This window comes from Methylobacillus draconifructus (genome assembly GCF_045984355.1).
GTDB classification, from domain to species: domain Bacteria; phylum Pseudomonadota; class Gammaproteobacteria; order Burkholderiales; family Methylophilaceae; genus Methylobacillus; species Methylobacillus flagellatus_A.
Genome location: NZ_JBJQII010000004.1, coordinates 395,570 through 453,240, shown reverse-complemented (window position 1 = coordinate 453,240; position 57,671 = coordinate 395,570). Strand labels below are relative to the sequence as shown.

The 57,671-nt window shown below is 58.4% G+C and carries 50 protein-coding genes and 1 tRNA gene (2 of these 51 running past the window's edge); 18 read left to right on the top strand and 33 right to left on the bottom strand.

Annotated features, from left to right (window positions below; translation table 11 throughout):
• From ACJSDX_RS11125 to ACJSDX_RS11095, 7 genes are all read left to right on the top strand, one after another.
• Positions 1 to 522, top strand: partial view of a TonB-dependent receptor plug domain-containing protein gene (locus tag ACJSDX_RS11125; RefSeq protein WP_407994757.1) — the 3' portion only. The gene continues 417 nt to the left of window position 1, outside the view; only the last 522 of its 939 coding nucleotides appear in the window; its start codon lies beyond the left edge, outside the window; the stop codon is at positions 520 to 522.
• Between the two features lie 157 nt (positions 523 to 679).
• The gene (locus ACJSDX_RS11120) at positions 680 to 1,225 is read left to right on the top strand and encodes a DUF262 domain-containing protein (RefSeq protein WP_407994731.1); all 546 of its coding nucleotides are present in this window, start codon (positions 680 to 682) and stop codon (positions 1,223 to 1,225) included.
• 121 nt (positions 1,226 to 1,346) lie between these two features.
• Positions 1,347 to 1,742, top strand: a complete 396-nt coding sequence (locus ACJSDX_RS11115; protein ID WP_309564376.1) for a hypothetical protein — start codon at positions 1,347 to 1,349, stop codon at positions 1,740 to 1,742.
• 236 nt (positions 1,743 to 1,978) lie between these two features.
• A complete protein-coding gene (locus ACJSDX_RS11110) occupies positions 1,979 to 2,998 on the top strand; it encodes an aliphatic amidase (RefSeq protein WP_407994730.1) in 1,020 nt (339 codons plus the stop codon).
• Between the two features lie 54 nt (positions 2,999 to 3,052).
• A complete protein-coding gene (locus tag ACJSDX_RS11105) occupies positions 3,053 to 4,219 on the top strand; it encodes a transporter substrate-binding domain-containing protein (protein WP_407994729.1) in 1,167 nt (388 codons plus the stop codon).
• Positions 4,212 to 4,838 (top strand): ANTAR domain-containing response regulator, encoded by a 627-nt coding sequence (locus tag ACJSDX_RS11100; RefSeq protein ID WP_407994728.1) that lies wholly within the window; start codon positions 4,212 to 4,214, stop codon positions 4,836 to 4,838. The genes ACJSDX_RS11105 and ACJSDX_RS11100 overlap by 8 nt, the downstream gene beginning before the upstream one ends.
• A gap of 47 nt (positions 4,839 to 4,885) precedes the next feature.
• Positions 4,886 to 5,059, top strand: coding sequence for a hypothetical protein (locus ACJSDX_RS11095; RefSeq protein ID WP_407994727.1), 174 nt, complete (start codon positions 4,886 to 4,888; stop codon positions 5,057 to 5,059).
• Positions 5,060 to 5,122: 63 nt separating this feature from the next.
• On the opposite strand, the gene ACJSDX_RS11090 is transcribed toward ACJSDX_RS11095, so the two are convergent.
• The 8 genes from ACJSDX_RS11090 to ACJSDX_RS11055 are packed head-to-tail and all read right to left on the bottom strand — an operon-like array spanning position 5,123 to position 14,575.
• Positions 5,123 to 6,457, bottom strand: coding sequence for an FMN-binding glutamate synthase family protein (locus ACJSDX_RS11090; RefSeq protein ID WP_407994726.1), 1,335 nt, complete (start codon positions 6,455 to 6,457; stop codon positions 5,123 to 5,125).
• Between the two features lie 2 nt (positions 6,458 to 6,459).
• Complete coding sequence (locus tag ACJSDX_RS11085; protein WP_407994725.1) at positions 6,460 to 7,152, bottom strand: GltB/FmdC/FwdC-like GXGXG domain-containing protein; 693 nt, start codon at positions 7,150 to 7,152, stop codon at positions 6,460 to 6,462.
• Positions 7,140 to 8,036: a class II glutamine amidotransferase gene (locus ACJSDX_RS11080; protein WP_407994724.1), complete on the bottom strand. Its 897-nt coding sequence runs from the start codon at positions 8,034 to 8,036 to the stop codon at positions 7,140 to 7,142. Before ACJSDX_RS11080 ends, ACJSDX_RS11085 begins: the two co-directional genes overlap by 13 nt.
• Before the next feature lie 31 nt (positions 8,037 to 8,067).
• Positions 8,068 to 9,447, bottom strand: a complete 1,380-nt coding sequence (gene glnT / locus ACJSDX_RS11075) for a type III glutamate--ammonia ligase (RefSeq protein WP_407994723.1) — start codon at positions 9,445 to 9,447, stop codon at positions 8,068 to 8,070.
• Between the two features lie 28 nt (positions 9,448 to 9,475).
• Complete coding sequence (locus ACJSDX_RS11070) at positions 9,476 to 10,159, bottom strand: sarcosine oxidase subunit gamma (RefSeq protein ID WP_407994722.1); 684 nt, start codon at positions 10,157 to 10,159, stop codon at positions 9,476 to 9,478.
• 8 nt (positions 10,160 to 10,167) lie between these two features.
• Positions 10,168 to 13,050: a 2Fe-2S iron-sulfur cluster-binding protein gene (locus ACJSDX_RS11065; protein ID WP_407994721.1), complete on the bottom strand. Its 2,883-nt coding sequence runs from the start codon at positions 13,048 to 13,050 to the stop codon at positions 10,168 to 10,170.
• A complete protein-coding gene (locus ACJSDX_RS11060; RefSeq protein ID WP_407994720.1) occupies positions 13,047 to 13,307 on the bottom strand; it encodes a sarcosine oxidase subunit delta in 261 nt (86 codons plus the stop codon). The genes ACJSDX_RS11065 and ACJSDX_RS11060 overlap by 4 nt, the downstream gene beginning before the upstream one ends.
• 26 nt (positions 13,308 to 13,333) lie before the next feature.
• Positions 13,334 to 14,575 (bottom strand): FAD-dependent oxidoreductase, encoded by a 1,242-nt coding sequence (locus ACJSDX_RS11055; RefSeq protein WP_407994719.1) that lies wholly within the window; start codon positions 14,573 to 14,575, stop codon positions 13,334 to 13,336.
• A 423-nt stretch (positions 14,576 to 14,998) separates the two neighbouring features.
• On the opposite strand from ACJSDX_RS11055, the gene ACJSDX_RS11050 reads away from it, so the two are divergent.
• Positions 14,999 to 15,658 carry a MarC family NAAT transporter gene (locus tag ACJSDX_RS11050; RefSeq protein ID WP_407994718.1) on the top strand — a complete coding sequence of 220 codons (660 nt, stop codon included), beginning with the start codon at positions 14,999 to 15,001 and terminating at the stop codon, positions 15,656 to 15,658.
• Between the two features lie 58 nt (positions 15,659 to 15,716).
• Here ACJSDX_RS11050 and ACJSDX_RS11045 read toward each other — a convergent pair whose 3' ends face one another.
• The 3 genes from ACJSDX_RS11045 to ACJSDX_RS11035 form a co-directional block, all read right to left on the bottom strand.
• Positions 15,717 to 17,429, bottom strand: coding sequence for an APC family permease (locus tag ACJSDX_RS11045; protein WP_407994756.1), 1,713 nt, complete (start codon positions 17,427 to 17,429; stop codon positions 15,717 to 15,719).
• A 213-nt stretch (positions 17,430 to 17,642) separates the two neighbouring features.
• On the bottom strand, positions 17,643 to 18,281 hold the full coding sequence (narL, locus tag ACJSDX_RS11040) for a two-component system response regulator NarL (protein ID WP_407994717.1): 639 nt from the start codon (positions 18,279 to 18,281) through the stop codon (positions 17,643 to 17,645).
• Positions 18,282 to 18,328: 47 nt separating this feature from the next.
• Complete coding sequence (locus ACJSDX_RS11035; protein WP_407994716.1) at positions 18,329 to 20,140, bottom strand: histidine kinase; 1,812 nt, start codon at positions 20,138 to 20,140, stop codon at positions 18,329 to 18,331.
• Positions 20,141 to 20,165: 25 nt separating this feature from the next.
• Between ACJSDX_RS11035 and ACJSDX_RS11030 the strand changes: the two genes are divergently transcribed.
• Positions 20,166 to 21,542, top strand: a complete 1,377-nt coding sequence (locus ACJSDX_RS11030) for a PAS domain-containing protein (protein ID WP_407994715.1) — start codon at positions 20,166 to 20,168, stop codon at positions 21,540 to 21,542.
• Positions 21,543 to 21,833: 291 nt separating this feature from the next.
• Here ACJSDX_RS11030 and ACJSDX_RS11025 read toward each other — a convergent pair whose 3' ends face one another.
• The 6 genes from ACJSDX_RS11025 to ACJSDX_RS11000 form a co-directional block, all read right to left on the bottom strand.
• Positions 21,834 to 22,892, bottom strand: coding sequence for a heme-dependent oxidative N-demethylase family protein (locus tag ACJSDX_RS11025; protein WP_407994714.1), 1,059 nt, complete (start codon positions 22,890 to 22,892; stop codon positions 21,834 to 21,836).
• 8 nt (positions 22,893 to 22,900) lie between these two features.
• Positions 22,901 to 23,854: a PDR/VanB family oxidoreductase gene (locus ACJSDX_RS11020; protein ID WP_407994713.1), complete on the bottom strand. Its 954-nt coding sequence runs from the start codon at positions 23,852 to 23,854 to the stop codon at positions 22,901 to 22,903.
• Positions 23,851 to 24,447: a dimethylamine monooxygenase subunit DmmA family protein gene (locus ACJSDX_RS11015; RefSeq protein ID WP_407994712.1), complete on the bottom strand. Its 597-nt coding sequence runs from the start codon at positions 24,445 to 24,447 to the stop codon at positions 23,851 to 23,853. The genes ACJSDX_RS11020 and ACJSDX_RS11015 overlap by 4 nt, the downstream gene beginning before the upstream one ends.
• A gap of 3 nt (positions 24,448 to 24,450) precedes the next feature.
• Positions 24,451 to 25,569: an aminomethyl transferase family protein gene (locus tag ACJSDX_RS11010; protein WP_407994711.1), complete on the bottom strand. Its 1,119-nt coding sequence runs from the start codon at positions 25,567 to 25,569 to the stop codon at positions 24,451 to 24,453.
• Positions 25,570 to 25,830: 261 nt separating this feature from the next.
• Positions 25,831 to 26,568: a type 1 glutamine amidotransferase gene (locus tag ACJSDX_RS11005; RefSeq protein ID WP_407994710.1), complete on the bottom strand. Its 738-nt coding sequence runs from the start codon at positions 26,566 to 26,568 to the stop codon at positions 25,831 to 25,833.
• A 1-nt stretch (position 26,569) separates the two neighbouring features.
• Positions 26,570 to 26,707: a hypothetical protein gene (locus ACJSDX_RS11000; RefSeq protein WP_407994709.1), complete on the bottom strand. Its 138-nt coding sequence runs from the start codon at positions 26,705 to 26,707 to the stop codon at positions 26,570 to 26,572.
• A gap of 44 nt (positions 26,708 to 26,751) precedes the next feature.
• On the opposite strand from ACJSDX_RS11000, the gene ACJSDX_RS10995 reads away from it, so the two are divergent.
• The 3 genes from ACJSDX_RS10995 to ACJSDX_RS10985 all read left to right on the top strand — a co-directional run bounded on the left by ACJSDX_RS10995 (position 26,752) and on the right by ACJSDX_RS10985 (position 29,905).
• On the top strand, positions 26,752 to 27,390 hold the full coding sequence (locus tag ACJSDX_RS10995; RefSeq protein ID WP_309564354.1) for a helix-turn-helix domain-containing protein: 639 nt from the start codon (positions 26,752 to 26,754) through the stop codon (positions 27,388 to 27,390).
• Positions 27,383 to 27,844 (top strand): GNAT family N-acetyltransferase, encoded by a 462-nt coding sequence (locus ACJSDX_RS10990; protein ID WP_407994708.1) that lies wholly within the window; start codon positions 27,383 to 27,385, stop codon positions 27,842 to 27,844. The genes ACJSDX_RS10995 and ACJSDX_RS10990 overlap by 8 nt, the downstream gene beginning before the upstream one ends.
• A gap of 96 nt (positions 27,845 to 27,940) precedes the next feature.
• Positions 27,941 to 29,905 (top strand): acyltransferase family protein, encoded by a 1,965-nt coding sequence (locus tag ACJSDX_RS10985; protein ID WP_407994707.1) that lies wholly within the window; start codon positions 27,941 to 27,943, stop codon positions 29,903 to 29,905.
• Between the two features lie 46 nt (positions 29,906 to 29,951).
• Here ACJSDX_RS10985 and ACJSDX_RS10980 read toward each other — a convergent pair whose 3' ends face one another.
• The 6 genes from ACJSDX_RS10980 to glnK all read right to left on the bottom strand — a co-directional run bounded on the left by ACJSDX_RS10980 (position 29,952) and on the right by glnK (position 39,476).
• Entirely contained in the window at positions 29,952 to 33,263 is a 3,312-nt protein-coding gene (locus ACJSDX_RS10980; RefSeq protein WP_407994706.1) for a DEAD/DEAH box helicase, read from the bottom strand.
• 2 nt (positions 33,264 to 33,265) lie between these two features.
• Entirely contained in the window at positions 33,266 to 34,927 is a 1,662-nt protein-coding gene (locus tag ACJSDX_RS10975; RefSeq protein ID WP_407994705.1) for an EH signature domain-containing protein, read from the bottom strand.
• On the bottom strand, positions 34,912 to 35,622 hold the full coding sequence (locus tag ACJSDX_RS10970; RefSeq protein WP_407994704.1) for a flagellar motor protein MotB: 711 nt from the start codon (positions 35,620 to 35,622) through the stop codon (positions 34,912 to 34,914). Before ACJSDX_RS10970 ends, ACJSDX_RS10975 begins: the two co-directional genes overlap by 16 nt.
• 5 nt (positions 35,623 to 35,627) lie before the next feature.
• Positions 35,628 to 37,622: an anti-phage ZorAB system protein ZorA gene (gene zorA, locus ACJSDX_RS10965; protein ID WP_407994703.1), complete on the bottom strand. Its 1,995-nt coding sequence runs from the start codon at positions 37,620 to 37,622 to the stop codon at positions 35,628 to 35,630.
• Positions 37,623 to 37,821: 199 nt separating this feature from the next.
• Positions 37,822 to 39,126: an ammonium transporter gene (locus tag ACJSDX_RS10960; protein WP_407994702.1), complete on the bottom strand. Its 1,305-nt coding sequence runs from the start codon at positions 39,124 to 39,126 to the stop codon at positions 37,822 to 37,824.
• Between the two features lie 11 nt (positions 39,127 to 39,137).
• Entirely contained in the window at positions 39,138 to 39,476 is a 339-nt protein-coding gene (gene glnK, locus ACJSDX_RS10955) for a P-II family nitrogen regulator (RefSeq protein ID WP_011478800.1), read from the bottom strand.
• A 355-nt stretch (positions 39,477 to 39,831) separates the two neighbouring features.
• On the opposite strand from glnK, the gene ACJSDX_RS10950 reads away from it, so the two are divergent.
• From ACJSDX_RS10950 to ACJSDX_RS10935, 4 genes are all read left to right on the top strand, one after another.
• The gene (locus ACJSDX_RS10950) at positions 39,832 to 40,545 is read left to right on the top strand and encodes a response regulator transcription factor (protein WP_309564350.1); all 714 of its coding nucleotides are present in this window, start codon (positions 39,832 to 39,834) and stop codon (positions 40,543 to 40,545) included.
• A 19-nt stretch (positions 40,546 to 40,564) separates the two neighbouring features.
• On the top strand, positions 40,565 to 42,196 hold the full coding sequence (locus ACJSDX_RS10945; RefSeq protein WP_407994701.1) for a FecR family protein: 1,632 nt from the start codon (positions 40,565 to 40,567) through the stop codon (positions 42,194 to 42,196).
• 303 nt (positions 42,197 to 42,499) lie between these two features.
• Positions 42,500 to 44,755, top strand: coding sequence for a CHASE2 domain-containing protein (locus tag ACJSDX_RS10940; protein WP_407994700.1), 2,256 nt, complete (start codon positions 42,500 to 42,502; stop codon positions 44,753 to 44,755).
• Positions 44,756 to 44,932: 177 nt separating this feature from the next.
• The gene (locus ACJSDX_RS10935; RefSeq protein WP_407994699.1) at positions 44,933 to 46,291 is read left to right on the top strand and encodes a GGDEF domain-containing protein; all 1,359 of its coding nucleotides are present in this window, start codon (positions 44,933 to 44,935) and stop codon (positions 46,289 to 46,291) included.
• A gap of 88 nt (positions 46,292 to 46,379) precedes the next feature.
• Here ACJSDX_RS10935 and ACJSDX_RS10930 read toward each other — a convergent pair whose 3' ends face one another.
• The 6 genes from ACJSDX_RS10930 to ACJSDX_RS10905 form a co-directional block, all read right to left on the bottom strand.
• The gene (locus ACJSDX_RS10930) at positions 46,380 to 47,957 is read right to left on the bottom strand and encodes a flavodoxin domain-containing protein (protein ID WP_407994698.1); all 1,578 of its coding nucleotides are present in this window, start codon (positions 47,955 to 47,957) and stop codon (positions 46,380 to 46,382) included.
• Positions 47,954 to 48,961, bottom strand: a complete 1,008-nt coding sequence (locus ACJSDX_RS10925) for an FAD:protein FMN transferase (protein WP_407994697.1) — start codon at positions 48,959 to 48,961, stop codon at positions 47,954 to 47,956. The genes ACJSDX_RS10930 and ACJSDX_RS10925 overlap by 4 nt, the downstream gene beginning before the upstream one ends.
• A 2-nt stretch (positions 48,962 to 48,963) precedes the next feature.
• A complete protein-coding gene (locus ACJSDX_RS10920; protein ID WP_309564344.1) occupies positions 48,964 to 49,761 on the bottom strand; it encodes a DUF4198 domain-containing protein in 798 nt (265 codons plus the stop codon).
• A 32-nt stretch (positions 49,762 to 49,793) separates the two neighbouring features.
• Entirely contained in the window at positions 49,794 to 50,309 is a 516-nt protein-coding gene (locus ACJSDX_RS10915) for a DUF2271 domain-containing protein (RefSeq protein WP_407994696.1), read from the bottom strand.
• Between the two features lie 10 nt (positions 50,310 to 50,319).
• The gene (locus ACJSDX_RS10910; RefSeq protein ID WP_407994755.1) at positions 50,320 to 50,976 is read right to left on the bottom strand and encodes a PepSY-associated TM helix domain-containing protein; all 657 of its coding nucleotides are present in this window, start codon (positions 50,974 to 50,976) and stop codon (positions 50,320 to 50,322) included.
• Positions 50,977 to 51,203: 227 nt separating this feature from the next.
• Positions 51,204 to 51,288, bottom strand: a tRNA-Leu gene (locus ACJSDX_RS10905).
• A gap of 33 nt (positions 51,289 to 51,321) precedes the next feature.
• Between ACJSDX_RS10905 and queA the strand changes: the two genes are divergently transcribed.
• Positions 51,322 to 52,350, top strand: a complete 1,029-nt coding sequence (gene queA / locus ACJSDX_RS10900; protein WP_407994754.1) for a tRNA preQ1(34) S-adenosylmethionine ribosyltransferase-isomerase QueA — start codon at positions 51,322 to 51,324, stop codon at positions 52,348 to 52,350.
• Positions 52,351 to 52,449: 99 nt separating this feature from the next.
• A complete protein-coding gene (locus tag ACJSDX_RS10895; protein WP_407994753.1) occupies positions 52,450 to 54,060 on the top strand; it encodes an inorganic phosphate transporter in 1,611 nt (536 codons plus the stop codon).
• 12 nt (positions 54,061 to 54,072) lie between these two features.
• Here the strand turns inward: ACJSDX_RS10895 and ACJSDX_RS10890 are convergent, their stop codons facing one another.
• The 4 genes from ACJSDX_RS10890 to ACJSDX_RS10875 all read right to left on the bottom strand — a co-directional run.
• Complete coding sequence (locus ACJSDX_RS10890; protein WP_407994695.1) at positions 54,073 to 55,185, bottom strand: hypothetical protein; 1,113 nt, start codon at positions 55,183 to 55,185, stop codon at positions 54,073 to 54,075.
• Between the two features lie 9 nt (positions 55,186 to 55,194).
• On the bottom strand, positions 55,195 to 55,821 hold the full coding sequence (locus ACJSDX_RS10885; RefSeq protein ID WP_407994694.1) for a lytic transglycosylase domain-containing protein: 627 nt from the start codon (positions 55,819 to 55,821) through the stop codon (positions 55,195 to 55,197).
• The gene (locus ACJSDX_RS10880; RefSeq protein WP_407994693.1) at positions 55,821 to 57,542 is read right to left on the bottom strand and encodes a proline--tRNA ligase; all 1,722 of its coding nucleotides are present in this window, start codon (positions 57,540 to 57,542) and stop codon (positions 55,821 to 55,823) included. The genes ACJSDX_RS10885 and ACJSDX_RS10880 overlap by 1 nt, the downstream gene beginning before the upstream one ends.
• A gap of 63 nt (positions 57,543 to 57,605) precedes the next feature.
• Positions 57,606 to 57,671, bottom strand: the end of a protein-coding gene (locus ACJSDX_RS10875) for a hypothetical protein (RefSeq protein ID WP_309564337.1). 342 nt of this gene lie beyond the right edge of the window; the window shows 66 of its 408 coding nt (coding positions 343–408); its start codon lies off the right edge, out of view; the stop codon is at positions 57,606 to 57,608.

Genomic DNA, 57,671 nt, shown 5'->3' with positions numbered 1-57,671 from the left:
TTGCTTCCGCGTCAATATATTTCTGCCGAACTGTTCGAGCGTGTCGAGGTTTTACGCGGCGCTTCCGCGTTCCTGACTGGAACAAACCCTAATGGCGACGGCATCGGCGGTGCCATTTCCCTTTTACCCAAGCGTGCGCCAAACGAGCCTATCAACCGCGTCACCCTGGGTTGGAGCCGTGGCGACCAAGGCTTGGTATCGGCAGACTTTGCCCGCCGCTTCGGTCCGGATGAACGCATGGGCATCCGCCTTAATGTCACGCAACGACGCGGCGGTACCGGCATAGATGACGAACATGTTGAGCTCGGCCTTGCTTCGATTGGGCTGGACTGGCGTGGCGACCAGACGCGAATTTCCGCCGACCTCGGCTATCAAGACAACAAGCTGCGCGAAACGCGCACTAATGTGACATTGGCAGACAATATCACCACGGTGCCTCGCGCGCCCAAGAGCAGCAAAAACTGGGCACAGCCATGGTCATACTCAAACGAACGCGACTGGATGCGGCCATCGAGCGCTTAAAAGCGCTCTAGCCCGGCAACGCTCCTCGCTCAGCTTCTCCGCCTCAATCGGGATTTCACGATCAATGCCTATGCTGGGCGCTGGAACTATTGCTCGGCAGGATTATCTTATTTTGCAATACCCCTTAATTCCATTTCACAATAAAAGGAGATTGATCATGGCAGACGTGCCTCATCAAAAATCCCCGCTGCTTCCAGATCGGCTCTTGCACGGCACGCCGCACAATCATCCAATCGAGCATATCTTCGGCATGTCTCCACAGCTTCCCTGCCTGGAAAGCGAAAAGACCCTGGTCAACTTCGTGCTGCCGCCTTGGAGCCAGTTCACCGACTGGGACAAGAACCGGCAGGCCCGCTTTATCGAGAATATTTTTCTCGGCGTGCCGATCGGATATTACGTGATCCATGCGCCGCAATGGCGCACGAGCGGCGTCAAGCCGATGTCGGGCTGGCTGCTGGACGGCGTCAACAGGATTACCGCCATCCGGGATTTTGTGGACAACAAGATCAGCATCTTCAATGGCGTTTTCCATGACGACCTGGACGAACTGACGCGCGAGAGAAGGTTCCATCACCAGCCTTTCCCCTGCTTTGAGTTGCAATACTCGAATGACCTGCAGCATTTGCGGGCCATATATGAACATCTCAATTATGGAAAGCTGGAGCATGCTTCAAGGACATATAGCCATTCGCGGTTACAATGACTTGATCACCTCGGCATGAGAAGGCTGCCAAGCAGCGGCGCTGGGGAACGCCTTGCATGTCCAAATTGAAGCCCGACTGAAAGCTGTGGCAGAATCTACTATAATCAACAAGAAAAAATTCATGCTATCCGACGAAACCATAGCGCTTGCCAAGGCCAGGGCCAATTATGCGGGCTTTGTGCCCGTCCACCAGAGCAACGACTGCATCAGGATTGCCTACGCCTGGCTGGACGCACAGATCAAGACCTCCGCACCATCCGAGGTGCCTGTAAGCCAGCGCGGGCTGATCCGCTCCTGGGGAGGCGCCTTGGTGATGTACGGCGACATCATCGTGGCGGCTGAATTACATCCCGACATTCATGGCATTTATCCCAGACTCAACCTTTCCAGGGAGCTGACATTGCCTGATCCCGCCCGGCTAGCCAACGTTGCGGGCGCCAACGAACACCCCGCCCTCAAACAATTCGACGTGGCACGTTTTTATACGCATATAGAAAAACAGCACGTGCAGATTTAAGTCCTGACCGCTTTCACTGTTGACGGACGCGAAAAAGAGGACTACATTTTCATCCAAGGACTATCCACGCCAACATCGGCGTACTGAACATTTTTCCATACCAGCAACAGCGCTGGTAATGGTCAGAGCAAAAAAGCTCGCCAACCGTTTCGAAACGGTTGGCGAGCTTTTTTTTCGCCTGTCGCAGGCGTGGGTATCCTGGATTTTTGCAGACAACTTAACCTAGGAGCAAGAAAATGATACATGGTGATATTTCCAGCAGTCACGATACCGTCGGCGTCGCAGTGGTCAATTACAAGATGCCGCGCCTGCATACGAAGGCCGAGATTATCGACAACTGCAAGAAGATCGCGGACATGGTGGTCAACATGAAAGCCGGCCTGCCGGGCATGGACCTGGTGATCTTTCCCGAATACAGCACGCACGGCATCATGTACGACGGCCAGGAGATGTACGACAACGCCACCACGGTACCCGGCCCGGAAACCGCGATCTTCGCCGAAGCCTGCCGCAAGGCCAAGGTCTGGGGCGTGTTCTCCATTACAGGCGAGCAACATGAAGAACACCCGAACAAGGCGCCATACAACACGCTGATCCTCATGAACGACCAGGGAGAGATCGTGCAGAAATACCGCAAGATCATGCCGTGGGTGCCGATCGAGGGCTGGTATCCCGGCAAGGAAACCTTCGTCAGCGAAGGCCCCAAGGGCCTGAAGGTCAGCCTGATCATCTGCGACGACGGCAACTACCCGGAAATCTGGCGCGACTGCGCCATGAAGGGCGCAGAACTCATCATCCGCTGCCAAGGCTATATGTACCCGGCCAAGGAACAGCAAATCCTCATCAGCAAGGCCATGGCGTTCGCCAACAATACCTATGTCGCCGTCGCCAATGCCGCGGGTTTTGACGGCGTATATTCCTATTTCGGGCACTCCGCCATCGTCGGCTTCGACGGCCGTACGCTGGGCGAATGCGGCGAAGAGGAAAACGGCGTGCAATATGCGGCGCTGAGCAAGCACCTGATCCGCGATTTCCGCCAGCACGGCCAGTCCGAGAACCACTTGTTCAAGCTGCTGCACCGCGGCTACACCGGGGTATACAACTCCAAGGATGGGGAGCACGGCGTTGCCGAATGCCCTTACAGCTTCTACGGCAAATGGGTGCAAGACCCACAAGGCGCACGGGAAATGGTAGAGTCATTCACGCGCACGACCCTGGGCACCAAGGAGGCCCCGATCGAGGGACTGCCTAACTAGGCAATGTCCAGCAACCTGCCCCGGCTGAGCCGGGGCACAACCTGAAAGCAAGCCATGGCAAATTCCGACCCGATTCATGTTGGCGTCCTGTTCTCGACCAGCGGCGCAACCGCCACCATCGAGCGCTCGCAAGCATTCGCCACACTTTTCGCCATTTCCGAGATCAATGCCGCAGGCGGCATCCATGGCCGCGAGCTGGTGCCAATCTATTACGATCCGCAAGGCATACCCCGGCAATACCAGGCATTTGCCGAGCGCATGATCCGAGACGACAAGGTCAACGTCATCTTCGGCTGCTACATGTCGAGCACGCGCAAGGCGGTAATTCCCGTGGTGGAGAAATGGCGCAAGCTGCTGTTCTACCCCACGCCCTATGAAGGCTTCGAGTTCTCTCCCCACGTGATCTACACCGGCGCGGCGCCCAACCAGAACAGCGCCCAACTTGCTGATTACATGACGCGGCATTTCGGCGCGCGCATCTACCTGGTGGGCAGCGACTATATCTACCCTTATGAGTCCAACCGCATCATGAGCGACTTCATCCTCGAAGTGCCCGGCGGCAAGAAGCTCGCCGAGCGCTACCTGCCGCTCGATGCAACCGAGAAGGACTTCATCCCCATCGTGCGCGACATCAAGGCCAAGGCCCCGGATTTCGTGTTTTCCACCGTAGTGGGCAAGGCCACGCGCATGCTTTACCAGGCTTATGCCGATATCGGCATGGACGCCGTCAAGATACCGATTGCCAGCCTCACCACCTGCGAGGCGGAGGTCGCCGAAATGGGCCGCCGGATTGCGGCAGGGCACATCACCTCCGCGCCCTATTTCCAGTCGATCGGGAGCGAGCGCAACCAGGCCTGCCTGCGGAATTTCCGCCAGCAGTTCGGCGACGAGATCGAGCCGAACATGTGCTGGGAAGCGGCTTATTTCCAGGCGCAGCTATTCGCCGAAGCGATGCGGGAAGCCGGCGATGACAGTTATGAGGCGCTGCTGCCGCGCCTTCTGGGCCGCGAATACCAGGCGCTTCAAGGCCGGGTCGCCATCAACCCGGCCAACCACCACACCCGGCTCAACCCGCGCCTGGGAAGGGTCAACGAGCAAGGCATGTTCGACATCATCGCCGAATCCGTGGCGGGCGGCGTCACGCCGGACCCTTATCTGGTAACCCATACCGGCGAGGAATGGAATACCCTGCAATACCTGCCGGAGGCCATGCATGGCTAGCAACGGCAAAAGCAGCGCGCGCCAGCGCTCCACGCTGGACCTGTTCCGCAGCCTGCGCAATGCGCGCATCGCCATATTCCATCCCAAGGACGAAAACCGCGACACCCTGGTGCAGCAATTGCTGCGCATCGGCTGCCAGACCGTCACCCTGTGGCCGCCATTGGCAGAGCTGCCGGAAAATACCGACATCGTATTTTTCCTGCTCAACGCCGAGGCCAGCGCCAAGAAAAAACTGCCCTGGCTCAACCCAGCCTCTGCCATTCCCTTGATCGGCATTGTCGAATATGAAAATCCCACTATCCTCGATACCGCCACCAGCCTGGGCTGCCACGGCATCCTCGCGAGCCCGGTGCATGCCAACGGTATCCTCTCCACCTTGATCATGGCCATTCACCATTGCCAGGAAATCAAGGCGCTCAACAAGCGCAACCAACGCCTGGAACAAAAACTGCAAGCTGCCAACCAGATCAGTGCGGCGCAAACCATCCTGGCTCGCACCCGCAACATCAGTGCCATTGAGGCATACAAAGCCATGCGCGAGCAGGCCATGCTCAAGCGCGTGACCATCGAGGAAATAGCACGCGCCATCCTGCATGCGGACGGGATTCTCCACAGCTGAAAAAAAGGAGTCATGCACATCGGTGATGACTCCCTCAAGAAGGCTCCATGATTGCAAAAGGAGCAGGCATCGCTCATAAAAAGCTGATGTATTGTCGCAAACCTGCAGAAAAACGCCATTCTCCTGAAGCACTACTCCTTTATGGGTACTTCAAGCAACATGGGCAAAAAAACGCCAGGGAACTGCCGGATGACAGTTTGGCCTGGCTTAGGGCCTGTTAACGCTATTGAAGAAGATCGCGTTAACAGGCCCTAGGGGACTACGTCAGTACAACGCGGGGTGGGTTAAAACTGCGAAACGCCCGGAATCCAGTTTGTGCCGGCCAACGGCACTTTCGCCATCGCCGATGCTTCCAGCGTCAATGCGACCAGGTCCTCCGGCTCCAGGTTGTGCAGGTGCGACTTGCCGCAGGCGCGCGCGATCACCTGGGCTTCCATCGTCATCACCGAGAGATAGTTCGCCAGCCTGCGGCCGGCCTTCACCGGGTCGAGGCGCTTCATGAGCTCGGGATCCTGCGTGGTGATGCCTGCGGGGTCCTTGCCCTCATGCCAGTCGTCGTAGGCGCCGGCGGTGGTGCCGAGCTTGTTGTACTCTTCTTCCAGGTGCGGGTCGTTGTCGCCCAGCGCAATCAACGCGGCGGTGCCGATAGCCACCGCGTCCGCGCCCAGCGCCAGGGCTTTCGCCACATCGGCGCCGTTGCGGATGCCGCCGGAGACGATGAGTTGCACCTTACGGTGCATGCCGAGGTCCTGCAAGGCTTGCACGGCGGGACGGATCGCCGCGAGGATGGGGATGCCGACGTGCTCGATGAATACTTCCTGCGTCGCGGCGGTGCCGCCCTGCATACCGTCCAGCACCACGACATCGGCGCCGGCTTTCACGGCCAATGCCACGTCGAAGTAAGGACGGGTCGCGCCGACCTTGACGTAGATGGGCTTTTCCCAGTCGGTGATCTCGCGGATTTCGGCGATCTTGATCTCGAGGTCGTCCGGGCCGGTCCAGTCAGGATGGCGGCAGGCGGAGCGCTGGTCCACGCCCTTGGGCAGGCAGCGCATCTTGGCGACGCGGTCGCTGATCTTCTGCCCGAGCAGCATGCCGCCGCCGCCCGGCTTGGCGCCCTGGCCGATCACGACTTCGATCGCATCGGCCTTGCGCAAGTCGTCCGGGTTCATGCCGTAGCGCGACGGCAGGTATTGGTAGACCAGGATGGAGGACTGGCCGCGCTCTTCCGGCGTCATGCCGCCGTCGCCGGTGGTGGTGCTGGTACCCACGGCGCTCGCGCCGCGGCCCAGGGCCTCCTTGGCCGGGCCGGACAATGCGCCGAAGCTCATGCCGGCGATCGTGACCGGGGTCTTGAGGTGGATGGGCTTCTTGGCAAAGCGGTTGCCGAGGATGACGTCTGTGCCGCATTTCTCACGGTAGCCTTCCAGCGGATAACGGCTGATCGAGGCGCCGAGGAACAGCAGGTCGTCGAAGTGCGGCAGCTTGCGCTTGGCGCCCGCGCCTCGGATGTCGTAGATGCCGGTCGCCGCTGCGCGGCGAATCTCGGACATGGTGTGCTTGTCGAAGGTCGCAGAAAAACGCGGCTCGGTTTGCGGGATTTTTGGCGTATCGCTCATGATTAATAGGCTCCTGCGTTATCTACGTGGAAGTTGTACAGCGTGTGTGCGGAGCCCAGCAGCGTGAAACTGTCGGGGTCGGCATCGGCGTAGCCGGACTCTTTCAACAGCTTGACCAGTATCTGGCGCGCCTCGTCATCCATGGGCTTGACCTCGCAGTCGGCTCCCAGGCTCTGGATAGTGCCGCGCACGAAAATGCGGGCCTCGTAGAGGGAATCGCCCAGCGCTTCGCCGGCATCGCCCAGGATCACCAGGTTGCCAGCCTGCGCCATGAAAGCGGAGAAACTGCCTACCGAGCCGCCGACCACGATATCGACGCCCTTCATGGAGATACCGCAGCGCAAACCTGCATCGCCGTCGATCACCAGCAAGCCGCCTTGTGCAGTGGCGCCTGCCGCATTGGAAGCAAAGCCCTTTACGTGCACGCGGCCGGACATCATGTTCTCGGCTACGCCAGTGCCGGCGCTGCCCTCGATCACCACGTTGGCAAACTGGTTCATGCCTGCAGCGTAATAGCCCGCATGCCCCTCGATCACCACATCGACATCAGCCTTGAGGCCGACGGCAATGTTGTGCGCGCCGCCCGGGTTGGTGATGGTAACCTTCTTGCCATCAAGTTCCGTCGCATCGCTGTGCAAGTATTGGTTCACCTCGCGCAGCGCGGTTTTTTCCAGGTCGAATGTTACAGTTTCCATACGTACATCTCCTTTGGTGCAGGCTCGAACACCTTGGCGTTCTTGATATCGGGCAAGTGGGCCAGCGAGCGGAACTCGGACGCGATCGCGACATAATCGTCATGCTCGGCCACAATGGCGGGCTTGCAGGCGAACGGGTCGCGCACCAGCGCCAGTTGGTCCTTGGTGCCCATCAGCAGGGTATAGAAGCCGTCCAGCTCGTCGAAGCCGTGCTCGAGCGCGGTCTTGAGGTCGTCGCCCTCGCGCATGCGCCATTGCAGGAAGCGGCAGGCGGCCTCGGTGTCGTTGTCGGTCTCGAAGGAGATGCCTTCGTGCTCCAGCTTGCGGCGGATGCTGTGCGCATTGGACAGGGAACCGTTGTGCACCAGGCACCAGTCTTCGCCCGCGGTGAACGGGTGGGCGTGCGACGGGGTGATCGCGGACTCGGTCGCCATGCGGGTGTGGCCCACGAGGTGGCTGCCGGAGAGCTTGGAGAAGTCATAGCGGCTCGCAACCTGCGCCGGCGTACCGGTGTCCTTGTAGATGTCCATGAGCTGGCCGACGGACAGCAGGTGCACCTGCGGGTAATGTTCCTTGAGCCAGGCCTTGACTCTTTCCGGGCTGGTGGTGGTCGTCACCACGGCATGGTTGACCTTCACTTCTACCTTGGCATCGGCCTTGAGGCCGTTGTTGAGATCGACGCTGAGCTTGGCCCAGTCGAACTCGGGGGAGGCGCAATACAGGCTGAACTTGCGCTCGCTATTATCCACGGGCGCGCCGAAAATCGCCAGGCCGGCAGAATCCGGGCCGCGCTCGGTCATGCCGATCAGCATGGGCAGCATGAGTTCTCCGATATTGGCACGCAACTTCTGGTTCTTCACCAGCAATCCAACGATTCCACACATGATGTTCTCCTTACATAGAATCCAAAATAATTTAGAAAAACTCGATGTACCGGTTGATTTCCCAATCCGATACATGGCGTTGATAGTCGACCCACTCGGCGCGCTTGAGCTTGATGAACTCTTCCGTGAGCGAATTGCCCAGCGCATCGCGCAACACCTGGTTGGCCTCGAGCTGGGCCAGCGATTCGTTGAGGTTTTGCGGCAGGATGCCGATGCCCTGCTCCTTCATTTCCGCCAGACTCAGGTCGAACAGGTTGCTGGCATGGCCGGGGCCAGGGTGCAGCTCGCGCTTCACGCCGTCGAGGCCTGCGGCGATCACCGCCGCCGTGGTCAGATAGGGGTTGCAACTGCCGTCCGGCAGGCGCAGCTCCAGGCGGCCATAAGGAATGCGTACCATGGTCGAGCGGTTGTTGTTGCCGTAGGAAATATAGGCGGGCGCCCAGGTCGAGCCGGTGAGCGACTGGCTCACCACCAGGCGCTTGTACGAGTTGACGGTAGGCGCGGCCAGCGCGGTCAATGCCGGGGCGTGGTGCAGGATGCCGCCGAGGAAGTGATAGGCCAGCGTCGAGAGGCCGTGGCCGGTCGTGTCGCCATCGTCATGGAACAGGCTCTTGCTGCCGTCGCCGATCGACATGTGCATGTGCATGCCGTTGCCGGGGCGGTTGCCGAACGGCTTGGGCATGAAGGAACAGGTCATGCCGAGCTCGTTGGCGATATGGCTGGCCGCCATCTTGAACAAGATGTAGTCGTCCGCGCTCTTGAGGCAGTCGGCGTAGGTGTAGTTGATCTCGAACTGGCCGTTGGCGTCCTCGTGGTCGATCTGGTATACGTCCAGCCCGGCCGCGATCAGCGCTTCGGTCAGCCGTTCCAGGAACACGGCCTGCCGCGTCATGCCCTTGTAGTCGTAGCAAGGCTTTTGCAGCGTGTCGGTCTCGTCGCAGGGATGCAGCGCGCCCTTCTCGTCGCGCTTGAGCAGCGAGAATTCAGGCTCCAGCCCGGTGTAGAGTGTCCAGCCTTGCGCGGCCAGGCGTTCGACCTGCTTCTTGAGCACCACGCGCGAATCGTATTCATATGGCTTCTGGTCGACATGGCCGTCGCAAATGATGCGCGCATAGCCGGGCTGCCAGGGAATCAGGCTCAGCGTGGACAAGTCGCCCACCGCCATGTAGTCCGGGCCGTTGGGCAGGATGCCCATACCCCAGATCGCGCCACCGGCGAATCCCGCGCCATCCTTGAGGATGGATTCGAGATGGGCTGCAGGCACCGATTTCACCTTGGCGACGCCGTGGATATCCACGAACTGCGCCAGCACGTATTTCACGCCGTTGTCGGCCAGGAACTTCTTCGCGGCCGCCAATTGCTCGGCCGGCGTGCCTGGCTGATACGTGAACTTTCCATCTACTATCTTCATAACATAACTCTCCGAGTCCAATTGAGTTTTATGAATAGGCCGCGAAGTAGCGCCCTATCCCGACGGGTCCGCCCTTGTGCTCGTGAGCGATGCCTGCGATCACTTCCCACAAATATGAACCGTACGAACTATCACACCACAGCCTGTAGAGGCTCTCCTCCTCCTGCAGGTCCTGGCGTATCAGGACTACGCTGACCCCGGCGAATTGCGTCATGACGACGTCTTGTGCGCCGAGCGAAGCGCGAGTTAAATCAATAGAACAAACCTCTGAAAACAACGCCTGCACCGCGTGGCCGCCGATCACGAACGACGCTTCCACATGCGGCACCGGATACACCCCTTTGGCCCCTGCATAGGCTTGTGCCAGCCTTTCGCAGCTTGTGCCTCCCGGCGCATCTTCGATCAGGAATTCGCTGTTGCCCAGGCGCAAGACCAGGCTGCCGTCCACGTTGCGCGCCCAGGTGTTGGCACGCGGCGGGATGGCGACGCCCTGCCTGGCCAGCCAATCGGCAGCCTGCGCGCCCTTGACGCCGAACTTGCGCAGCAAACTCGCATCAGCGACTCCCAGATTCTTTTTCCTCTCTTCTTCCAGTTCCTTGCCGCCAAAGTGAGCCGCCACTTTCATCTGATCGATGACGTCCCAGGCAATCTGTTCGCCATGCGCGTGGTTCAATGCATGGGCGATGGGAGTAATGAGTTTTTCTGTCTGCATGTCAGGTCTCAATGTTGGCTGGCAAGAAAATGGAAAGGCACTACGGTCGCGGGCGCTATCGCGCCGCTATCGGTGCGGATCTCGAAACTGGAACCCACGCCGCTGTGCTGCGGCGCGACATAGGCGAAACCGATCACGCGGCCCACGGTTCTGGAATACGCAATACTGGTGACACGGCCTTCGATCTCGCCGTTGCGGATCACCAGGTTGCACTCGAACGGCATCTCCCCCGCATAGCCGGGGTTGAGCGCAAACGCCACCAGGGCTTTCTTGAGCGCGCGCTTGGCGATGATCTGCAAACTGCGCTTGCCGATGAAGTCCGGCTTGTCCATGGCAATCGCATGCTCCGCGCCGATTTCCAGCGGGTTGGTCAGGCCGTCGGTATCGACGCCCGGCATGGCATGGCCCATCTCCAGGCGCAGGATGCGCTGCGCATCGGTGCCGAACGGCTTGAGGCCCAGGCTGGAACCTGCGCGCATCACCTGTTCCCAGACGAAAGCGGCTTGCGGGGTGGGCACATGCAGCTCATAAGTGCTGTCGGACACGAAGGCCACGCGCAGCAGGCGCACCGGCACACCGGCAATCTCGGCCTCACGTGCGCTATGCGGCTGTTGCTCGCCGAGGTTGAAATTCACGAGGCCGGATAAGACCTGCCTTGCGAGGGGCCCGGCGACATTGACCGCGGCATAGGAGCCGGTGACGTTGACCAGGCCGATATCGAGCTGCCAGAGTTGCTGCCAGCGCTGCATCTCGCGGTAGACCGCGGCGGCATTCGAGGTACCGGAAGTCAGGTAGAACAATTCCTCTTCCAATCTATGCGCCAAGCCGTCATCCACTACCACGCCTGTTTCGTCGAGCAGCATGGTGTAGCGCGACTCGCCTACCGCCATATCGGCATAGCGGCCAGTGAAGAAGCGTTCGAGAAACACGCCAGCCTCCGGCCCGTGCACCTCGATCTTGCCGAAAGAGCTGCTGTCGATGATGCCGGCCTTGCTGCGCACGGCCTCCACTTCGGCGAGGATGGTGTCCTGCACGCCCAGGCCAGGCACGGCATAGTAGGCGGCGCGCTTCCAGGGGCCGACATCGGTGAACACCGCGCCCAGCGCCGCATTGACGTCATGCAGCGGCGTGGTGCGATGCGGATGGAAGCCGCGCCCGCCCAGATGCCCGATCGGCGTGGGATGGAAGAACGGACGCGAGGTCGTGGTGCCGATCTGCTCCACCGGCACGCCACGCAGGCGGGCAAGGATGCGAATCGCGTTCATGTTGGAATGCTTGCCCTGGCTGGGACCCATGCCGACGGTGGTGAAGCGCTTCATCAGCTCGATGTTGTCGAAGCCTTCCTTGGCGGCGTTGATGAAGTCCTTGACCTGGATGTCCTCGTCGAAATCGACGAAATTCTTGCCCTTGGCATGCATGACGATGGGATAAGGGTGGCTCTGCGCACTGGCGCTGAGTGGCACGCTAGCAGCCTCCGCCAAGTCTTTGCCGATATGGCGCATCGCGGCAATCGCGGCGCGCTTGCCATCGGCCAGCTTGTCGGCTAATGCATAGACGCCATTGACGCGTCCAGCGGCGAAGATGCCCGCAGGCAGCTTGTTGGGGACGAACTGGTGCACGCCATAATCGTAGCGCATGGCAGCGCCAGCCTGGTACAACAGGTTGGCGGCGGGCGCCCAGCCCGCGCACATCGCCACGCCGTCGCATTCGATGCGGGTCTTGCTGCCGGTGTCCGCCTCAGCGCTGTCGGCGTTGTAGGGCGCGACCACCACGGCCTTGACGCTGAACTTGTCGGAAGCAGGTTCGACTTCATACACAGCACTACCCTGCAGGGTTTTCACGCCACGCCGCGCCAGCCCGGCAGGCAAGGCCGCGTCCACTTCGGTGCGCAGGTCGATCAATGCCGCCACCTTCACGCCTGCTTCCAGCAGGTCGTGGGCGACGCGGTAGCCGTAGTCGTTGGCGGTGAACACCACCCCATGCTCGAACGGCTTGACGCCGTAGCGGTGCAGCAGGCGCTGCGCGGCGGAACCGAGCATGACGCCGGGAATATCGTTGTTGCGGAACACCGGCGGCTGCTCGAAAGCGCCGCTCGCCATCACCACCGCCCCGGCGCGCACCTTGACCATGCCGTCCTTGGTCACCACGGGAATCAGGTGGTCAGGATAGTAGCCGGCGGCATATGCGCTGGCAATCACCTGGATATTCGCCAATGCCTGCACTTCGGCGACCAGCTCGCCCAACAGCTTGCTGGATTCCTGGCTGCCGCCCCAGTCGAAGCCCAGGCTGCCGCCAAGCTGGGCGTTCTCGTCCACCAGCACCACGCGCAGGCCCTGTTTGCCAGCCTCGATAGCGGCGGACAGGCCGGAAGCGCCCGCGCCGACCACCAGCACGTCGCAATGGATATGCTGCTTGGGCTTGGTGATGCGCGGATAGTTGAAGTTGACCACGCCCAGGCCGGCCGCCTTGCGAATGACGTTTTCCCAGAACGGGAACATCTTCTTGGGCGTATGGAACGCCTTGTAGTAGAAGCCCACGGGCAGCAGCGGGGCGATACTGTCAATGATGCGGCTCTTGTCCTTGCGCACGCCGCCGTCGGTATTCACCGCCTCCAACACAGCGCCGTTGCTCACGGGCGCCACGTCGCCGCGGATATTGGTGTCCAACCCGTCGGTCAGCATCACGTTGACGTCATGGTTGGCCAGGCTGAGGATGCCGCGCGGACGGTGATACTTGAAACTGCGCCCCAACACTTTTTCGCCATTGGCCCAGAGCGCGCTGGTGATGGTGTCGCCCTCGAAGCCGCTGAACTCCCTGCCCTCGAAGCTGAACTTGACGACAGCGGCACGGTTGATCCACTCGCCTTGTTGCTTGGTCAAACGCGCGCTCATTTGCTGCCCTCCTGCCCTTTCAGATATGTACGAATCACTTGGTCGGTCAATGTGTTGCGCTCGGCGATGAACCAGGTGCCGCTGGGCGCGTGGTACCACCACTCCTGCTTGAGGCCGGGCGCGCCGTGGCGGTTGTGCACGTAGTCGGCCCACTCCTTGTCGCTGCAACCGGCAGCGGGCGGGATGCGCAATTCGCCGCCATAGACGAATTCGCTCAGCGGTCTGGTTCCATTCACGGGACAGGTCAGTAATTTCATCGTGTATTCCTTATCTATGCCCTGGCTTAGTGGCCTACCGAGGCCGCGCCTTTTTCGCCGGTCAGCTCGTAGTCCTCGAAGCGCGACAGGCGGAAGGAATGGATCAACTCGGGCGCCTGGTCGCGCGCGATGGTCTCGGCCATGGTCTTGCCGCTGATCGGCGTCGCCTTGAAGCCCCAGGTGCCCCAGCCCGCGTCGAGGTAGAAACCCTTGACCGGCGTCTTGCCCATCACCGGCGCGAAATCCGGCGTCATGTCGGCCATGCCCGCCCATTGACGCACCACTTTGATATTGGAAAGGAAGGGGAACATGTCCAGCATGTGCGAGGTCAGCCCCTCGACGAAATCCAGCGTCGAGCGCGTGGAATGCACTTCGTAAGGATCGAGCGAGGACCCCATCACCAGCTCGCCGCGCGAGGACTGGCTCACATACACATGCAGGCTGCCGGAGACGAGGATGGTGTCGAGCCAAGGCTTCATCGGCTCGGTGACGCAGGCTTGCAGCGGATGGATCACGATAGGCGTTTCCACGCCCACCATTTCGCAGATTCTCGGCGTAAAGCCCGCCACCGCGGACAACACATTGTTGGTGGCGATATAACCTTTATTGGTGTTCACGCCCACTACTTGGCCGCCTTGCACGTCGATGCCGGTGACTTCGGTGTTCTGGAAAATCTCCACGCCCAGGCGGTCCGCGCCGCGGGCATAGCCCCAGGCCACGGCATCGTGGCGCGCTACCGAGCCCGGCGCATGGTAGAGCGCGCCGACGATGGGCGCCTTGCCGCTACAGCTCAAATCCAGTTGCGGGCAGGCCTTGGCAATTTCGTCCGGGCCGACGACATAGCTTTCCACGCCCACGTGCTTGTTGACCTCGGCGCGCCAGCGCATGGTGCGCATCGCGGATTCGGTATGCGCGAGCGTGAAATGGCCGCGCGTGGAATAGAACAGGTTGAGGTCCAGCTCCTCGGAAAGGTCTTCGTAGATCTTGACGCTGGCGTCGTAGAACTTCACGCCTTCGGGCGTGAGATAGTTGGAACGCACGATGGTGGTATTGCGGCCGGTATTGCCGCCGCCGATATAGCCTTTCTCCAGCACCGCGACATTGGTGATGCCATGGTGCTTGGCCAGGTAATACGCCGCCGCCAGGCCGTGGCCGCCGCCGCCGATGATGACCACGTCATAGGATTTCTTCGGGGTGGTATGCGCCTGGAAAAAACGCGTTCCGGGATACTCCCTGCTCAACGCGTATTTAAGCAATCTCAACGGCATTTATCGTGGCTCCAAAAGACGTTAGTCATCTACACTGCACTACACACTTTAAGTAAACTTTTTTTCTCTAAAAGAAACTTTAGTGCATTTATACCGAGATCAAAAAACAGCGTCAACACATTTATGAAACTTTTTTTCATAAAAAGAAACTTTGCACCAAAAACAAGCAAATTCAAGGTGATAGGCACCATATTTGTGCATGTTTTTGTCTATTTCGCGGCATAACAAAGGCCATGCAACCTGAATGCCAGGTATCACTGCAAAGTCTGGAAAAATTGAAAAACTCGGGAAAGAGAAAGTGCGTCTTGAGCGAGGGCGCATGCAAAAAAAGTCGTCGAAGACATCGAGACTCAACGGTGAGAACATCATCCCGTATTAGAATCCTATCCAGACACACTCTCCAGCACAGGAAAGGACCGAGCCTTGAGCATATTGGAAGCCCTCAAATACGTTTCTATCGTCGTGATCGGCTTGCTGCCCATTATGAACCCGCTCACCACAATCCCGCTGTATATGGCGCTGACGCGCCAAATGACAGTCGAGACCAGAAAGCGGCAAGCCAAGAAAGCCTGTATCTACGCGTTCTGCATCCTCACGACGTTCCTGTTGCTGGGCAACGGCATCATCAACCTGTTCGGCATTTCCATGCCGGGGATTCGCGTCGCGGGCGGCATCATCATCCTGATCCTGGCCCTGCGCATGATCTTCTCGGGACTGGATTCGTCCTCCAGCGTGGATTCGGAGCCTGACGAAATCAAGCATGCCAACCTGGATTATTCGTTCTCGCCATTGGCGATGCCCAGCATGGCCGGGCCGGGCTCGATCGCGGTCATCATGAGTTTCGGTTCGCAGATTCCCGAAGGCTCCCACCTCATCGGCGACCCCATCGTCATTGCGGGTATTGCCATCACCACCGGCATCGCCTACCTGGCGCTGTCCTCGGCCACCTATATCGAGAAAATGCTGGGCGAGCACGGCATGCAGGCCGTCACCAAGATCATGGGCTTCCTGCTCACCTGCGTGGCGGTACAGTTCCTGGCGTCGGGCATACGCGACTTCTATATCGAATTCGCCAAGATGTAGAGATGTAGAAACGATCAAGGCCTCTCGCGAGGCCTTGATGTCCTTGGGTAGCTGAAACTTATAGCTGCTGCATGTAGATCACGATCAGCACTGCCACGCCGATGGCGACGAACGGCATGACGCCCGCGCGTTTCTTCACGCCCGCCTCGTCGCCCATGTGCATGTCCTCGAGCATGGCCCTGGGGAACACGCCCTTGTCCTGCACGTAGTGGCGGTAGAGGAACACCGGCACGATCAGCGCAGCGCATACCACGCCGGACCACAAGGTGCCCTCGCCCCAGATATTGGCGCCCAAGCCCATCAGGGCGACATTGACAAAGCTCAAGATGGTGCCCAGGACGATCAGGATCAACGGCGCCTTGTAGGGGCGCTCCCATTTCGGCCGGTCCAGGCGATGGATCCAGCCTGCGTTGAGATTGAGGAAGTTGAACATGATGTAGCAGACGTTCGACACCGCCAGCACGAACACGTAATCGGACATCAGCAGCAACACCAGGTTGAAGCAGAGGTCGGTCCACATGGCGCGCGTCGGCGCACCATGCTCGTTGGCATGGGAAAGGTATTTGGGCAGCCAGCCATCCACCGCGCCCTGGTACAAGGTACGGGAAGAGCCCGCCATGGAGGTCATGATGGAGAGCAGCAGGGCCAGCACCAGCATGATGACGATGATATTGCCCAGCTGCTGGCTGCCGCCCAGCATGGACGCCAGCGCGCTAGCGACGCCCATGCCGCTGTAAATGTCGGGGGCCAGCATGCCGTCGTAGACCGCGGGGCTGATTTCATTGCCTGCGGCATCCAGCACGGCGGGCGTCACCAGGTGGCCGAGGCCAAGGTCAGCCTGGAACGCGATAGGCACCAGGGTGAAGACGGCGAGGCAGAGCAAGCCCGAGTAGAAAATCGCCTTGAAAGTGTCGGTCTTGGGGTTGCGGAACTCGCGCGTATAGCAGACGGAAGTTTCGAAAGCATAGGTGGACCAGGCCGCGATGAACATGCCGCCCGCCATGAGCTTCCAGCCCTCGATATCCCAGGCGCCGTTCACCACGTTGCCGGCCTCGTCGTAAGCCAACGGGGCGACTGGCAGGAAATTGGCGGCGGAAATGTCGCCGGTGAGGATGGGCACGATGCCGATCAGCATGAGCGGGATCAAGGCCGCCAGGCCCAGGATCATGGTCACGCGCGAAGAGCGCAGGATGCCGCCGTGCTGGATGCCGAACACCCCGAGCAGCACCGCCGCGCCGAGAATGAAGGTGGCGTCGATGCGCAGGCTGAGGCCGGACTTGATGAAGCCGAGGTCCATCAAGGTGATCTGCCAGGTATTGATCACCGCGTCCGCCGGGAACATCGCGAGCAGGATATAGCCCGCCGCCAGGCCGGAGCCTATCGCCAGCACCGGCGTCCACGCCAGCCAGTTGCACCAGACCGAGATCGGCGCGATGAACTTGCTGTAGCGCACCCAGGCGATGGCGCCGTATACAGAGGCGCCGCCAGACTTGTGCGGGAACATGCCCGCGATCTCGGCATAGGTGAACGCCTGGATGAAGCCGAAAGTGATCGACAGCATCCATGCCAGCCAGGCGGGCTTGCCCACGGTCGAGGCAATCGCGCCAATCGAAAACAGCACCAATGCCGGCACGCCGCTGGCAACCCAGAACGCGCCTTGCCAGCCTATCTTGCGGTGCAGGCTGCCGGACCTGGGCGGCTGACCGATGGTCGCCGCCGTGACATCTAGGGATGGGGTAGCACTCAATTTGCAGTCTCCTGAAATGAACATCAAGATGCGGGAATGCATCTTCTCCAGGATTGCATTGGATAACGGATGGGCTGGCTGCCACAATTCCCACTACGGATTACTCCTTAGGAGGTATAGGGACCCAGAATAAAGTTACCACTTACTTCCTTTCTAGTTCAATCCGGGACCAGGGCGACGACGCAGACAATGCAGTTGCGCGGCAAGGAGGAGCAACAAGGTATCGGATTGAAGGGATTACTTCTGGCGGTGCGCCCAGACAGCGGCTTCGAGGCGGCTGGTCAAGCGCAGCTTGCTCAACAGGTGTTTCACATGCACCTTCACCGTGGTATCGGAAATGCCGAGCTTGCGCGCAATCGCCTTGTTGCTCAGGCCGTCGGCAAGGCATTGCAGGATTTCCTGCTCGCGCTCGGTCAGGGAAACCTGGTCTGGCGTTGCAGGCACCGGCTTGTTGCCTAGCTCCTGCAACGCTTGCCTGAGCACCTCGGTCAAGCGGTCCTGGATCACGGTCACGCCGTCCGCAATTTTCTTCAGGCTGGCGCAAAGCTGCTCCGGCTCCATATCCTTGAGCAGGTAGCCGTCCGCACCAGAGCGCAGGGCCTCCAACAGATCGTCCTCGGCATCGGACACGGTCAGCACGACAAAACGTGCCCGGAGGCCGCCGGCCTTGAACCTGCGCAAGGTCTCCAGCCCGTCCACCCCTTTCATGTTGAGGTCGATCAGCACGATATCCGGCGCAAGCGCAGGCGCCTGCTCCAAGCCCTCCAGCCCCGACGAGGCCTCGCCGACCACCTCGAACAGCGGGTCGGCGCCTATCATCTGGCTCACGCCCTTACGGAACAGGGCATGGTCATCTATCAGGAATACCTTGAGCATAGTGTCCACTTACTTTCGTGCAATAGGTTGAAATAACTTCACTTGGATTACTGGTTGAGCTTGGGCGTAAAAATCAGCCTGACGCGCGTGCCGCCCTGGCGCCGCGCGCTGACCGTGATGTCCCCGCCCAGGCTGTATGCCCGGTCGCGCATGATGCTCTGCCCGTAATGGCCTGGCTCGTCCGTTGCATTGGCCGGCATGCCCATGCCGTCGTCATCGATAGTCACCACGACGGTACTGCCCGGGGTGTATGCCAGCGCCACCACGACGTTATGCGCGCCCGCATGGCGGATGATGTTGGAAAGCGCCTCGCGTATCACGTGCAGGATGTGGAATTCCTCGTTCACGGTCAAACGGCAGTTGACCAGGCGGTTATCCAGCGTGATCGACACCGCCGAGCGGTTGGAAAACTCGTCAATCGCCGCCTGGATGGCGAATCCCAGCCCGCGCACATCCATATGCATGCGGAAAGTGGAAAGCAGCTCGCGCAATTCGCGGTAGGCGGTATCCAGGCCTTCGCGCAATTCGCCCGCAATCTCGTTAGTGATCTCGCTGCTTTCCCCCGGCTCGCCGGTTGTCTGCGTTTGCAGCCGCGCGATCTGGATCTTCATGTAGGAAAGCGACTGCGCCAGGGAATCATGCAGTTCGCGCGCAATCGCGGCCCGCTCCTCGAACAGGGCCAGCCGCCGGGCCTGCTCCTCCCGGCTTTGCGCGCCCAACACCAATGAAAGCAGTTGCGCCGTGATTTCCGCCAGCGAAATATCGGACTCGTACAACTCCTGGCCCGGCTTGGCTTCCAGGATCAGCATGCCGAAATTGTCGCCCGGGCAGGCGAATGTCGCGGCAATGCATTCGTTCGCCAGCATGAACTTGGCCGAGCGCCGCGTCGCCAGGTCGCGCAATACCTCTTCCGGCAAGGCTTCCGGGGCGTATTGCGAAAACAGCAGGCGCTCCCCCCGGCTCTCCGCGCCGTCCAGCACGAAGCGCAACGATACGTTGCGCAGGTCCAGGCTGCTTTCCATCGAGTAAATCATGGTCTTGAGCACGGACTCGTTCAGCACATTGTCGTTCAGCGACAGCACCAGGCCGTGCAGGAAGGTACGCGCACGCAGCAGCCGGCGCAGCAGTTCGCTCCGCGTGCGGTTGAACCATTCGGTTTCGGACTTGAAGCCCTGCATCTGCGCAGAGAACGCCTGCACCACGCCTTCCAGCTGGGAAAGTTCGTCCATGTCCCGCCGGTCCTGTGCGGGCAGCTGCTCGCCCGGCAGCATGGCGACCAAGGCCGCGACCCGGTCGATCAATATCTGCTTGACCATCAAGGCTACCGCGACCAGGCTGCACAACAGCAGCAACAGGCCCATGAACTGCAGCATCACCAGCACCGTCTGCTTTTCGTCGACGTCACGGCGCAATGCATCGAGCATGGCATCATGGCCTGCCAGTATCGACTGCATCGTTCTTGAGGCGTCCCGTCCGTCCGCAAGGTAAGCGGCTTCGTCCTGCTGCAGCCGGGCAATCAGCGCGGCCAACTTTCGGGACTGGCGCTCGGCATACCATTGGCGGGCGGTATCGCCGCCGGTCAACGTCGCCGCGCTCCAGGCAGGAGGGGGCTGCCGCACTCCGGCATTGCCGGGAAGCTGGCTCCATTCGAGCTTGCGTTGCGCCAACTGCTGGATTGCGGATTGGCTGGCGGGTATGTAATCTAGGAGGAACAGCGAGCCTGCCTGCATCATGACGGCCAGTATCGCCGCGCAGGACAGCAGCATGACGAGGCGCAGGTACAGTGCATGACGCAGCAAGCGCTCGCGCAGGATGCCGAGCGACTTGCCCAGCCTTGTCTTGATGGTCCCGGATTGCAAATTGTTCTAGCCTTTAGCCACTGCCATGAGCCTATATCTTTTCAGCACACTGATACTGAGCATTATCTTCCTGCTGGTGTTCAACAGCTGGTGGACCGCCAGCGCACCATTCGCCACCCACCTCACCGGCCTCCTCATCGTCAGCAGCATATTGCTGACGCTGCTGCTGATGGCGGCGCTGGCCCCCGTGCTGGCGCGCCAGAACATAGGGCGTATGCAGGCCCGTATGCGCAGCCCGAACTGGGAGCACGAAGTCTCCTCGCGCCTTTCGTCGCCCGCAGCGGTGGTGGAAAACCATACGGTGGTATTCGCCAACCAGGCCTTCCTCAACGAGCTGGGCATGGCCGGCATGTCGGACCAGATCGTCGGCATGCCGCTCACTAACGTCATCCACCCGGGAGACCACCAGCTGCTGGCTGCATTGCTTGCCAATATCGACACCCCCGCCAGGGAGGATAGCACTTTGCGCCTGCTTTGTTTGGACGGCACCGTGCTACCGAGCAAGCTTTCCCTCTCCCCCATGGGGCACGGCGCCACCCACCAGCGCCTGCTGCTGCAATTCTCCCCGATTTCCAGCGGACCGGCCACCGGCGTGCGCTTCAACGAACAATTCAACTACCACCTCCTCATCAACCGCCTGGAGGAAGTGGTGTTCGAGCTGCAACGCGGCAACAGGCTAAGTTTCCTCAACCCCAGTTGGGAAGCCCTGCTCGAGTACTCGATCGAAGAATCCCTGGGCAAGCCGCTGATCGACTTCATCCACCCCGAGGACAAGCCGCTCGCAATTGCGCGCCTGGACTCCATCGCCCGCGGCAAGCGCCTGCGCTGCAACGAGCAGATCCGACTGATCAAGCGCAACGGCGAGCCGTGCTGGGTGGAAATCCGCGCCCGCAGCTCCGCCATGGCGGAAAACGAGGGCGCCAGCGTGCTCGGCACCCTCACCGACATCACCGAGGCGCGCCAGGTGGAAGCCGGCCTCAGGAGCAACCGCCACTCCCTCAGCAGCCTGATCAACAACGTGCCGTGCATGATCTACCGGCGCAAGGCCGACCACGGCCTCAATTTCGAGTTCGTCAGCGACGGCAGCCTCAACCTCACCGGCTACGGCGCGCATGAGCTGATCGCCAGCCCTGCCCTCAGCTTTAGGAAACTGCTGCACCCAGGCGACTACCAGGTGTGGGAAACCGCCCGCGAACAGCTCACGCAGCGGCAGGCGTTGCAGGCGATCTACCGCCTGTATTCACGCAACGGCTCCTATCAATGGGTCTGGGAGCAGGGCAACGGCATCTACGCCAGCACCGGCGAACTGCTCGCCGTGGAAGGCTTTATCGCCACCCTGGGCGGAGAGAATGCCGAGGCGACCCCGGCCTTCATGCAACTGCAGCGCCAGCTCGGTCACTGAGCGCGGCCAAAATTCTCCTGGCATTGTTGCCTTGCCGAAGAAGTAAGAGCCTGTTCAATGTCTTTTCATCGGACACGCATGGGTCCAAAACGTGTCCGGTCAAGGCGCAGTCCGCAGGTAATGCTGATGCCTTGCCAAGGACTGCAACGCAGAGCGGGCGCGTTTTGGAGCCGTGCCCTTCGGGTTGCCCCGGCAGCGGCTTCGCTGCCGGGGCAACGTGCCTGATGAAAAGACATTGAACAGGCTCTAAGGCAAGACGGCACATTCACTACGTTTTAAAACACAACCATATCATTCCGGCTGTGTGCCGGGCGGCAACGCCTCGCCATCATCGCGTTGCGACAGCCACGCCAGCACGGACTCGTGATACGCCTTGATGCCTTTGTATTCCAGCAGGTCGGGGTGCAGGTCGCGGATCACGCGATGGAAACGCTTCACCCAGCGTGGGTAGGTCGCCATCTCCTCCAGGCTCATGAGGTAGCAGCGGATGCTGAACAGGATGGCGTTGCTGCGCGGCAAGCGGAACAGGCTTTGCAGCTCCACCCGCAGGTGCGCTTTCTCGCCCGCATTGCCCGCATCCACTTTCAGCCGGTCAGGACCCCACTCCGGGTAATGCTCCGGCGAGGTATCCAGGCGCGGGTTGATGGTCATGGTCCAGTTCAGGCGGCGCACCGGGCTGCCCTGCTGCAGGCTCATGAGGAACTTCAACGCGCGGTCCATGATGCCCATTTTCTCCACCTGCGGCACAGGGCCGTGCCATTCGTGCCAAGACATGCCAACGTCGAACGCGAGCGACCAGTCCGCCTGGCTGGTGATGAAGCCCGCATCGGCGAACAATGTTCCTTCGCGCTGGTCAAGCAGCACGAAATCCCCCTGCACTTGCCGGCCCATGTACTCGAAAGGCTCCATCGGCAACGTGGAGGCGTCGCCGAACACGAAGCTATCCTCTATGCCCAATACCAGGTTATTCCAGGTCCAGCGCTCGCCATGCTCGCCATGCTTGCTTAGCTTGAATTGCGCCGGATAATCGCGCGCCAGGCTTTCCATGGTGAGTTCCAGGAAATCCCATTGCGCGTCCATCATGTGCGGCAATGCCGCATAGCGCCCACGGTCCTGGTCCAGGGTCGCCCATTTGTCCACGCACTCGTCGGCATAGTGCTCGTCGATATCGAACGGATGCTCATAGACGGAGCCTGACGCGCCGGGCTTGTGCGGCTCGATGTTGACCGAGTACATGTAGTGGTCCTGGTCGAACGGGAAAGGAAAACGCCGGATCGCCGCGGGAGAGTTGTGGAAAGTGTAGGCGCCACGGAAGGTTTCCGCGTCGAGTTTGTAGGCAAGGTTGTTCATGGTGCACCTCAGAGGTTGAGTTCAATAAACGAGCATTTGGCGCGGGAAACGCAAGGCATGATCTTGCCGCCCGAGCGCCTTTCGTCTTCGGACAGGTAATGGTCGTGATGCTCAATCACGCCGTCCGTCGCCAGCACTTCGAGCTCGCAGCGGCCGCATGCGCCGCCTCGGCACAGGTAGGGCACATCGACGCCAGCGGCCTCCATGGCCTCCAGCATGCTTTCCTCGGCACCCACTTCCACCACCCGCGCCGACTGCCTGAGGCGGATGGCGAACGGCTCGCCCACGGGCGGGGCAAGGAACTCCTCATGGTGGACATGCGCCTCGGGCCATCCCAGCCTGCTGGCGGTATTCCGCACGGCCTCGACCATGCCGCCGGGGCCGCAGACATACACATGCGTCCCCAAAGGCTGGCGGGCAAGCAATATGGCAGTATCGAGCATCTGCCCCTGGCTCTGGTCGTAGCAAACCAGCCTGCCGCCCAGCAAGCCTTGCAGCTCGCCGACAAACCCGGCGTGGCGCTGGGAGCGGAAGGCGTAATGCAGCTCGAAATCCGCCCCGCTGCGCAGCAAGTCATGCACCTGCGACATGAACGGCGTGATGCCGATGCCGCCCGCCACCAGGATATGCTTGCGGCCGACGCGCGAAATGGCGAACAAGTTGACCGGCCAGGAGATTTCCAGCGCTGTGCCTACCTCGACCTGCTCATGCATGAAGCGCGAACCGCCGCGCGAGTTTTCCTGCAGGCGCACGGCAATCTGGTAATTGCGGCGGTCCGAAGGCGGGCTCAGCAGCGAATAGGCGTTGCGGTAGGTACGCGGCCCTGCCGGCATGGACACCACCACATGGCTGCCGCCGGAAAACCCGGGCAACTCGCCGCCATCGGCGGCCTCGAGCGTGAAACGCCGTATGCCTTCCGCCGCCTCGGCAATATTGGAGACGATCACTTTCAAGCTGCTCATGGGTAAATCTCCTCGGCCACGGGTATCTCGCCGGGCGCTTCGGCATCGACCATCAGCCCCATATAGGCGCCGAGCCGGCGCGAGAAATGATCGCGCACGAACAAGTGACGCCGGCAGCCTCTGCATACCGCGATATTGGTTGTGACATGCGGCGTGACCGTCTTGCAATGCACGCAGTACACCGGGCGCGCCAGCGAAATATGCTGCTCGCGCATGATGTCGGCATTGAGCACGCCATGCTTGGCGGCCAGCGTCGAGACCTGCCAGAGGAAACCTTCATCGCCGGCTGCATACAGCCGCGTACCCATGTACGCAGTGGAGAGCAAGGCGTCGAACGCAGCCCATAACGCCTCCTGGCTGGCGAACACCTGCACGCTGTCGCCTGCCACGGATTTCAGCGCGGCGGTGTAATCCGCCTCTTGGCCGGCCAGGTACAGGATGACGACAGGCTGCTCGGGCAGGCGTTGCTGGTAAAGGCGCAGCAGGGCACGCCCGGCCTCGCCCTGCGCCAGCACCACGTGAGCCTGCGCCTGGTGCTGCCAGGCCAGGCTGGCATATACCGGCTTGCTCCTGATCCAGTATCCGCGTTCCATGGCTCAGCCCTCGCTGCGTGGATGGGTGCGCAAGCGTAGCGGGTCGTAGAACGGGATCGGGGCGACATAGGCCTTGCAACTGGTCGCCTTGCCCTGGATCTCGACCTCGGTGCCGTTGGCGGCAAACTCCGGCGCAATATGCGCCAGCGCGAGCGACTGCATGAGATAGCGGCTATAGGAAGCGCTGGTGACCACGCCCACCTGCTTGCCGCCGATATGAATAGGTGCGCCGGCTTCCACGGCAACCGCCGCCTGGCAGACCAGCCCTATCTGGCGCACGCGCTCTTTGCCTTTCGACGCCAGCACGGCGGCCTTGCCGATATAGTCGCCCGGCTTGTCGAGATCGACGCCCCATGCCATGTTGACCTCCCATGGCGTGGTATCGCCTTCTATCATCTCGAACGGGAAGAACAACAACGCCGCCTCTATGCGCGTGAGCTCCAGAGAATTCCATGAGGCGGGAATCACGCCGAACGGCTCACCGGCTTTCAGCAATTCGTCCCACAGCAGCACCGCATCTTCCGCGCGGCAGTAGATTTCATAGCCGAGCTCGCCGGAGTATCCGCCGCGGGCGATATAGACATCCTTGCCGAACAGCTTGGCCGGCTTGTGCTGGAAATAGGCCAGCTCCTTGAGGTCGAACGCCAGCAAGGGGCTCAGCACCGCCAGCGACTTGGGGCCTTGCAGCGAGAGGATATGCGCGCCGAGGTCTGGCTCGACCTGGACGTCGAGGCCTTGCGCGATCTTCGCCAGCTGTTGCTTGGTCGCGCCGCTGCCGTGGGATAAGCGGAATGCGGTGGCGGAATCGCGGATCACCATGATGTCGTCGCAAATCGCCCCCGCTTCGTTCACCTCCGCCGCCAGCAGTGAATGGCCGGGCTTGAGCCTGGTAATATCCCGCGCCACCAGCCGGTCCACCGCCTTTTCGGCATCCGGGCCGGCGACATTGACGATATTCAGCGCCGATACATCATAGAGCCCGGCCCTAGAACGTACCGCGACGACTTCGTCGTGGACATCGGCGTCATAGCTCCAGGGAATGGGCATATCGTTCCAGGTCTCGCCGTCCAGTTTGGAGCCGAGGGCGCGATGGCGTTCGTTGAGAATCGAATTCCTTGACATGCTTTATCCTTAGAAGTGGTCATTTCAAGGTCAACAATAGTCAAAACGCCAGTCGCGGAAAATTCTCTCGAAGATGTACTTCAAAGGTGGTATCTATGCCCGCCTCGGCTTTACCGCCGCCTCAATCCCGTTCAGGTTCTCAGAACCTGTTCAAAGTCTTTTTATAGATACGCATGACTTGAAAACGCGTCCGATCAAGACGCAGTCCGCAGGTAATGCTCATTGCCTTGCCAAGGACTGCAACGCAGAACGGGCGCGTTTTCAAGTCATGCCCTGCGGGTTGAACAGGCTCTTAGCCCAGCGCGCATATACATGCCCCGCCCATTGGTTGAGCGTGGCGATCCTCGCGTCGAGGTCATGCATTATCTCGGCGGCAGACTGGATCATGGGCTGTGCCGGGTCGGCATCACTCCCTCCCTTGAGCTCTTCCGGCGATATCCCGCACCACTCGCGCACCATCTCCGCCTTCATCTCGATATGGCACTGGAAGCCGATATGCAAGTCATCGAGCACATAGGCCTGGTTGGCGCAGTGCTCGCTGCGCAGGATACGCACCGCGCCCGGCGGGATGGAGAATGTCTGGTAATGCCACTGGAACAAGTCCAGCGCGGCATGGCCGCCCAGCCACTCCGCCGCTTGCGGCACAGCCTCGGGCCAGGCACGCACCCAGCCGATCTCGGTAAAACGGCTATCCGTCACTTCCCCGCCCATCGCCTTGGCGAGCATCTGGCCTCCCAGGCAATGCCCGATCACAGGGATGCGCCGCGCCACCGCCTCCCTGATCAGGGCCAACAAGGGCGGTATCCAGGGCAAATCGTCATTGACGCTCATGGGCCCGCCCATCATGGCAAGACCGCTATATGCATGGATATCTGCCGGCAATGCCTCGCCCCGGTCTATCCTCAATACCTGGAACGGAATATGCTCGTTTACGAGATAATCCCCAAGGTGCCCCGGCCCTTCGGAAGCGCTAAACTGCACGATCATCACGGGTTTCATGTCATGGTTCCTGTTGTGTTGGGTTGGCCGCCTTGCCGTATGTGGTGCCATGGAATATTATTAATAAACTTTTTTTAATTTCAAGAAACTTTTCCTGCCATACAGTGCTAAGAAAAGCAAGAATCAGGCGAGCAGCCATCAAGCTGTTTTCCAGTAATTAAGAAGTGAGAAAGAAGACGAGAAATGGCGGAACATGTGAAAAAAGCGCTGCCGGCAAATACCGACAATGAAAGCAAACCGCTGGGCAAGCACCTGGGCAATGTCATCAAGGATATCCGCCAGCAACATGGGCTCACCATTGCTGAAGTGGCCGAACGCGCCAACATCAGCCGCGGCATGCTCAGCAAGATCGAGAACGGCCTGGTTTCCACCAGCCTGGACACGCTGGAGCAGCTTGCCAACAGCCTGGGCGTGACGATTTCGAGACTGTTCCAGGGCTATAACCAGCCAACTGGAGGCGCCCAGCTCGTAAAAAAGGGCCAGGGCATGGAAGTGGTGCGCCGGGGCACCCGCAACGGGCATACCTACCACCTGCTAGCCTACGACCAGGGCCCGAAGAAACTGTTCGAGCCGTTCCTCATCACCCTGGAAGACCCGGGCGAGGAATTCCCCTCCTTCGAGCACAGCGGCACCGAGTTCCTCTATATGCTGGAAGGCGAGCTGGGATATCGCGTGGGCGAAGAAGTCTACATGCTGGAGCCGGGCGACGCCCTCACCTTCCGCGGCGAGATTCCCCACCGCCCGGAATACCATGCCAAGCTGCCGATCCGCTTTCTCGCCATCATCCATTACGACACGGAAGAACCGGTCGAACATGAGTGAGCCAACCGCCTTCGTCCGCCCCGCCGAACCTGCAGACATCCCGGCGTTGTGCGGCCTGCTGCAGCAGCTCTTCAGCATAGAGCAGGACTTCACCCCCGACCCGGCGAAGCAAACCGCAGGATTGCGCCTGCTGCTGGAGCGGCCCGACCGGGGCACCATCCTGGTGGCGCAACTGGTCGGCGGCCAGGTGGTCGGCATGGTCAGCGCGCAACTGGTCGTCTCCACAGCACAGGGCAGCCCTGCCGCCTGGATCGAGGACATGGTCATCGATGCGCAATGGCGGGCAACCGGCCTGGGCAAGCAGCTGCTGACCCAGGCCCTCGCCTGGGCCAAGATGCAGGGCGCAACCCGCGCCCAGCTATTGGTGGACATGGACAACCAGCCCGCCATCGCCTATTACGACCACCTGGGCTGGAACGCCACGCGATTGCAGGCACGCAATATCTTCATATAGAAGTTGGATCAGGCAAGCGCCGCCCCGAGCTGAATTTCATGCTGCGCTCATTGTCACACCTTGCAACAAGAGCAAGAGCGGATCGAAAGGAGCGGTTTGAAATACAGGCGGGAGATAGACGGTTTACGTGCAGTTGCAGTGCTGGCAGTGGTGTTCTTCCATGCCGGTTTTTCTGGTTTCAGCGGTGGTTATGTCGGCGTTGACGTCTTCTTCGTCATCAGCGGATACCTCATCACCTCCATTCTGCTCGGCGAGCTCGAGCAGCAACGCTTTTCCATCATCAACTTCTACGAACGCCGCGCGCGCCGCATCTTGCCCGCCCTGGCAGTCGTATTGCTCGCCACCAGCGTAGCGGCATTTTTCCTCATGCCGCCCTCGCTGCTGCACGACTATGCGCGCAGCCTGATATCGGTAGCCGCATTCGGCTCCAATGTGTTTTTCTACCTCAGCAGCGGCTACTTCTCCACGGCCTCGGAAGAAAAGCCCCTGCTCCACACCTGGAGCCTGGCGGTGGAAGAGCAGTATTACCTGCTGTTCCCGCTGCTGCTTGCCGGGCTCTGGCTCGTGCGCCGCATCAGTATCACTTGGGTAATGCTGATCCTGGCCATGGCCTCCTTGGCTGTGTCGGAATACCTGCTGCGGCAGAACGCGGTCGATGCCAACTTCTACCTCATTTTCAGCCGTGCCTGGGAATTGCTGGCAGGCTCCCTGCTCGCCTTGCTCAGGCCGGAGCAATGGAACAGCCTCAAGCAAGGCATGCGCAACGGCCTGGCCTGGACCGGGCTCGCCATGATTGTCGGCGCGGTCTTTCTGCTGGACCAGCAAACGCCGTTCCCCGGCCTGTACGCCCTTATCCCCGTGCTGGGCGCCTGCCTCATCATCGCGTTTTGCGACCCCGCCGGCGCGGTGGGAAAACTGCTTTGCAGCCGTGCCATGGTCGGCATTGGCCTGATTTCCTACTCGCTCTACCTCTGGCACCAGCCGCTATTTGCCTTCATGCGCATGAAAAGCGCGTCCGACCCGAGCGTCATCATGTTCGCCGTCGCGATTGCGCTCGCCCTCTTGCTCGCCATCCTCAGCTATTTCTATGTGGAACAGCCCTTCCGCAATAAGAAGCGCTACTCCCGCGCTCGCATCTTCCAGTTTTCCGGCGTGGCGCTAGGCGTGATGCTGGCAGCGGGACTGGCTGGGATGCAGGGCAAGGGCTTTCCCGATCGCTTCGAGCAGCCGGAACTCATGACCAGTGCCGTCGGCAGTCCGTTACGGGAGGAATGCCACACCAGCGGCACCGATTACCTGAAACCGGCGCAATCATGCGAATACTTCGGCAAGCGCATTACGTGGGCCACGCTGGGCGACAGCCACACGGTGGAACTGGCCTATGCCTTGGGAGAAAAACTGAAACAACGGGACGAAGGCCTGCTGCACCTGAGCTTCAGCGGCTGCCCTCCCGCCCTGCTGTTCGAGGCCAAGGAGCCTGGGTGCAGCGCCTGGATGCGCGAAGCCGTTGCCCACCTGGAACAACGGAAGGACATTCTGCATGTATTGATCGGCTTCAGCTACACCCGCGCCCTGTTCGGCAATCTGGAACACTATCCGTCATTGCCGGATAAAAGCCCGGTCAATAAGTTCACGGCCGAATATGCGGGCATGAGCCGCGAGGAACTCCGGGAGGAGTACTGGCAAAGCCTGAAAGCCACCATAGACCGCCTGCTCGCCGCTGGCAAGGATGTGCATGTCGTGTACCCCATCCCGGAACTGCCCATGGATATCACCAAGGCAGTCACACCAATGTCCATCCTGCACACGGCACCGCCGCAAGACCTTGGGCAGATGACCAGCCAGGATTTCTACCTTGCCCGGCATGCCTTCATCCTGAAAAAGCTGGATAGCCTGCCCTATGGCGAGCGCCTTCATGCCATCAAGCCGGGGGAACAACTTTGTACCGATGGCTGCGCAGCTGCAATTGATGGTGAAGCCTTATATTACGACGACAATCATCTTAGCCTAGCCGGTGCCAGGAAAACTCTTGCTGACTACAGTCCTATCCTCAATCATTAATACACATGCAAATACTTAGCACAGATCAAGTGAACTCTTATTCAAGTCACGCTTTTTCAAAAATCTGGCTACCATCAACATTCTGAATATCAAGAAAATCAGAAAAACTCAAATCACCGCTAGGCGTAAGCATGTCTGCCGACAGGTTTCGCTTCCACTCTAACAACTCATCAAGTTTTTGGTCGAATGTAACAAAATCATGAGCAGTAACGACTGGATAATAAACCCACACATCCTTTTGTTGACCAATACGATATGCCCTATCTGTAGCTTGATCTTCCTTTGCAGGGTTCCAGGTACGCGTAAAATGAATGACATGATTGGCAGCCTGAATGTTGACCCCAAATCCTACCGCCAGTGGCGATAGAATAATCACACCAAAGCCTGGTTTATCCTGAAAAGATCGAATACGTTTTTGTCTGCTTTCAGCATGATCTGCCGCGGAACTGGTATCTCCATTAATGATATCAGGAGACACTTTAAAATAAGTAGCTATACATCGTTGCAAAGTTCTTTGTAAATCCCGGAATTCACAAAACACAATCACCTTTTCATTAACCTCCTCAATGCTCCTCAACTCTTGCATTAGCCAATTCATCTTAGGCGAGTCTTGCAGGATCTGCTGAACAGATACTATATCTGCCTGGTGCTCGGCTTCTATTAATGGGTTAGAACATAACCTGCGGAAATACTGCAACATTCCTAAATGAATAGAGCCATTTGTATTGTCGGACTTTCGGAGCATCGAAACTGCTCGCGCATATAGCTCACGCTGTCTGGCAGATATTGTTAGCTGACGGCAAGACTGATCAATAATCTTTGCGGGCAAATCCTTAGCCACATCCTTCTTTTCCCGGCGCAGCAATTGAGGTTTGATAATCATCCTTAACTCTTCAACCCGCTCACTGTTTCCATCATCGCTCTCAATAGGCTTGGTATATTGTTGACCAAATGCAGACAATGAGCCCAACAATCCTGGCTGAATAAAATCAAACAAGCTCCATAAATCGGTCAGCGTATTTTCAACAGGAGTACCGGTACAAGCGATCCGGAACTGGACATTCTGCTTTTTAGCAGCACGTGTCACCATTGCATTGGGATTCTTAATTTTTTGAGCCTCATCACAGACCATAATTGACCATGGCTGAGCCGCCAACGAAAACTCTAGATCACGTAATGTTTCATAAGTGAGCAGCACTACCTTTGCATCACCAAGCCAGTTCTTCTTCAATAAACTAGTAATGCCATGATCCAACAAAGTCCGGTCAAAATCAGCTTTCGGCAATCTTTTTTCAGCTAGATCACGGCCATAAAGAGTCAGTACTGGCAAGGCACCAGGCGTGAAGAACTTACCTATTTCCTCTTTCCAATTTTCTAAAAGTGCCACGGGGGCCACAATCAATATAGGTTTTATTTCTGGATTGTCTTCAAGCACTCCAGCAATAAATGTTAATAACTGGATCGTTTTTCCAAGCCCCATATCATCAGCCAACAATGCGCCTCGGCAATGCATAGGTGACAACCGCCACAAATGTTGCAACCAACACACACCATGTAACTGATGGTCTCTCAGCGTGACACCTTGTTTCAGTGTACTTGGTAAGTAAGGTTGGGCCTCAGGTGGCAGTGCTAACAACTCTTCTCTATGCTCTTCCTCATACTCAACCTTATCAATATTAGATTTCAAGACAAGATGCTTGCGCTCTATCGGCTCAAGCTTTTTATGTTCAGTTGGTTTGAATCTTCCACCACTAATATCTTCTTGTGCTCGACGGAAAGCTTGTATCAGACCTTGTGCCTCTACCAGTGGAATAGGATGCGGATAATCAGGTATAACAACGTCTGACTTTTCAGTACGCTTTGCATCCTCAACCATTGATTCAAACTGATGAATCTGCTCAACATCCATCGGCAAGGTAAACGGAGTTTCCTGGCCGGGAGACAAAAACTGCAAACCAAAAATTACATTGTCTGGAAACCAGCTGGTTTCATCATTTTTTCTTGCAATAAACGGAGAGGAGTACTGCTGTTCATTACCAATCCCCTCAATACGAGCGGAGTAATTAGAAAGGTCAAAAATATCTAGCAATTCATGCTGATCAGATGCAGTCAGCTCATCATGTATATTCTGTAGCTGTTTTAAATATTGACAAGTATCCCCAAGAATCTCGAGTTCATATCCATTCCACACCAGACATTGCGCCTCTCTGGCAATGCGGTCAGCCAACTTTTTATTAAACTGGTCAAGTTCTGATGGGTTCTGAAATACATACTCTTCACTTGAAAATCCTCCAATCCTATCCTCCTCAATCAGCAATGCTACCTTCGTTAACTTCCCCTCAACATCCCTCTCAACCAAAGGAGTGAAATGCTGAAAAACCAGGTCAGCATCCAGTCGAGCGTGTTCAAATTGCTCGGCATCAATGACAGATGAGGCGTCTGGTCCCAAAAGAGAAAAAGGATTTCTAATGAATGCCTCTGCCCGCATGCCGGAAACACGCCTTCCTGGCATACGCTTAATTTCGTTAAGCACAGTTTTCGCCTCAGGTGAAACGATCACCTGCACTATTTCCTCACCATCGGGAATATCGTAACGATCCTGAACGCTGGAAAATCGGTCAAACATCTCCATCCAGCGTGTTGGTGCCTCTTTGAAGGTCGGAATCACTTCAAGTGTTTTTGCCTCTTGGCTCCCTGACTTAACTAGATGCAAATCCAGCTTTTCGGGGGTAAGAATCACTGTTGTTTTCAGAAAGTCAGAAAGACTTCCTTTTGCTTCAATCGCCTTTGCCCGAATTCGTCCCCAAGCACGTCGATTACTTTCTGGTGTTCTTTCGGCTTGTACACGCTGATGAAAAGCCGCAATTTCCAACATTGCCTGCCAAGCCTGACGGGACAAAAGATATTGCCGACCATGCATTACAGCGATGGCCCCGGTAATTTGAGGAGATGGCGTAATCGTCACGTTACTATCATCTGCCCAGCCTGCCAAAATAATGGAGAAATCAGGATCCGTGATTGCTCCTCTATTCGATAAAACAGGACGGATTGGAGACGGCGGTGGCAAGTCAAGAATGCGAAGGCTATTCGTATATTCAGAATCATCAAGCAAACGATATAACGCTGACCACGACAGCATTACTTGCTCAGCACTCAACGAAACATAGCCCTCTTCAAGCAACTGTGCGAGCAATGCACCCAGCTCGCTATGTGTATCAAACTCGAATGGTGTAGATAGCCAAGCTATTGGCGTTTCTCCATCCAGGGAATAAGCGATGCCCTCGTTTGTGAATGTGCGTTTAACCTGAAGGCTGGTACTGGCAGCACTATTTTTCCTGCCAAAAAATCGATTCAACATGACTATTCTCTCCACCACCCCTTAGGCGACTTATACTTAAATCCAAGACGTATCAACTCTTCATTCAGGTCAGTATTGCCATCCTGAGCCAATACCCAAATCGCACCGCCTTTCTGTCTCAAATCGTTGATCCTGACATCAAACAATTTTTCGATGCGCCTTAAATCGGATATTTCCAAATATGCTTCATTAGAAATAGATGACTTAGCGGAGTATTGTTGGCTGACCTCTCGGCGAGCGCCATTCACACTTCTTTCAGGATACCAACTCACTCTTGGGCATATCCATTTATCAAATTTTGGCTCCCAGACTCCACGATGAATCAGACGCGCAATATTATTACTTCCTCTCAAATTTGCGATATCAATAAAACGCCGGCTCATATCCACCTTGAAATCATCATGTTGAAAAATATAGCAAGCATTTCCATCCAAACCGAACTCCACAGCCATCAAAGAGCCAATTCGCATAATGAACGCATTATTGTCCCCAGTATTCCCAGACCCTTCGAGATAATGCATCCGCCCATCCATCCGCTTGCGCATTTCCCGGAATTCAGGTGAGTTATTATTGCGAGCAGTGGAACCTAATACAAACCACATATCTTCAATCGCTTCAGAAAACCTAAGCCAGTATTTAAGTCGCCTTTCATCGGTTGCTCCCTCTTCAGACAACAACGCAAAGAAATCTGTAATCAGGCGTGCCTTTAGCCAGCCATCCACCATTTTCCTGGCTGCTTCGCTCCCAACCTCCGCGTCCCATGCCACTTTTTTCAGCCAGGGGTTGCCAAACGCATTGACCGCAATATCACGCAGCACCGGATGTTCCGGTCGCTCAACACAATAGGTATAACGCACCAATACCAACGCCACACATTGAGAAATAATTGAAGGACTCAGAACCACTGGCCCTTTGCCAGACAAAATTTCAAGTAAAGGCTCCATCACCTCCCGGAAATCGTTATCAATCTTTCGTGCAATGACGGCTTGTGTATGCGCTAGCATTGCCTGCTGCCAAACCCAAGAGCTTTTTCCAAAACCAATGGCATCACCAATAGACTGCAACTCGCTTGAATTTCCTTTCAACAAAGATGCGGCATAGCGTCCACATGGATCATCAGACAGCAAGTTGCGATGGTCAGACAACACCTTGAGCCAATTCGGTTGATGGGATGCAGACAGTGCTACATCAAGCCGTTCTCTGAGATATTGCTGCAATAGTTGCCAATTCTGTTTTGTAGCCCCTGTGGAATTGGCATAGAGATCAAAACTGAAATAGCTATATATCAACGCCTGGTAACATTTGCGGAATCGACGGAGCTGCGCTTGCTCCTTATCTACCCGTTGAAGAAAAACCTGGAACAAGGCGTTATCTTCAATCAGCTGCCACTCATCCTTCCCTATTGACTGGGAAATTCCAAGACATGCATATTTCAGTTCAATAAAGTTTGAGAGATCACCTGTTGTTTTGAAAACATACAACGCCTGTGCAATTGAACGCTCATTGCCAGCAACATGCATCACATCAAACTGTGCCTTGATACTGGCTAGCACCTTGGTCATTGCTTGCGGTGCCCCCCATACCTCATGGCGGAAACCAGACTCAAGGGAGGCCTTCAGGCGTTGCTGTAATGCCGCAAGTGATGGTGTCAGTTCAGCGGACATCGCGGTTTCTCATCCAAGGGTAAATCACGAGTAGATGGACGCTGCTCACCTATATCCAGAAATTCAAGCCTAAGCTCAATTCTGCGACTTTCATCCAATGAATCCTTAAATCCATTGAACGATGAACCTCCCATCATGAACAATTCACGCACTAAACGCATATCTGCATCATGCAGCAAGGCATCATTGGTTTCCGGGGCCAACAATACACACATCACACGCTGGGAGCGTTGCAGGCTTAAATTCAGATTATGCAGATAAGTGCCGCGTCTATCGGCAAAGCCTTCCACAACAACACGTTTTAACCACTTCTGACCTAGAGGGTCTCCAGCCACCTGCAATATCTTCAGCACCACCTCGCGCAATAACAATGATTGATCCACAGATAGATGATGACTATTGGTATCAAAACGAGCGCGGTCTCCAAAATCGACCACACGTCCAGAAACAGAAATGCCGGGGAAATCTTGAGTGGCTTCTCTAATCTTTCCCATCAACGTGTCAATTTCCTCCTCACGCTGGGCTTTTTCCTTTTCCTCTTTCGAAATTTCCTGGGTCACCGCCAACAAAACAACTGTCATCGCAACCATAAACAGCACCATCAAAGCTGACATCAAATCAGAAAAGGATATCCAGAAAGGTTTTTCCGCTTCATCACTGCTTTTTTTACGCACTGGTAATCTGATTCCCAGCATGATGATCAGCCTTTCTTCACAGCGATAGTATCTAAGGTATCACCCAAGTCTTGCACTGCACCTCTGAGATGATTGGTTGCAGTTGCTAGCTCCGTATGGAAATCGGTATTCCCTTTACGTAGAGTACTGGTAACATTTTTTGCAAATTCATCATGCGCATCTGCAAGCACGCTACTCACATCCTCCAGATAGTGTTCAGCTTCCAGCTGTGCAGCTATCAATTTTTGTGTGGCACTATCAATCTGATTGAGCATTTCAGAAGTGAGGGATGCATCTCGACGCGCATTTTCAACCGTTTGCTTGAGATCGGACACCATGGAAGCAAACACATCGCGTGTTGCACGATAATCATTGATAACTTGAATAGCCGCCTGCGTCGCCCCGTTGACAGATTGAGCAGCCAAATTCAACTGCTCGGCCGTTCCACCAACCTTCTCCACCACAACGCTCATGCCATTCATGTTCTGACTCAATGACTCGGATGCAGCATGTAATGTACGTGCGCCCGCATTCATTTTTTCAACAGAATCACGCGTAGAGTTTGTCAATGAAGCCACAGCAGATTGCATTGCCTGAGTAGCCCCTTCAACCGCATCCGTCAGACTATCAACATTGTCCGCAAGATCATCAAGCGTTTGTTGCGATTGCTCTTCAAATCTTTTTTGCTGCTGTACTTGTGCTTCACTTGCCTGGCGACTTTGACTTTGCAAGGTATCCAGCAAACCTGCGGTTTGCGTGCCTAACGAAGTCAGCATGCTAGATAACTGCTCGGAAGTTTGATGTTGGGTATCACTTACCTGTGCGCGTATGGCATCAAGGAATCCATTGATTGATGCATCCATTTCCTGTTGGCGTCTATCCATACTGGCCAGCGCATCATCCATCCGTTTCGCCATTTCATCGACTGCGCCCTTTCCTGCATCTTGTAAGCCTGCAGAAAGCTGATCAAATTTTCCAGCAGCTTCCAGAATGGATTGGGAGGTTTGCTTCAGGACATCATTCATACCACGTAGCTGATCGCCAAACATATCCTGCATTTGCGCAGTGAAGCTGGAAAGAACATCTGTGAGCAACCTATTGACTGCCTCTCCCTGATTACCTCCTACTCGCTCAACTGCCGTAGAAATACGTGACATCGGCTCCTTAAGACTATCCGTCAGCGTCTGTGCCATGGTCGTTGAGAGTTGCTGATTGTTCAGCGTCATCGCCTCAACCTGTTGACGCGTCATTTCAGCGAGGATGTCTTTTAGGTCGGCCACCAAGGCATCTTTAATCTGCATTGATTGTGTTGCTGAGGTTTCAGAGGATTCGACTAACCGAGCTAGGTATTCCTCTCCAGCACCTGCATCAAACATGCTATCTAGCAAAACACACAACTTCTCAACTTGCTTGAATCTTGCAGTAATTAATGACTTCTCAACCCATGTAAACAACATTGCTAGAAAAATAGCTGATCCAGACACTATAAATGCATGACCTACATTCTGGATTAATGTTTCCAAACTATGTCGCACAGCTCCTGGATCACTCGACACCTCAAAATGAATTAATCCAAAGATGAGCCCAAGAAAAGTACCAATAATGCCAATACCGGTGAGAATTCCAGGTAAATGTTTATAAAACTCTGCATTGAGTGGGGTTTCAACAATGACCCGATCACTGAAAAATGTTTCCGCTAAAGCAGTGGCCCGCCAACGTACTACCTCATCCTGACCAAGCTCATTAGTTTTTGTCTGAGGATGAAGAGTTTCCGTAAACTCAGACCAACTGTGTTCTAGCTGTGAATTAATCATAGCTTCAGTTTTAACACGCTCTAAAGCAGTAAAATTCTTCTCCCCATTCTCAGCTCTAACTAAATCAAGGCCTGCGATAGCTTGCTTAAGTTCTTCCCCTAACTTTCTTGCTGGAAAAACAAAGTTACGTATAAAACCAAACGCAATGCCTAGTAAAACAACCGCAACCAATGTGATATGCCAGTACTGGGCCATATAAGACAGCATACAAATCCCCGATATTATGATTTATTAAAAACTGAAGTTTTTATTAGAATTAGAGCTTACTTAGAATACTTTCGTATGCAGAGAGCCATTCCATTACTCCTCTCTCCCAAAGTATCAAGCTTACTTTCAAATGAGTCAACACAACGAAAAAAGCCCGGCATATGCCGGGCTTTTTGTTGCCTAAAACATCAGGCCATTTTTAAGAGTGGTAAGCACGCTCACCGTGGGAAGCAGTATCCAGGCCTTCGCGCTCATCTTCTTCAGAGACACGCAGACCAACCAACAGATCAACGACCTTGAGGATGATGTAAGTCACGATACTGACATAAACGATGGTGAAACCAACTGATACGGCTTGTACGTAGAACTGGTGGCCCATGGTCACGCCTTCGTCGTAACCGACGCCGCCCAGGGATGGCGCCATGAAGATGCCAGTGCCCAGCGCGCCGACGATACCGGCGATACCGTGGACGCCGAACACGTCCATGGTGTCGTCGTAGCCGAGTGCGTTCTTGAGCTTGGTGACGGACCAGAAGCTGATGAGGCTGGCGATGAAGCCGAGTACGATCGCACCCATCGGGCCTACGAAGCCGCAAGCAGGGGTGATCGCAACCAGGCCGGCAATCGCGCCGGAAATCGCGCCCAACATGGAAGGCTTGCCTTTGCTCAGCCATTCGGCAATCACCCAGCCGACGACAGCGGCAGCGGTTGCCAGTTGGGTATTGACTACCGCCAGGCCAGCCATGCCGTCAGCAGCCAGTTCGCTGCCGACATTGAAGCCGAACCAGCCAGCCCACAGCAGGGAGCCGCCGACCATGGTGAAAACCATATTGTGCGGAGGCATGGCTTCCTTGCCGTAGCCGATGCGCTTGCCCAACACCAGGGCGCCCACCAGGGCTGCGATACCGGCGTTCATGTGCACCACGGTGCCGCCAGCGAAGTCGGCTGCGCCCATTTCGCCGATCCAGCCGCCGCCCCAGACCATGTGGGCCATGGGCAGGTAGGAGAACGTCATCCACAGCACCATGAACAACAGGACCGCGGAGAACTTGATGCGCTCGGCAAAACCGCCGACGATCAGGGCCGGGGTAATGGCCGCGAACGTCATCTGGAAGGTGACGAACAGCAGTTCAGGAATGGTGCCTTCCAGGCTGTCCGGCGTAATGCCCGCCAGGAACGCCTTGCTCAGGCCGCCGATGAAGGCGTTGCCTTCGGTGAAGACCAGGCTGTAGCCATATACCGCCCACAGTACGGACAGCAGGGAGAATGTCACCAGCACTTGCATCAATACCGACAACATGTTTTTGGAACGTGCCATGCCGCCGTAGAAGATCGCGAGGCCGGGCACGGCCATGATGATGACGAGCACGGTGGCCACGATCATCCAGGCGGTATCGCCGCTGTTCAAGACTGCTGGTGCTTCCGCGGCTACTTCTTCTGCCATACAGGAGCCTGCCGCCAGCATGCCGCCCAGCAAGGTGGAAATGGATAAGAATCGCTTCATGACGCCCTCCCTCAAAGCGCATCGCCGCCGGTTTCACCGGTGCGGATGCGATAAGCCTGTTCAAGATCAAAGACAAAAATCTTGCCATCCCCGATCTTCCCGGTGCTGGCAGATTGCTCGATTGCGTCAATCACCTGATCCAGCAAGCTGTCTTCAATGGCGACCTCCAGTTTCACTTTGGGAAGAAAATCCACCACATATTCAGCGCCGCGGTAAAGCTCGGTATGCCCCTTTTGGCGTCCGAATCCCTTCACCTCGGTGACGGTAATCCCCTGTACGCCAATAGCGGAAAGAGCTTCCCGCACTTCGTCAAGCTTGAAAGGCTTGATGATAGCGGATATGAATTTCATACATGCTCCTTGCATCAAAGATTGTTGATAATCACCAGAGTCCTGGCATATTCATTTGTTTCGTTAGAACAGCCGATGTTCAGCAACTCTTGTGCCAGCATTAATTTCTTTTTATTTTCAAAAGCATACAAAAAAATGATATGCACATGCCATTCCACAGCCGGTTTTCGATGCACAACAATTGCGCAATGCACCAATAATGTGCACCCCATGCAAGCCGAGCGGTTGACATTTGTTGACAATCTCCCTGAAGGGCGGCGGTATAAGATTGGCTATGGTGGTGCGTGATATTGCCGCAATGGCTTGGCATGTTTCCGTCATGCGCGCCTATAATGCAAAAAAGGAAAGAAAAGAAATGCGTTTTGCTGCCTTGGATGACAACAACTCGGAACTGGAGCTCATAGAGAAAACTGTAGTGTCACTGGGACATGACTGCCACACTTTCAATGATGGCAAATCCTTGTTACGCACATTGCAGCACGAAACCTTCGACTTCCTCATCCTGGATTGGGAGCTGCCCGACACTTCCGGCCCGGAAATTGTGCAATGGGTACGCGCCAATCTCAAGGAAGCCATTCCCATCCTCATGATCACCAACCGCAGCGACGAGCGCGACGTAGTGCATGGCCTCACCTCCGGCGCCGACGACTTCATGAGCAAACCGGTCCGCGTGCGCGAACTGCACGCCCGCATCAACGCGCTCCTGCGCCGGCTCTACCCGCAGCAAACGCAGCAGGAATTCGTCTGGGGCAACTATAAATGCAATGTGGCGCAGCAACGCTTCGAGCATAACGGCATACCGGTCACTCTCAAGAACAAGGAGTTCGAACTGGCGTTGTTCCTGTTCCAGAACCAGGGGCGCCTGCTGTCGCGCCAGCATATCCAGGAACAGATCTGGGGCATGCAATCGGTGGACCTGCAAACCCGCACATTGGACACGCATATTTCAGCGATACGCTCCAAGCTGAAACTGCACCCCAACAACGGCTACAAGCTGGCCGCGGTCTACGGCATGGGCTACCGGCTCGAGAGCGATACGCTGGTGCCATTACTGGAAGAGAATACTTAATCATTTTATCGGGGATCACATGAACGCAGTGCGCAATAAAGGGAATTCGCCATGGCGATCTCGCTGGCGGCCGGCTTTCCTGGCGGGGCTTGCATTGGCCGCCCACGCGTCGGCCCAGGCCGATACGGTCAGCCACACCGTAGAACCCGGGGACAGCCTTTACAAGCTTGCCGCCCGCTATATGGGAGACCCGCTTGCCTGGCCGGATATCCAGAAACTCAACCGCATTTCCAACCCGCACCGCCTGAGGCCAGGCGCCAGCCTGCTCATCCCCAAGCTCAGCAGCGCAGTCACCGCAAGCTTCGTCCATGGCGAGGTATTGCTGCTCGACAACGCGGGCAACCCAATCAAAAGCATCAGCCGGGGCGACCAATTGGCCGAAGGCAATATCGTGCGCACCGGCCAGAACAGCTACCTGTCGCTGGAGTTTGCCGACAACAGCGTTGCCCGCATCCTGTCCAATACCCGTATCCGCCTGGACCGCATCAAGGAAGGCGGCTTGGTGCCGCAAGGCCAGAGGGTCATCTATCTGGAGCAGGGCGACATGGACATCTCGGTGACACCTGCCCCAAGTCGCAACCCGCACCATTTCAAGGTGATCACGCCGCAGGCAGTGGCCGCCGTACGCGGTACCCGCTTCACCGTAGGGGCTGGCGACTCCTCCACCACCAGCGTGACGCAGGGCCAGGTGGAAATGCAACAGGCGAAACCAGGCCGACCCAAGCCCGGGACTGTACTGCAAGCCGGGCAAGGCATTGCGGCCAGCGGCAGCGGCCTCGGAGAAGTGCAAACGCTGCTGGCGGCGCCAGACTTGAGCCAGTTGCCATCCACGCTTCCCGAGCCGGAGCTCCTGCAATTCAGCTGGCCGTCCCTGGACGGCAGCCGCGAATACCAGTACCGGGTCGCCCAGGACGAAGGCATGGAGAAGGTGTTGTGGAATGCGGCGTCGGACTCTGCCCGTGCGGCGCTTCCCAGCCTGCAGGATGGAGAATACCTGCTGGCAGTCCGTGCGCTGGATATCCATGGCATTGCAGGCTATGAAGCCCAGCACCGCTTCGCCATCCACAGCCATCCTTCCAGCCCTTGGCTCTTGGCGCCGCAGCAGGGACAAATCGTTGCCGGCGACAGCATCCTGCGTTGCACGCCGGTGGAAGGCGCACAGGGTTATCGCCTGCAAATTGCCAGCGACCGCGATTTCCAGCAGATTGTCGTGGATGCCGATAATCTGGACCATTGCCAATACCAGCTCGGATCTCTTGCAGAAGGGAGGTATTACTGGCGAGTCGCCTCAAAGACCGCCCAGGATAGCATGCGCCAAGGGCCATACAGCCAGCCAGCCGACATCACCATCAGCGAGGATGCCGGCACACCGCTCGCCATCCCCGGGCAAGCCTATTGGACCAGCACGCTGCAGGATATCCGCTATATCGCCCAGGTCAGCCGCACGCCCCAGTTTGAATCCCTGGCGGCCGAACAGGCGCTGGATGGCCCGAACATCAATATCCAGTCACTGCCCCCTGGACGCTATTACGTCAGGATCGCCACCAAACTGGAAAACCAGACCGGGCCGTTCTCCGATGCCCGCATCATCGAGGTCGAGCACAACGACGACGGCTTCGACCGCACCTGGTTCGACAAACCCAGGCCCTGAGCACTATTACGCACCGCATGCCCTCGACGACGCGATCTTCGGCCCCCTCAGAGCCTGTTCACGATCTTTTCATCGGGCACGTTGCTCCCGGCAGTGTAGTCGATACAAGGCGCACACCGCAGCCGTGCTCATTGCCCGGCGAGGATTTGCAACGCAGCAGCGGCTGCGCTTCCGGGGCGACCCGAAGGGCATGGACCCAACACGCGCCCGCTCCGCGTTGCAACCTTGGCAAGGCATCAGCATTGCCTGCGGCCTGCGTCTTGCCCGGACACGTTGGCACCATGCGTGCCCGATGAAAAGATCGTGAACAGGCTCTTATACAGCAAGCGGCTCTGGCTGCTGATTTCGGGGATCATCCTGGTCCTGATAGCGGTGTTGTCCCAACAGCGCACCCTCACCATTGCCGATGACTTGGTCCAGGACTTCATCATCGCCAGCCAGCAGCATCCGCTGACTGGCAAGGTGGTGATCGTGGCGATCGACGACGACAGCATCGCCACGTTCGGCCGCTGGCCCTGGCGCCGCAGCCTGCATGCGGAGCTGGTCAGCCGCATCAGCGAACAACAGCCGGCCGCCATCGGCCTCGACATCCTGTTCAGCGAGCCTGACCTGCAGCATCCGGAGGAAGATCAGCTGCTGGCGCTAGCCGTCAGGCAAAGCGGCGTGGTCACGCTGCCTGTCGTATTCAGAGAAGCCGGGCAAACCCGCCACGTGCAGGCGCCCGCCCCCATGCTGGCAAAAGAGGCGGCCACTCTCGGCCATGTCCATATCCAGGTGGATTACGACGGGGTGGTGCGCTCCGCGCTCATGCAGCAATCGACGGACCGGGTGCAATATCCCCACTTCAGCAGGGCCATACTGGACGCCGCCGAACGTCCCAACCAGCGGATGGGCTTGCAGCACCCCGCCGCCCAGCTGATCCCTTACGCAGGGAAGGAAGGCTACTTTCCCCGCGTCTCCTACCGCGATGTGATCGAGGGCAGGATTCCCGACGACACATTCAAGGGCAAGCTGGTGCTGGTGGGCGCCACCGCCACCGGCATCGGCGATCAATACGCCACCCCGGTCTCGCGCGACGGCCAATTGATGCCGGGCGTTGAAATCCTCGCCAACATCCTCGAGAGCCAGTTGAGCAATCGCATGCTCGCGCCTGCCAGCCCCTGGCAGAACACCGCGCTCAACCTTGCATTTGTCAGCATGGCCTTGCTTGGCTTCATGCTGCTGAGCCCGCTGTCCGCGCTGCTACTCAGCTTTTCGCTGCTCGTCCTGCTGCTCTTGCTCACTTATGGGGTCGCCATCGTGTTCGGCATCCTGCTGGCGCCGTCGGCAGGGGCGCTCGGGCTGATCCTGATCTATCCGCTCTGGAGCTGGCACCGCCTGGATACCGCCGCCCGCTTCCTGGCGGCGGAATTCGAATCCTTCAAGCGCGACTTCCCGATGCTGTCGATACCGCAGGCTCCCGCTGCGTTCCATGATTTCCTCGACAAGCGCATCAACGCCTTGCACGAAGCCACCCACCAATTGCAAGGCATGCACCGCTTCATCAGCGACAGCGTCAACGGGCTGCCGGACCCCACCTTGATCTGCGATCCCGACGGCATCATCCGCATCGCCAACCAGGCGGCTGCCGGATACTTCGGCGTCGATACCTCAGCCATGCTGCAGCAGCAACCATTGCTGCCGTTGTTGCAGCATATCCAGGACAAGCAGGGCAACCAGCCCGTCATCACCACGGATATTCTGCAAGCCCAGCTCGAAATCGAGGTCGAGGCGCAGGACGACAAACAGCGCGAATTGCTCGTCAAGCTCGCGCCCTGCAGGGATGCCGCCGAACAGCATATCGGCTGGATATTGAGCATCATCGACGTTTCCAAGCTCTGGCAGGCGGAAAAGGACCGCGACGAGGCCTTCCGCTTCATCACGCACGACATACGCGCGCCTTTGTCTTCCATCATCTCCCTGGTCGAGCTGCAGAAACTGACCCCGGAAAAAATCGAGGAGCGCTGGCTGGGCATGATAGAAAAACATGCCGACAACGCCCTGACGCTGGCGGATGACTTCGTGCAGCTGACGCGGGCCAAATCCGGCCATTACCAGCTAAACGACATCAACCTGGCGGACCTGCTGCATGAGGCGATCGACGATGCCTGGATCCTCGCCTATGCGCGCGACATCACCATAGAGTTGACCGGCACGCCGCCGGAAGCGCATGCCTGCGTCGACAGCACCATGCTCAAGCGCGCCATCGCCAACCTGCTGAGCAACGCCATCAAGTTCAGCCCTGACCATTCCACCATCGCATGCAGCATCCGCTCGGCAGGCAGGTATTGGAGCATCGCGGTGGAGGACGCCGGCATCGGCATCAGCCCGGAAGCACAGGCGCAACTATTCCAGTCGTTCAGCCGCGTCCACCAGCAAAGCCATCCCCATATCGAAGGCACCGGCCTGGGCCTGGCCTTTGTCCAAGCTGTCGCTACCCGCCACCAGGGCGAGGTGCACCTCACCAGCGCACCCGGCGCAGGCAGCACTTTCAGCATCCTCGTTCCCAAGCATCCTTAAGGCCGTATCCCGGCGGGTACGCCACAATTGTCAACAATTGTCAGATCGCTATGACAAGGCACCCGGCTATTGCAAGATAGCGCCAGGCCAAAAAGTACATCAAGCGAAGGGGAGGCGATGGACGCCATCCTGCATCAAACAGTTTCATCCCGATTACGCTGGACAACGCGGATTCTCATGTTGTTGCTCATCACGGCCAGCCTGCTCGCCATGCTGCACGCCACGCGGCCATGGCCGCAACTGGCGGCATTCGCCCCCGCCGTCGCCACCCTCGTCGTGCTCAGCACCACCACGACCGCCCTGCTCCTGCTGCTGCAGTTCAAAATCCAGAAGCAGTTCTTCCTGGTGCCGCTGGCTGGCGCATATGCCATCTATGCCCTGGCAGCCATCACCAGCCTGATCTCGATGCATGGGTCGCCTGTCGCGCCTGTCAACACCGCTGCCGTCTCATCCAGCACCATGTCCAACTGGGGGGCATACTGGCAGTTCGGTTTCTGCGGCTTCATCATCATTGCCATGGTATTCCGCAAGGCGGCCGACTCCTTCCCGCAACTGAACCGCATCAGCCTCGGCAAGAACACAGTGCCGTTCATGCTCACTCCGCTGCTCGGCATCATCCTCTACATGCTGGCGCTCAATTCCGGCAATCTGTTTTCCGCCATCATGAGCAGCGCGCCTATCGTCACCGCGCCGCTGGACTGGGGCAGCTGGATCATGGCAGCCGCTACCTTCGCCCTGGTGCGCACATTTTGCAGCGACAACAAGCTGGTCACGATTTTCCTGTCCATCGCGGCGCTTTCTCATCTGTGCCATGTCTCGCACCTGCTGATAGACAGCACCCCGTTCAGCGCAAACTGGTACATGGCACAGCTGCTCAGCCTGTTTTCCTCCACCACTTTGCTCGCCGTGTTGATCCTGCAGCTCAGCCAGTTCTCCCGCGACCTGGCGGACTCGCATTCCGCGCTCCTGGAAAAAGCCCACAAGGACAGCCTCACCGGCATCTACAACCGCGGCTACTTCGACGACACCGCTGCGCTCGAATGGCGGCGTGCGCAGCGCAATAACAGCTCGCTATCCATCCTCATGGTGGATATCGACCACTTCAAGGAATACAACGATCAGTTCGGACATATCAAGGGCGACAAATGCCTGAAGAAGATTGCCCAGACCCTGCACGCCAACATGCAGCGCCCTGGGGATTTTGTCGCCCGCTTCGGCGGCGAGGAGTTCGTGGTATTGCTACCCAACAGCACGGCGGAAGGCTGCCATGCGATCGCGCGGAAACTGCACCTGGCGATCCAGAAACTCAAGATATCGGCAGGAGGCCACCGCAAGGTCGCCGTGAGCATAGGCCATGCCACTTGGGAAGATTCTTACGAAAACCGCTCCATCAACGAGTTGCTGTCCCAGGCCGATCTCGCGCTATATACCGCCAAGCGCCTGGGCAGGAACCGCATCGTGCGCTACAAGGACCTGGCGCACAGCCTGGCCTGGAGCAAATCCCTATTTCCACCGGGAGTCATGTCGCCGCATTAGAGAGCGCTCAATGTTTCGCGCATGCCTGGCGTCCGTCCAACCCCCGTTTTTTCCAGGCATGCTTTTTATACCATGGCAGGCGCAGGCATCAATACACATCCCGCCTGTACCTGCCGTCGGAGGCAAGCTGGGTCAAGGCATCTTCGCCCAGGGCGTGCAGCAAGACCGCATGTACTTCCTGCGCCATGCCGTTGGCGCTGCCGCAGACGTAAATAGCGGCGCCCTGCCCTACCCATTCCTTTACCAGGCCGGCATGTCCAGCCAGCACATGCTGCACATATCGCTTCTCCGCCTGGTCGCGCGAGAATGCGGTATCCAGCCTGGTCAAGACGCCGCTGGAGTGCCAGGCGCGTATCTCATCCATGAAATGAAAGTCATACGCCGCGTTGCGCTCGCCGAACAGCAGCCAGTTGGGTGCGTTCGAAGAAATTGCGCGAGCCTTGAGGTGAGCGCGCAATCCGGCAATGCCGGTGCCGTTGCCGATCAGGATCAATGGCCGGTCTTCTGCGGGAGGATGGAAGGCCGCATTCTCACGAATACGCAATGCCACCGTGCCGCCTAGATCGACATATTGCGTGAGCCAGCCAGACCCCAGGCCCAGCCGCCCATCGGCATATGATGCCTGCCGTACCAGCAACTCCAGCTGACCGTCGCCGGGCAAGGAGGCAATCGAGTATTCACGGTGAGGCAAGGGACGCAATTGCTGCAACAGCAGATCAGGCGATAAGCCCCGTAGCGCCTTTACTTCTGATTCCGCGTGGGGCAGGAGGCGCTCCTGCAGCCAATCGTTCAGGCACCTGCTGTCCACCATAGCCGCGCCGTCCAATGCCAGCTGCGCGAGGAAATGTGCCACCTCATGCGGGGGATGGCGCGGCCCGATTTCGGCAATATCGCCGGCCTGCCATGTCGTGCTGGTCGACTCGGCACGTAAGGCCAAATGATAAACCGGCGCGCCGGAACTGCCTGGATTCAATTGCTGGCGCAGTACCAGGCGCCAAGATTGGTATTGCGGCGCCTCCCAGTCCGGCATCTCGGTGCTGCCTGCCAGCAAGCCCAGCTGATATTGCCAGTGGCGCAATGCCCCGGCATCGCCCGCATCCACCTGCACCAGGTCGAACAAGGGCAATGCATGCACATGCTGCAGCCAGGCATCGAGTTGATGGCCGAAACCGCAAAAATTGGCGTAACTGCTGTCGCCGAGCGCCAGGATGCCGTATTGCAGATGCGCGAGCGACGGCGTTGCCGTCATGGCATCCTGCACAAAGCCGCGGGCATTGTCGGGAGGATCGCCCTCGCCCGTGGTGCTGACGACAAACAATGCGCGGCGGGCCGCTGCCAGCGCGGCGGCATCAATCGCATCCAGCGCCAGGCACTGTGCGGCGACGCCCGCCTCTTGCAGGGATGCGGCCGTTTTCAATGCCAGCTCGCGGGCGTAGCCGCCCTGGCTGGCATAGCCCACCAGCACTGTCTCGCCATCGGCAGCCGGCACCGTCGCCGAGGCAGCCGGGAGTTGCCGATGGCGTTTGATGATCCAGAAACAAAATGCCAGGTAAGCTACGCATACCCCCATGGCAAGCGCATAGCGGTTGAAAGCGGGGTTGTTCACGGCGGCGTGCGCCTCGCCGCTGAGCAACAGGCTGAGCAAGAAAGCATGCGCCCGCGTCACTGCAGCATTTCCTGCAGCTTGGGCGATGCCTGCTGCACCAAGCTGGTTTTGCCAGCTTGCGTCTCTATCGTGAACAAGGCGGCGATGTCATGCGTCTGCGCATACGCCAGGCCACGCTCAAGGCCCATGACGGTCAAGGCCGTGGCAAACGCGTCGGCCTCCATGCAGCTGGTTGCCAGCACGCTGACGGAAACCGGGGGCCGGGCAACCGGCCAGCCGGTCTGCGGATCGATGGTATGGGCATAGCGTCGCCCATGGTGCTCGAAATAACGGCGATAGTCGCCGGAGGTCGCAAGGCCCAAGCCATGCATGGCCACCACATAGTCATCCAGCATGGAGGCTTCCGGCGTACGCTCCAACGCTACCCACCAGGGCTGCCCGTCCGGCTTGATGCCATGCCCGTAGAACTCGCCGCCGACTTCCACCAGATAATGCTGCACGCCATGCTGGCGCAACGCCGCGGCAACCTGGTCCACGCCGAAGCCCTTGGCAATGCCGGAAAAATCCAGGGCGAGCTTTCCAGGCTGCTTCAGCGCTCGCCGGACAGGGTCGAATTGCAGCCTTTTCCAACCGCTTTCCCGCAACGCCTCATCGACGCTGGCTTGCGTCGGCGGCAACTCCTGCGCCTGACGGGGGCCGAACCCCCACAGGTTGACCAGGTTCCCCAGGGTGGGATCGAAGCAGCCGTCGGTCTGCGCGGCCACTGCCAGCGCCTTGGACAGCACTGCGGCAAACTCCGCCGGCACCAGCATTTCCGTATCTGGCGCAGCGTGGTTGAACCGGTTGATCGCCGAATCCTCCAACCAGGTACTCATCTGCTGCACCACCTGGTCAAGCGCGGCTTCCACCGCTTCTGCCACTATATTCTCCGTGAGCCCCGCTGCTTCGACATAGCGAACGGACCAAGTCGTCCCCATGGTCTCGCCGCTGAGCGTGACAATGCGGCCGCTGGGCAGCTCGCGCGGCAAATCCGCAAGCCGCTGCGGGATCAATACCTGCCGCATGCCTATTGCGGCAGTACTTCCAGCGTCAGCACATAGGCCAGGCTGCGCTCCTTGGCCACCTTGGTTTGCACTTTGTTGTCACTATAGTCCGCATCCAGCCAGTAGAGGCCGGCTTCCGGCAGGTTGATCGTCACCTTGCCGTTGGCATCGGTCTTGAGCTTCTGCTCGCCCTTCTGGTTGCGGTAGCGGGTCTGGCCCTTGATGACCTCGACCTCGACCCCCGCCGTCGGCTTGCCGTCCACCAGGAATTGCAGGGTCAATGGCTCGCCCGCCACAAGGTCGTTCGGGTGCGTGCCGGCCACAACCTCCAGGCCGCGTCCGACAGTCTTGATCTTGCTCGGAGAACCCACGGTCACATAAGTTTCGAGCCGGTTGGCGATTTCCGACACCTTGAGGTCCTTGGCATCTGCGGGCACGCGCTGCTGGAACTCTTCCGCAGAACCCATGAAACGCTTGGGCTGGTCGCCCTCCTTCCAGAAGGCGCGCACTCCTTCTCGATATAAGGATAAGCGGTAAGTACCGTTCTTCTCGAAATAGGCATCAAAGGTCGTGCGCAGCTCGCCTTTGCTGACATTGGCAGGCTGCAGCAGGCTTTCGTCCGGCGCGACGATCTTCAGTTCGTCGATCTGTAATGGACGATGGTTGAAGTGGAAAGGGTCGTTGGAAACTGCAGCGTCGAAAGTGACAAATTGCGGCGCCGACAACACGGTGCTCGATGGCAACAGCCAATAGCCATGGGCGTGAACAGCGCTTGCACTCAAGGCCGCGAGAGCAGCCAATACATATGTTATAGGTTTCATATCAATCAGGATTCCATTGTCATTAAGGGAAATTAAGGCTTCAGTTCCAGGCTGATCGCGCCCAACTCCGATTCGCCGCTGGCCTTCAGGCTTTCCGCCTTTTGCACCGGCCACTTGAACGGGACGCGCACCAGTTCGCGGTCGCCCTTCTCGCGCGAGGCTTCGACCACCAGGTTGTACTCCCCGGCAGCCAGCTTCTCCAAGGGCGCCTTGCCTTCGGTATAGGAAAGCGTATGCTCGCCCACCGGCTTGGTTGCGCCCGAAACGCCGTCCAGCGGCATATTCACGTCGCGCCCGCCCTTGCGCCACCACTGGCGCAAATCCTTGAGCCACTTGGTGCCCTTGTTGTCTGCCTTGTCCTTCGCATACCAGACGGACAAGGTGGTCGCGATATCCTGGTTGGGGGTCTCCACCCAGATCGCCACATAGGGGCGGTGGTACTCGGCGGCGTTGATCCTGGGGATCGTCACCTTGACGTCCAGTCCGGCCGCATGGCTGGTACCGGCAAACATGGCCGCGAGCAAGGCCGGAATTACTGCGTATCGCATCAAGCTCTCCTTAATGAATGAATAATATTGCCAGAATGAGGGGCAGAACCAGGCCCAGGCCCACCAACGGCCAGGTGAACGGACGGTTGCCCGCGTGCATGTGCAGCAGGCACAGGCCGGTGATCGAGAACACCAGCGCCATAACGGAAAACACATCCAGGAACCAGCTCCACGCCAGCCCGGCATTGCGCCCCTTGTGCAGATCGTTGAAATAGGAAACCCAGCCGCGCTCGGTCAGCTCGTAATTCAACTCGCCGCTTGCCCGGTCGATCACCACCCAGGCATCTCCGCCCGGGCGCGGCAGGGAAATATAGACCTCGTCCTCCGACCATTCCCCGGCCCCCTCACCAGCCTCGATGTCCAGCGCGCCGGCCATCCAGTCCGCAATCACCTTGGGCAAGGGCGCATTGTCAGGTTGCGATTGCTGCAGCTTTGGCAGCAACGGGGCGGGAAGCTGTCCGTTTTTCTTGGTAACCACCGGCTCGGACTCGATCCGGCCCGCATTATTGAGCGTCAGGCCAGTCGCGGCGAATAGCAACATGCCGACCAGGCAGATGGCGGAACTGATCCAATGCCAGCGATATAGATGCTTGAGCCAGAATGAGCGTGTCTTTTGAGCTTGGTTGCTTTGCATGTCAACGTACGAACGCTGGCGAGCCCGATGAATGAGAATTTATCTCATTATAGCAAAGACTATCACCTCGACCGTATCAAGCATGGCGCCTGCACGCAAAAGAATGTCGGATAAATGTAAAGAAGTGTAATGAAGCGAAGGCAAGTTGCCACAAGGTCCGGTATAATCCGGCCTCCGCCAGACGGCAGCATGCCGACGCGGAAAAAGAACGACCAACTTACAGAACAACAAGGGATTTTTTTAGGAGAATATTGCCTGATTGGTGCCGGGGGGGGGACTCGAACCCCCACACCTTGCGGCGGCGGATTTTGAGTCCGCTGCGTCTACCAATTCCGCCACCCCGGCAACAAGGCGTGCATTATAGCAACCCTTATGACAATGCGCACTACTGATTTCGATTTTTTCTTGCCTGACGACCTGATCGCCCAATTTCCCGCCAAGGAACGCAGGGGGAGCCGCCTGCTTCAGCTGGACGGCAATACGGGCAGGCTGGACGACCGGCTATTCCTCGACTTGCCGGACTTGGTCAAACCGGGAGACCTGTTCATCTTCAACGACACCCGCGTCATCAAGGCCAGGCTGCATGGCGAAAAGCTCAGCGGCGGCAAGGTGGAGGTTCTCGTCGAGCGCGTGACCGGGCCGTTCGAGGCGTTGGCCCATGTCCGCGCATCCCGTGCGCCCAAGCCCGGCAATATCTTGCGCATTGCAGATGCGTTTGAGGCCGAGATGGTGGGGCGACATGACGATCTTTTCCATTTGAGAATCCTGGGCGACATACCCCTGCTGGACTTGCTGGAGCGGCACGGCAGCCTGCCCCTGCCGCCCTACATCACGCACGATGCCGAAAGCGCCGACGAGGAGCGCTACCAAACCGTGTACGCACGCGAACCGGGAGCCGTTGCCGCTCCCACGGCCGGCCTGCATTTCGACGATGCCATGCTGGAAGGGTTGAGAAGCCTGGGCGTCAACATCGCCTACGTCACCTTGCATGTCGGCGCCGGCACCTTCCAGCCGGTGCGCGTGGACAATATCAGCGAGCATAAAATGCACAGCGAGCTCTATTCCGTGCCGCAAAGCACTGTGGACCTGATACGACGAACGCAGGCCGGCGGCGGCAAGGTCACGGCGGTGGGCACGACGGCATTGCGCGCGCTGGAGAGCGCGGCGCGGTCGGGAACCCTACATGCCGGGCAGGGGGAAACCGACATCTTCATTACGCCGGGCTACCGCTTCAAGGTGGTGGAGCGCCTGCTCACCAATTTCCACCTGCCCAAGAGCACCCTGTTGATGCTGGTTTCCGCCTTTGCGGGCGTGGAACACATCCGCACCGCTTACGCCCATGCCGTGGCCGCCCGCTACCGTTTCTTCAGTTATGGGGATGCCATGCTGATCGAGCGGCAAGACTAGGAGGATGCGACAAGCACATATCAATGACACATGAATGTCATGAATATGTCATAATGCGCCAGCACAATGCTGGCTCTTCCAGCGAAAACCAAATTCTTGATGAATACCAAAGCGTTACACTCAAGCAAATCCGTTAGTAGTCGCCCGGAGCTGAGCAAGAAGCACAGCCTTATTACCCAAATCCTGTTTTTTGGCACCCTGTTTGCCGGATTGCTGTTTACCGTTGCCAGCCTGAACCACGACGTCAGCAACACCGACACCTCTCCCACCACCTGGCTGCCTTTCATCCTGCTGGGCGTGGCCCTGCTGATTGCGCTGGGCTTCGAGTTCGTCAATGGCTTCCACGACACCGCCAATGCTGTCGCCACCGTCATCTATACCCACTCTCTGCCTGCCAACGTGGCCGTGGTCTGGTCCGGGCTTTTCAACTTCCTCGGCGTCATGGCTTCCAGCGGCGCCGTGGCGTTCGGCATCATATCCCTGCTGCCGGTGGAGCTCATCCTACAGGTCGGCTCTGCCGCCGGCTTCGCCATGGTGTTTTCATTGCTCATCGCCGCCATCCTCTGGAATCTGGGCACCTGGTTCCTGGGCCTGCCTGCTTCCTCGTCGCATACCCTGATCGGCTCCATCATCGGCGTCGGCGTCGCCAATGCCCTGATGCATGGCCGCGACGGCACCAGCGGCGTGGACTGGGCCCAAGCAAGCAAGGTGGGATATTCCCTGCTGCTTTCTCCCTTGGTCGGCTTCATTGCCGCGGCGCTCGTGCTGCTGGCATTGCGCACCATCGTCAAGAACCGTGAGCTTTTCCGCGAACCCAAGGGCAACAAGCCGCCGCCAGCCTGGATCAGGGGCATCCTGATCCTGACCTGTACCGGGGTTTCGTTCGCGCACGGCTCCAATGACGGGCAGAAGGGCATGGGCCTCATCATGCTGATCCTGGTTGGTACCGTTCCGATGGCATATGCGCTGAACCGCGCCATGCCCGCCGACCAGGCGGTCCAGTTTGCCGCGGTGGCGCAGGTCACCCAGGCATCGCTGCAGAATACCGCGCCCGGCGCCGCGCCGGACAAGCCGCTGCAAATCCTTTCCGTCTACATCCGAACCAAGGAAGCAACGCCTGAACTCCTGCCCGCGCTGGCCGCAGTCACCGGCAGCATCGGGGAGCAGGTCAAAGGCTACGGCAGCCTGGCCAAGGTGCCAGCGGATGCGGTCGCCAACGTGCGTAACGACATGTACCTGACTTCGGAAGCCATCCGCCTGATCGACAAGAACCCCGAGGCGGTGCACCTGGATGCCGACACCAAGGCCAACCTCATGGCCTTCAAGAAGGAAATCGACAAGGCCACCAAGTTCATCCCGCTGTGGGTGAAGATCGCGGTTGCGATCGCGCTCGGGCTAGGCACCATGGTGGGCTGGAAGCGTATCGTGGTCACCGTGGGCGAGCGCATCGGCAAGACCCACCTGACCTACGCCCAAGGCGCTTCGGCGGAAACCGTCGCCATGCTGACCATCGGCGCAGCCGACCTCTACGGCCTGCCGGTGTCGACTACGCAGGTTCTGTCGTCCGGCGTGGCGGGCACCATGGCCGCGAACCGCTCCGGCCTGCAAATGGGCACCATCCGCAACCTGCTGATGGCCTGGGTGCTGACACTGCCCATGGCGATGCTGCTGTCCGGGTCGCTTTACTGGCTGTTCTCGCAGTTTATTTAATCGACGTATTCATCAGGACGCAAGACCAAGCCGCCGGGCAATCCAGCCGGCGGCTTCGCGATTGCCACGCGGTGCTACCCGTTGCGGCTTTTGTGCATTGAGCATTTCCAGCAGGCTGCCGGCAAAATCCCCGCTCTCGAGCCGGCCTGTATCCACATGCAGGCAGAGGCCGTTCACCCGCAACCAGGAAATGAGGCAATCCTGTTCCGGCCAGCCGTCGCGTGGCACATACAGTACGGGAATGCCATGGCAGGCCGCCTCGACAAACGTGCCGTAGCCAGGCTTGGTCAGCACGAGATCGCTGCTCGCCAACAGGGTGGAGAAATGCATCTGCAACGGCTCCTGCGCATGGAAATCTGCACGCTTCACCCCCCGCATCCAGGCTTGCGGCAATAACCAGTGCACATCTGGCAATCGCGGAAAATCGGCAGGATTCACCTGCGTATTGATGCCGCCCATGCCGACCAATACCAGCTTATGCTGCCTGCCGTGCTGCAGCCCGATTGCTTGCAGGATGGCGGCGCGGTTTTCGTGCGCCATATCCGCAACCGGTCCCACTGCATGGCAATCCAGCCACGGCATTTCCATGGAAGGCTCGATGCGCAGGAAACCGCGCGCGCTGGCATAAGCGGCGCGGATTTGCTGCTGCACGTGATCAAGAGCGGGTTCGGCTGCGTAATGGCGGAGGATGTCTGCCCAGTTCAGCGAGCACATGGACAAGGCGGGCAGACCAAGCACCGCGGCCGCCGCCAACGGCAGGTAGGCCACGTTGCTGAGCACGGCATCCGCATGCTGCGCGGCGATCCATGCGGCCTCGGCCTCGACCTTTGCGCCCCAGTCTGCATGGAAGTCCAGGTAGGCGGCAACGCTGGCCGCTACATCCACTTCCAGCGCGGATTGCATCAGCATGCCGAAATCAGCGTGACGGGACTCATATATAAATGGGACATGAATGCGCGAGCGCAGGAAGCCTTCACCGACCGCGCTGCAAACCACCAGTGCCAGATGCTGCTGGTCCTGCGCCAATTGATTGAGCACGGGCGCAATCTGCGCTACATGCCCATAGCCATGGCCGGAAATATAGACAAGCAGGCGGCGCTTGTTGCGATCGGAGCCAGCTGCCACTATGGCTGCCTAGTTGAATGCCGTTGCCGTGACCGGCACGGCGGTCGGCTGGTAAGTCCAGGACTTGCGCCAGGCATTGACGACGAGGTTGGGGTATTCCGGCCTGCCCAGGCTGCCGTTGTAGCGGCCCAGGGCACGGTAGAGGTCGCCTTTCTCGATATCGAGGTAATGCCGCAGGATGGTGCAGCCGTAGCGCAGGTTCAGGCGCATGTGGAATAGGTTGTGGTCATTCGCGCCGATGGCCTTGACCCAGAACGGCATCACCTGCATATAGCCGCGCGCGCCGACCGACGACACCGCATATTTGTTGAATGCGCTTTCCACATGGATTAATGCCAAGACCAATTGCGGATCCAGCCCGGCCCGCGTCGCCTCGTAATGCACGGTACGCAGGAAATCCTCGCGCATCCGCGTGTCTGGAATACGCTTCTGCAAGCGGTTGGACATGGCTTGCAACCAAGCCAGCCCTTCCTCCTGGCTGGAAAAGACCAAGCGAGGCGCGGCGCTATCGCTGATCGAGCGCTGCATCATTGCCCGTACGCTGTTGGACAGGGGCTCTTCCTTCTGCGCGCCGGCATAAGCCGATATGCTGGCGCACCACAGGCTGGCGAACAACAGTAAGCCAGCCCGCTGCATCAGAGCGCCTGCCTGATCATGGACACGATATCCGCCAGTGGCACTGTCTCGGCACTGGAAGCGGTACGTGGCTGGTATTCGACCTGGCCTTCCTTCAAGCCGCGATCGCCGATGACGATACGATGCGGGATGCCGATCAGTTCCAGGTCGGCAAACATGACGCCCGGACGCTCGCCGCGGTCGTCCAGCAGCACGTCGATGCCCGCTGCGGACAGCTCGTCATACAGCGCATGGGCGGCAGATTGCACGGCCTCGCTCTTGTCATAGCCGATCGGCGCAATCGCCACCGAGAACGGCGCCATGGCTGCGGGGAAGATGATGCCGCGCTCGTCGTTGCCCTGCTCGATCGCAGCGCCGACGATGCGCGATACGCCGATGCCGTAGCAGCCCATTTCCATGAATTGCTTCTGGCCGTTTTCATCGAGGTAGGTCGCTTCCATGGCTTCCGTATACTTGGTGCGCAACTGGAAAATGTGCCCGACCTCGACGCCGCGGCACAGGCTGATGGAGCCCTTGCCGTCCGGGCTGGGATCGCCTTCCACCACGTTGCGGATGTCGGCCACCGCCACTGGCTCCGGCAGGTCGCGGCCGAAATTGACGCCGGCCAGGTGGAATTTGGGCTTGTTCGCGCCGCAGACGAAATCGCTCATCACAGCCACGCTGCGGTCCGCGACCACCTTGACCTGCTCAGAAACGCCTACCGGACCGATAAAGCCGGGCGGGCAATTGAGGTGGTCGCGGATTTCCTGTTCGGAGGCGAAACGGAAACTGGACAGCCCGGGCACCTTGGCGGCCTTGATTTCATTCAGCGCATGGTCGCCGCGCAGCAGCAGCAGGTAGAACTGGGTCTTGCCGGCCTCGTCGGTTGACACCACGGCGATCGACTTCACGGTCTGCTGCAGCGTGACGCCCAGCAATGCCGCCACGTCCTCGCAGGTGGTCTGCTTGGGGGTGTCCACCTCGCGCAGGGCTTCTTTCGCCTCGGCTCTTGGGTGCGCGGGAGCCAGCGCTTCCGCCAATTCCACATTTGCCGCGAAGTCCGAGCTCTCGCAATAGGCCAGCGCATCCTCTCCTGAATCCGCCAATACATGGAACTCATGCGAACCGTCGCCGCCGATGGCGCCGGTATCCGCGCGCACGGCGCGGAACTTCAGGCCCAGGCGGTTGAATACGTTGCTGTAGGCCTGGTACATGGCGTCGTAGGTCTGTTGCAGCGATTCCAGGTTGGTATGGAAGGAATATGCGTCCTTCATGACGAATTCGCGCGCGCGCATCACGCCGAACCTCGGACGGATCTCGTCGCGGAACTTGGTCTGGATCTGGTAGAAGTTCAGCGGCAATTGCTTGTAGGAGCGAATCTCGCGGCGCGCGATATCGGTGATCACCTCTTCATGCGTGGGGCCGAAACAGAAATCGCGTTCGTGACGGTCGCGGATTTTCAGCATCTGCGGACCGAATACCGCCCAACGGCCGGTTTCCTCCCACAGCTCCTTGGGCTGCACGGCCGGCATAAGCAATTCCATCGCGCCCGCACGGTTCATTTCCTCGCGCACGATGGTCTCCACCTTGCGCAACACGCGCAGGCCCAGCGGCATCCAGCTATACAGGCCCGAGCCCAGGCGCTTGATCATGCCGGCACGCAGCATGAGCTTGTGGCTGGGAAGCTCCGCCTCTTGGGGCGCTTCTTTTTGTGTTGCTATGAAAAACTGTGACGCACGCATGTTATCGCTTCTTGGAAATTTCGGATGCTGCGAATTCTATCGGGAAACGTGCGCGGCGTCAGCCTAAGCAACAGCGGCAGTCTTTTCAACCAGGCTGTACAGCTTGTCCCGCAATGGTACGAACTCGGG

Excerpts from the sequence above, each read along its gene's own strand:
- ACJSDX_RS11060 (WP_407994720.1), bottom strand. The coding sequence starts at position 13,307 with ATGAAATTACTGACCTGTCCCGTGAATGGAACCAGACCGCTGAGCGAA.
- ACJSDX_RS10945 (WP_407994701.1), top strand. The coding sequence starts at position 40,565 with ATGAACGCAGTGCGCAATAAAGGGAATTCGCCATGGCGATCTCGCTGG.
- ACJSDX_RS11000 (WP_407994709.1), bottom strand. The coding sequence starts at position 26,707 with ATGGCTGCTCGCCTGATTCTTGCTTTTCTTAGCACTGTATGGCAGGAA.
- ACJSDX_RS11105 (WP_407994729.1), top strand. The coding sequence starts at position 3,053 with ATGGCAAATTCCGACCCGATTCATGTTGGCGTCCTGTTCTCGACCAGC.
- ACJSDX_RS10895 (WP_407994753.1), top strand. The coding sequence starts at position 52,450 with ATGAATACCAAAGCGTTACACTCAAGCAAATCCGTTAGTAGTCGCCCG.
- ACJSDX_RS11045 (WP_407994756.1), bottom strand. The coding sequence starts at position 17,429 with ATGTTCATTTCAGGAGACTGCAAATTGAGTGCTACCCCATCCCTAGAT.
- ACJSDX_RS10935 (WP_407994699.1), top strand. The coding sequence starts at position 44,933 with ATGTTGTTGCTCATCACGGCCAGCCTGCTCGCCATGCTGCACGCCACG.
- ACJSDX_RS11070 (WP_407994722.1), bottom strand. The coding sequence starts at position 10,159 with ATGCAGACAGAAAAACTCATTACTCCCATCGCCCATGCATTGAACCAC.
- ACJSDX_RS10950 (WP_309564350.1), top strand. The coding sequence starts at position 39,832 with ATGCGTTTTGCTGCCTTGGATGACAACAACTCGGAACTGGAGCTCATA.
- ACJSDX_RS11005 (WP_407994710.1), bottom strand. The coding sequence starts at position 26,568 with ATGAAACCCGTGATGATCGTGCAGTTTAGCGCTTCCGAAGGGCCGGGG.
- ACJSDX_RS11015 (WP_407994712.1), bottom strand. The coding sequence starts at position 24,447 with ATGGAACGCGGATACTGGATCAGGAGCAAGCCGGTATATGCCAGCCTG.
- ACJSDX_RS10995 (WP_309564354.1), top strand. The coding sequence starts at position 26,752 with ATGGCGGAACATGTGAAAAAAGCGCTGCCGGCAAATACCGACAATGAA.
- ACJSDX_RS11095 (WP_407994727.1), top strand. The coding sequence starts at position 4,886 with ATGATTGCAAAAGGAGCAGGCATCGCTCATAAAAAGCTGATGTATTGT.
- zorA (WP_407994703.1), bottom strand. The coding sequence starts at position 37,622 with ATGCTGTCTTATATGGCCCAGTACTGGCATATCACATTGGTTGCGGTT.
- ACJSDX_RS10970 (WP_407994704.1), bottom strand. The coding sequence starts at position 35,622 with ATGCTGGGAATCAGATTACCAGTGCGTAAAAAAAGCAGTGATGAAGCG.
- ACJSDX_RS11085 (WP_407994725.1), bottom strand. The coding sequence starts at position 7,152 with ATGGAAACTGTAACATTCGACCTGGAAAAAACCGCGCTGCGCGAGGTG.
- glnK (WP_011478800.1), bottom strand. The coding sequence starts at position 39,476 with ATGAAATTCATATCCGCTATCATCAAGCCTTTCAAGCTTGACGAAGTG.
- ACJSDX_RS11115 (WP_309564376.1), top strand. The coding sequence starts at position 1,347 with ATGCTATCCGACGAAACCATAGCGCTTGCCAAGGCCAGGGCCAATTAT.
- ACJSDX_RS10980 (WP_407994706.1), bottom strand. The coding sequence starts at position 33,263 with ATGTTGAATCGATTTTTTGGCAGGAAAAATAGTGCTGCCAGTACCAGC.
- ACJSDX_RS11080 (WP_407994724.1), bottom strand. The coding sequence starts at position 8,036 with ATGTGTGGAATCGTTGGATTGCTGGTGAAGAACCAGAAGTTGCGTGCC.
- ACJSDX_RS11055 (WP_407994719.1), bottom strand. The coding sequence starts at position 14,575 with ATGCCGTTGAGATTGCTTAAATACGCGTTGAGCAGGGAGTATCCCGGA.
- ACJSDX_RS10885 (WP_407994694.1), bottom strand. The coding sequence starts at position 55,821 with ATGCAGCGGGCTGGCTTACTGTTGTTCGCCAGCCTGTGGTGCGCCAGC.
- ACJSDX_RS11120 (WP_407994731.1), top strand. The coding sequence starts at position 680 with ATGGCAGACGTGCCTCATCAAAAATCCCCGCTGCTTCCAGATCGGCTC.
- ACJSDX_RS10960 (WP_407994702.1), bottom strand. The coding sequence starts at position 39,126 with ATGAAGCGATTCTTATCCATTTCCACCTTGCTGGGCGGCATGCTGGCG.
- ACJSDX_RS10925 (WP_407994697.1), bottom strand. The coding sequence starts at position 48,961 with ATGCGGCAGGTATTGATCCCGCAGCGGCTTGCGGATTTGCCGCGCGAG.
- ACJSDX_RS11090 (WP_407994726.1), bottom strand. The coding sequence starts at position 6,457 with ATGAGCGATACGCCAAAAATCCCGCAAACCGAGCCGCGTTTTTCTGCG.
- ACJSDX_RS11010 (WP_407994711.1), bottom strand. The coding sequence starts at position 25,569 with ATGTCAAGGAATTCGATTCTCAACGAACGCCATCGCGCCCTCGGCTCC.
- glnT (WP_407994723.1), bottom strand. The coding sequence starts at position 9,447 with ATGAAGATAGTAGATGGAAAGTTCACGTATCAGCCAGGCACGCCGGCC.
- ACJSDX_RS10920 (WP_309564344.1), bottom strand. The coding sequence starts at position 49,761 with ATGAAACCTATAACATATGTATTGGCTGCTCTCGCGGCCTTGAGTGCA.
- ACJSDX_RS11065 (WP_407994721.1), bottom strand. The coding sequence starts at position 13,050 with ATGAGCGCGCGTTTGACCAAGCAACAAGGCGAGTGGATCAACCGTGCC.
- ACJSDX_RS10975 (WP_407994705.1), bottom strand. The coding sequence starts at position 34,927 with ATGTCCGCTGAACTGACACCATCACTTGCGGCATTACAGCAACGCCTG.
- queA (WP_407994754.1), top strand. The coding sequence starts at position 51,322 with ATGCGCACTACTGATTTCGATTTTTTCTTGCCTGACGACCTGATCGCC.
- ACJSDX_RS11110 (WP_407994730.1), top strand. The coding sequence starts at position 1,979 with ATGATACATGGTGATATTTCCAGCAGTCACGATACCGTCGGCGTCGCA.
- narL (WP_407994717.1), bottom strand. The coding sequence starts at position 18,281 with ATGCTCAAGGTATTCCTGATAGATGACCATGCCCTGTTCCGTAAGGGC.
- ACJSDX_RS11025 (WP_407994714.1), bottom strand. The coding sequence starts at position 22,892 with ATGAACAACCTTGCCTACAAACTCGACGCGGAAACCTTCCGTGGCGCC.
- ACJSDX_RS10915 (WP_407994696.1), bottom strand. The coding sequence starts at position 50,309 with ATGCGATACGCAGTAATTCCGGCCTTGCTCGCGGCCATGTTTGCCGGT.
- ACJSDX_RS11020 (WP_407994713.1), bottom strand. The coding sequence starts at position 23,854 with ATGAGCAGCTTGAAAGTGATCGTCTCCAATATTGCCGAGGCGGCGGAA.
- ACJSDX_RS11100 (WP_407994728.1), top strand. The coding sequence starts at position 4,212 with ATGGCTAGCAACGGCAAAAGCAGCGCGCGCCAGCGCTCCACGCTGGAC.
- ACJSDX_RS10990 (WP_407994708.1), top strand. The coding sequence starts at position 27,383 with ATGAGTGAGCCAACCGCCTTCGTCCGCCCCGCCGAACCTGCAGACATC.
- ACJSDX_RS11030 (WP_407994715.1), top strand. The coding sequence starts at position 20,166 with ATGAGCCTATATCTTTTCAGCACACTGATACTGAGCATTATCTTCCTG.
- ACJSDX_RS10880 (WP_407994693.1), bottom strand. The coding sequence starts at position 57,542 with ATGCGTGCGTCACAGTTTTTCATAGCAACACAAAAAGAAGCGCCCCAA.